Origin of the sequence: Pantoea cypripedii (genome assembly GCF_002095535.1) — a bacterium.
GTDB lineage: Bacteria > Pseudomonadota > Gammaproteobacteria > Enterobacterales > Enterobacteriaceae > Pantoea > Pantoea cypripedii.
Window position 1 is genome coordinate 1 of sequence record NZ_MLJI01000003.1, and the last position, 57,671, is coordinate 57,671.

52 protein-coding genes and 1 pseudogene are annotated in these 57,671 nt (G+C 54.8%); 29 read left to right on the forward strand and 24 right to left on the reverse strand.

Translation table 11 applies throughout. The features are described 5' to 3' along the window. A pseudogene (locus HA50_RS28040) lies at positions 1-217 on the reverse strand (SGNH/GDSL hydrolase family protein); the annotation flags it as partial. 550 nt (positions 218-767) lie between these two features. Here HA50_RS28040 and HA50_RS28045 point away from each other — a divergent pair. After that, positions 768-1,895, forward strand: coding sequence for an acyltransferase family protein (locus HA50_RS28045; RefSeq protein WP_084880329.1), 1,128 nt, complete (start codon positions 768-770; stop codon positions 1,893-1,895). A 42-nt stretch (positions 1,896-1,937) separates the two neighbouring features. Here the strand turns inward: HA50_RS28045 and HA50_RS28050 are convergent, their stop codons facing one another. The 4 genes from HA50_RS28050 to HA50_RS28065 form a co-directional block, all read right to left on the reverse strand. After that, positions 1,938-2,870, reverse strand: a complete 933-nt coding sequence (locus HA50_RS28050; RefSeq protein WP_084880331.1) for a sugar kinase — start codon at positions 2,868-2,870, stop codon at positions 1,938-1,940. A 48-nt stretch (positions 2,871-2,918) separates the two neighbouring features. Beyond that, positions 2,919-3,575: an RraA family protein gene (locus HA50_RS28055; RefSeq protein WP_084880334.1), complete on the reverse strand. Its 657-nt coding sequence runs from the start codon at positions 3,573-3,575 to the stop codon at positions 2,919-2,921. A gap of 29 nt (positions 3,576-3,604) precedes the next feature. Further along, positions 3,605-4,564, reverse strand: a complete 960-nt coding sequence (locus tag HA50_RS28060) for a C-terminal binding protein (RefSeq protein WP_084880337.1) — start codon at positions 4,562-4,564, stop codon at positions 3,605-3,607. A 126-nt stretch (positions 4,565-4,690) separates the two neighbouring features. Then, positions 4,691-6,031, reverse strand: coding sequence for an MFS transporter (locus tag HA50_RS28065; protein WP_084880340.1), 1,341 nt, complete (start codon positions 6,029-6,031; stop codon positions 4,691-4,693). A 629-nt stretch (positions 6,032-6,660) separates the two neighbouring features. Here HA50_RS28065 and HA50_RS28070 point away from each other — a divergent pair. Further along, positions 6,661-7,899 carry an L-dopachrome tautomerase-related protein gene (locus tag HA50_RS28070; RefSeq protein WP_084880342.1) on the forward strand — a complete coding sequence of 413 codons (1,239 nt, stop codon included), beginning with the start codon at positions 6,661-6,663 and terminating at the stop codon, positions 7,897-7,899. A 45-nt stretch (positions 7,900-7,944) separates the two neighbouring features. Here the strand turns inward: HA50_RS28070 and HA50_RS28075 are convergent, their stop codons facing one another. Then, positions 7,945-8,253, reverse strand: a complete 309-nt coding sequence (locus tag HA50_RS28075; protein ID WP_084880346.1) for a DUF1090 family protein — start codon at positions 8,251-8,253, stop codon at positions 7,945-7,947. Positions 8,254-8,544: 291 nt separating this feature from the next. Here HA50_RS28075 and HA50_RS28080 point away from each other — a divergent pair, with 291 nt between their 5' ends. Next, positions 8,545-15,255, forward strand: a complete 6,711-nt coding sequence (locus tag HA50_RS28080) for a hypothetical protein (RefSeq protein ID WP_084880349.1) — start codon at positions 8,545-8,547, stop codon at positions 15,253-15,255. Between the two features lie 48 nt (positions 15,256-15,303). Here the strand turns inward: HA50_RS28080 and HA50_RS28085 are convergent, their stop codons facing one another. Next, complete coding sequence (locus tag HA50_RS28085) at positions 15,304-15,852, reverse strand: helix-turn-helix domain-containing protein (RefSeq protein ID WP_084880352.1); 549 nt, start codon at positions 15,850-15,852, stop codon at positions 15,304-15,306. A gap of 102 nt (positions 15,853-15,954) precedes the next feature. Here HA50_RS28085 and HA50_RS28090 point away from each other — a divergent pair, with 102 nt between their 5' ends. Both HA50_RS28090 and HA50_RS28095 read left to right on the forward strand, forming a co-directional pair. Then, positions 15,955-16,620: an AzlC family ABC transporter permease gene (locus tag HA50_RS28090; protein WP_084880355.1), complete on the forward strand. Its 666-nt coding sequence runs from the start codon at positions 15,955-15,957 to the stop codon at positions 16,618-16,620. Further along, positions 16,620-16,940 carry an AzlD domain-containing protein gene (locus HA50_RS28095; RefSeq protein WP_084880357.1) on the forward strand — a complete coding sequence of 107 codons (321 nt, stop codon included), beginning with the start codon at positions 16,620-16,622 and terminating at the stop codon, positions 16,938-16,940. Before HA50_RS28090 ends, HA50_RS28095 begins: the two co-directional genes overlap by 1 nt. Here HA50_RS28095 and HA50_RS28100 read toward each other — a convergent pair. Next, complete coding sequence (locus HA50_RS28100) at positions 16,922-17,464, reverse strand: GNAT family N-acetyltransferase (RefSeq protein WP_084880360.1); 543 nt, start codon at positions 17,462-17,464, stop codon at positions 16,922-16,924. The genes HA50_RS28095 and HA50_RS28100 overlap by 19 nt on opposite strands. A 62-nt stretch (positions 17,465-17,526) precedes the next feature. On the opposite strand from HA50_RS28100, the gene HA50_RS28105 reads away from it, so the two are divergent. The 9 genes from HA50_RS28105 (at position 17,527) to HA50_RS28145 (ending at position 26,597) form a co-directional block, all read left to right on the forward strand. Next, on the forward strand, positions 17,527-17,997 hold the full coding sequence (locus tag HA50_RS28105; protein ID WP_084880363.1) for a GNAT family N-acetyltransferase: 471 nt from the start codon (positions 17,527-17,529) through the stop codon (positions 17,995-17,997). Between the two features lie 43 nt (positions 17,998-18,040). Then, a complete protein-coding gene (gene corA, locus HA50_RS28110; RefSeq protein ID WP_084880365.1) occupies positions 18,041-19,009 on the forward strand; it encodes a magnesium/cobalt transporter CorA in 969 nt (322 codons plus the stop codon). A 329-nt stretch (positions 19,010-19,338) separates the two neighbouring features. Then, on the forward strand, positions 19,339-20,757 hold the full coding sequence (locus tag HA50_RS28115; protein WP_139811106.1) for an amidase: 1,419 nt from the start codon (positions 19,339-19,341) through the stop codon (positions 20,755-20,757). 69 nt (positions 20,758-20,826) lie between these two features. Next, positions 20,827-21,624 (forward strand): DeoR/GlpR family DNA-binding transcription regulator, encoded by a 798-nt coding sequence (locus HA50_RS28120; protein ID WP_084880369.1) that lies wholly within the window; start codon positions 20,827-20,829, stop codon positions 21,622-21,624. Next, positions 21,563-22,849: a Zn-dependent hydrolase gene (locus tag HA50_RS28125; RefSeq protein ID WP_084880372.1), complete on the forward strand. Its 1,287-nt coding sequence runs from the start codon at positions 21,563-21,565 to the stop codon at positions 22,847-22,849. Before HA50_RS28120 ends, HA50_RS28125 begins: the two co-directional genes overlap by 62 nt. Beyond that, complete coding sequence (locus tag HA50_RS28130) at positions 22,846-23,781, forward strand: phosphotransferase (protein ID WP_084880375.1); 936 nt, start codon at positions 22,846-22,848, stop codon at positions 23,779-23,781. Before HA50_RS28125 ends, HA50_RS28130 begins: the two co-directional genes overlap by 4 nt. After that, entirely contained in the window at positions 23,778-24,716 is a 939-nt protein-coding gene (locus tag HA50_RS28135) for a choline/ethanolamine kinase family protein (protein WP_084880378.1), read from the forward strand. The genes HA50_RS28130 and HA50_RS28135 overlap by 4 nt, the downstream gene beginning before the upstream one ends. 88 nt (positions 24,717-24,804) lie before the next feature. Then, positions 24,805-25,074 carry a hypothetical protein gene (locus HA50_RS28140; RefSeq protein ID WP_084880380.1) on the forward strand — a complete coding sequence of 90 codons (270 nt, stop codon included), beginning with the start codon at positions 24,805-24,807 and terminating at the stop codon, positions 25,072-25,074. Further along, positions 25,071-26,597, forward strand: a complete 1,527-nt coding sequence (locus HA50_RS28145) for a sodium:solute symporter family protein (RefSeq protein ID WP_084880383.1) — start codon at positions 25,071-25,073, stop codon at positions 26,595-26,597. Before HA50_RS28140 ends, HA50_RS28145 begins: the two co-directional genes overlap by 4 nt. A 22-nt stretch (positions 26,598-26,619) precedes the next feature. On the opposite strand, the gene HA50_RS28150 is transcribed toward HA50_RS28145, so the two are convergent. After that, positions 26,620-26,955, reverse strand: a complete 336-nt coding sequence (locus HA50_RS28150; RefSeq protein WP_084880385.1) for a helix-turn-helix domain-containing protein — start codon at positions 26,953-26,955, stop codon at positions 26,620-26,622. A gap of 193 nt (positions 26,956-27,148) precedes the next feature. Further along, positions 27,149-27,367, reverse strand: coding sequence for a type II toxin-antitoxin system RelE/ParE family toxin (locus HA50_RS28155; protein WP_158087463.1), 219 nt, complete (start codon positions 27,365-27,367; stop codon positions 27,149-27,151). A gap of 129 nt (positions 27,368-27,496) precedes the next feature. Here HA50_RS28155 and HA50_RS28160 point away from each other — a divergent pair, with 129 nt between their 5' ends. Continuing rightward, positions 27,497-28,192 (forward strand): DJ-1/PfpI family protein, encoded by a 696-nt coding sequence (locus HA50_RS28160; RefSeq protein WP_409521725.1) that lies wholly within the window; start codon positions 27,497-27,499, stop codon positions 28,190-28,192. Here HA50_RS28160 and HA50_RS28165 read toward each other — a convergent pair. From HA50_RS28165 to HA50_RS28180, 4 genes are read right to left on the reverse strand one after another with little or no spacing between them, the layout of a single operon-like run. Continuing rightward, complete coding sequence (locus HA50_RS28165) at positions 28,182-29,774, reverse strand: cyclic peptide export ABC transporter (protein WP_084880391.1); 1,593 nt, start codon at positions 29,772-29,774, stop codon at positions 28,182-28,184. The genes HA50_RS28160 and HA50_RS28165 overlap by 11 nt on opposite strands. An 8-nt stretch (positions 29,775-29,782) precedes the next feature. Further along, a complete protein-coding gene (fhuB, locus tag HA50_RS28170) occupies positions 29,783-31,765 on the reverse strand; it encodes a Fe(3+)-hydroxamate ABC transporter permease FhuB (RefSeq protein WP_084880393.1) in 1,983 nt (660 codons plus the stop codon). Further along, complete coding sequence (locus tag HA50_RS28175) at positions 31,762-32,631, reverse strand: ABC transporter substrate-binding protein (RefSeq protein WP_084880396.1); 870 nt, start codon at positions 32,629-32,631, stop codon at positions 31,762-31,764. Before HA50_RS28175 ends, fhuB begins: the two co-directional genes overlap by 4 nt. Continuing rightward, a complete protein-coding gene (locus tag HA50_RS28180) occupies positions 32,625-34,754 on the reverse strand; it encodes a TonB-dependent siderophore receptor (RefSeq protein WP_084880398.1) in 2,130 nt (709 codons plus the stop codon). Before HA50_RS28180 ends, HA50_RS28175 begins: the two co-directional genes overlap by 7 nt. Positions 34,755-34,912: 158 nt before the next feature. Between HA50_RS28180 and HA50_RS28185 the strand changes: the two genes are divergently transcribed. Then, complete coding sequence (locus HA50_RS28185) at positions 34,913-35,698, forward strand: AraC family transcriptional regulator (protein ID WP_084880401.1); 786 nt, start codon at positions 34,913-34,915, stop codon at positions 35,696-35,698. A 135-nt stretch (positions 35,699-35,833) separates the two neighbouring features. On the opposite strand, the gene HA50_RS28190 is transcribed toward HA50_RS28185, so the two are convergent. Together HA50_RS28190 and HA50_RS28195 are read right to left on the reverse strand one after the other, a co-directional pair. Then, positions 35,834-36,187, reverse strand: a complete 354-nt coding sequence (locus HA50_RS28190; protein WP_084880404.1) for a type III secretion system chaperone family protein — start codon at positions 36,185-36,187, stop codon at positions 35,834-35,836. Between the two features lie 6 nt (positions 36,188-36,193). Beyond that, complete coding sequence (locus HA50_RS28195; RefSeq protein WP_084880406.1) at positions 36,194-37,849, reverse strand: inositol phosphate phosphatase SopB; 1,656 nt, start codon at positions 37,847-37,849, stop codon at positions 36,194-36,196. A 411-nt stretch (positions 37,850-38,260) separates the two neighbouring features. Between HA50_RS28195 and HA50_RS28200 the strand changes: the two genes are divergently transcribed. The 6 genes from HA50_RS28200 (at position 38,261) to HA50_RS28225 (ending at position 43,196) form a co-directional block, all read left to right on the forward strand. After that, positions 38,261-39,457, forward strand: a complete 1,197-nt coding sequence (locus tag HA50_RS28200) for a M20 metallopeptidase family protein (RefSeq protein WP_084881204.1) — start codon at positions 38,261-38,263, stop codon at positions 39,455-39,457. Positions 39,458-39,473: 16 nt separating this feature from the next. Next, complete coding sequence (locus HA50_RS28205; protein WP_208617356.1) at positions 39,474-40,322, forward strand: transporter substrate-binding domain-containing protein; 849 nt, start codon at positions 39,474-39,476, stop codon at positions 40,320-40,322. Between the two features lie 12 nt (positions 40,323-40,334). After that, the gene (locus HA50_RS28210; RefSeq protein ID WP_084880409.1) at positions 40,335-41,054 is read left to right on the forward strand and encodes an ABC transporter permease; all 720 of its coding nucleotides are present in this window, start codon (positions 40,335-40,337) and stop codon (positions 41,052-41,054) included. A gap of 9 nt (positions 41,055-41,063) precedes the next feature. Beyond that, positions 41,064-41,747 carry an ABC transporter permease gene (locus HA50_RS28215; protein ID WP_084880412.1) on the forward strand — a complete coding sequence of 228 codons (684 nt, stop codon included), beginning with the start codon at positions 41,064-41,066 and terminating at the stop codon, positions 41,745-41,747. Continuing rightward, the gene (locus HA50_RS28220) at positions 41,747-42,523 is read left to right on the forward strand and encodes an ABC transporter ATP-binding protein (protein WP_084880416.1); all 777 of its coding nucleotides are present in this window, start codon (positions 41,747-41,749) and stop codon (positions 42,521-42,523) included. The genes HA50_RS28215 and HA50_RS28220 overlap by 1 nt, the downstream gene beginning before the upstream one ends. Positions 42,524-42,806: 283 nt before the next feature. Further along, entirely contained in the window at positions 42,807-43,196 is a 390-nt protein-coding gene (locus HA50_RS28225) for a response regulator transcription factor (RefSeq protein WP_084880419.1), read from the forward strand. A gap of 5 nt (positions 43,197-43,201) precedes the next feature. On the opposite strand, the gene HA50_RS28230 is transcribed toward HA50_RS28225, so the two are convergent. The 3 genes from HA50_RS28230 to HA50_RS28240 form a co-directional block, all read right to left on the reverse strand. Further along, entirely contained in the window at positions 43,202-43,981 is a 780-nt protein-coding gene (locus tag HA50_RS28230; protein ID WP_084880422.1) for a molybdate ABC transporter permease subunit, read from the reverse strand. After that, positions 43,978-44,904, reverse strand: a complete 927-nt coding sequence (locus HA50_RS28235) for an extracellular solute-binding protein (RefSeq protein WP_084880424.1) — start codon at positions 44,902-44,904, stop codon at positions 43,978-43,980. The genes HA50_RS28230 and HA50_RS28235 overlap by 4 nt, the downstream gene beginning before the upstream one ends. Before the next feature lie 114 nt (positions 44,905-45,018). Next, complete coding sequence (locus HA50_RS28240) at positions 45,019-45,579, reverse strand: DsbA family protein (protein ID WP_084880427.1); 561 nt, start codon at positions 45,577-45,579, stop codon at positions 45,019-45,021. A 292-nt stretch (positions 45,580-45,871) separates the two neighbouring features. On the opposite strand from HA50_RS28240, the gene HA50_RS28245 reads away from it, so the two are divergent. Continuing rightward, positions 45,872-46,141 carry a hypothetical protein gene (locus tag HA50_RS28245; RefSeq protein WP_084881206.1) on the forward strand — a complete coding sequence of 90 codons (270 nt, stop codon included), beginning with the start codon at positions 45,872-45,874 and terminating at the stop codon, positions 46,139-46,141. Between the two features lie 106 nt (positions 46,142-46,247). Beyond that, a complete protein-coding gene (gene ahr, locus HA50_RS28250; protein WP_084880429.1) occupies positions 46,248-47,264 on the forward strand; it encodes an NADPH-dependent aldehyde reductase Ahr in 1,017 nt (338 codons plus the stop codon). Positions 47,265-47,357: 93 nt separating this feature from the next. Here ahr and HA50_RS28255 read toward each other — a convergent pair whose 3' ends face one another. Both HA50_RS28255 and HA50_RS28260 read right to left on the reverse strand, forming a co-directional pair. Further along, positions 47,358-49,070: a DUF2534 family protein gene (locus HA50_RS28255; RefSeq protein WP_084880432.1), complete on the reverse strand. Its 1,713-nt coding sequence runs from the start codon at positions 49,068-49,070 to the stop codon at positions 47,358-47,360. Positions 49,071-49,138: 68 nt separating this feature from the next. Continuing rightward, positions 49,139-49,537, reverse strand: a complete 399-nt coding sequence (locus HA50_RS28260; RefSeq protein WP_084880435.1) for a DUF2946 domain-containing protein — start codon at positions 49,535-49,537, stop codon at positions 49,139-49,141. Between the two features lie 187 nt (positions 49,538-49,724). Between HA50_RS28260 and HA50_RS28265 the strand changes: the two genes are divergently transcribed. Then, positions 49,725-50,666 carry a D-2-hydroxyacid dehydrogenase gene (locus tag HA50_RS28265; protein WP_084880438.1) on the forward strand — a complete coding sequence of 314 codons (942 nt, stop codon included), beginning with the start codon at positions 49,725-49,727 and terminating at the stop codon, positions 50,664-50,666. A gap of 6 nt (positions 50,667-50,672) precedes the next feature. Here HA50_RS28265 and glsB read toward each other — a convergent pair whose 3' ends face one another. After that, the gene (glsB, locus tag HA50_RS28270) at positions 50,673-51,596 is read right to left on the reverse strand and encodes a glutaminase B (RefSeq protein ID WP_084880441.1); all 924 of its coding nucleotides are present in this window, start codon (positions 51,594-51,596) and stop codon (positions 50,673-50,675) included. Positions 51,597-51,742: 146 nt separating this feature from the next. Between glsB and HA50_RS28275 the strand changes: the two genes are divergently transcribed. Together HA50_RS28275 and clcA are read left to right on the forward strand one after the other, a co-directional pair. Then, on the forward strand, positions 51,743-52,093 hold the full coding sequence (locus tag HA50_RS28275) for a cupin domain-containing protein (protein WP_084880444.1): 351 nt from the start codon (positions 51,743-51,745) through the stop codon (positions 52,091-52,093). A 59-nt stretch (positions 52,094-52,152) separates the two neighbouring features. Then, entirely contained in the window at positions 52,153-53,505 is a 1,353-nt protein-coding gene (clcA, locus tag HA50_RS28280) for a H(+)/Cl(-) exchange transporter ClcA (RefSeq protein WP_244193730.1), read from the forward strand. Between the two features lie 10 nt (positions 53,506-53,515). On the opposite strand, the gene HA50_RS28285 is transcribed toward clcA, so the two are convergent. Beyond that, a complete protein-coding gene (locus tag HA50_RS28285) occupies positions 53,516-54,709 on the reverse strand; it encodes an L-talarate/galactarate dehydratase (RefSeq protein WP_084880449.1) in 1,194 nt (397 codons plus the stop codon). 191 nt (positions 54,710-54,900) lie between these two features. On the opposite strand from HA50_RS28285, the gene HA50_RS28290 reads away from it, so the two are divergent. Together HA50_RS28290 and HA50_RS28295 are read left to right on the forward strand one after the other, a co-directional pair. Further along, positions 54,901-55,914, forward strand: a complete 1,014-nt coding sequence (locus tag HA50_RS28290; RefSeq protein ID WP_084880452.1) for a LacI family DNA-binding transcriptional regulator — start codon at positions 54,901-54,903, stop codon at positions 55,912-55,914. A gap of 84 nt (positions 55,915-55,998) precedes the next feature. After that, the gene (locus tag HA50_RS28295) at positions 55,999-56,463 is read left to right on the forward strand and encodes a heme-degrading domain-containing protein (RefSeq protein ID WP_084880455.1); all 465 of its coding nucleotides are present in this window, start codon (positions 55,999-56,001) and stop codon (positions 56,461-56,463) included. A gap of 36 nt (positions 56,464-56,499) precedes the next feature. On the opposite strand, the gene HA50_RS28300 is transcribed toward HA50_RS28295, so the two are convergent. Continuing rightward, positions 56,500-57,513 carry a LacI family DNA-binding transcriptional regulator gene (locus HA50_RS28300; protein WP_167379275.1) on the reverse strand — a complete coding sequence of 338 codons (1,014 nt, stop codon included), beginning with the start codon at positions 57,511-57,513 and terminating at the stop codon, positions 56,500-56,502. Positions 57,514-57,671: the final 158 nt, after the last annotated feature.

The following is a 57,671-nucleotide window of genomic DNA, read 5'->3' on the forward strand; positions in this document are numbered from 1 at the left end:
CTTTGATGAATTGGTTAATAAGGCCTATTTCATTATTTTTTATGAAAATAGGATGAACCTTACCGTTTTCCCGAACGGCCATCGCCCCCTGGGTGCTCGAACCACCGTAAGCTTCAATAATGAAATTATTATTGGTAGTACCATTGGCAGATATGGCCGGATTGATTGCTGTGAACGATGAGAACAATATTCCGATGTGAAACAGCTTCGGTTTCATGACGGTTGCGCCTTTAGTTACGGGATGTGAAAACATCTAATATTTCGAGTATATATGCCATATGACGGTAGCTAAAGTGCCATCAGAACACTCCTAAAGAAATTAAAAATAAAGTGAATTCGAGCGTCATTAATGTAAGGTGTTTATTTTGATTAAAATCAAGTGGTTGATATTTTTTAGTTGTTGCATTGTAAGGCGTTTTTGTTTTTCTGTTGATTAAATAATGATTGCATTATCTTTATATTTTCATTGCGAAATATCTATAAATAAATTGATCGTTAATCAATGAACAAGATAACGTCATGCCAGGTAAATCATTCGTTTAATGAGTGGATTGCCATCCGGTCAGGGGCCAAAAAATATCAGGATATCTCGATTTATCGGGTGCGTTTATTTTCCGCAATGTTAACGATGTTACACGATTTTAATTTTATGCAATAGCGATTTTCTTAAACTGTGTAAACGAACTGTCAATGAGAGAGTGAAATGTTAGCATTATTTCGAGTGAGGTCATTTCCCCTTTAAATAATTCATCACTGAAGGTGCGAACGTGAATACACAATCATTTCTCTCTGGCCGAAATATTGGCCTCGACCTGCTGCGCGCAGGATTAATTCTGGAAGGTGTGCTTCTGCATGCATCAAGAAGCCTGCCAGGTGAAAATGGCTGGTATTATGTCGCGCAGCGCGATCCCTCTGAGTTATTTACTGCTTTTCTGAGTATGTTTCATACATTCAGAATGGAAGTGTTTTTCTTTCTTTCGGGAATGTTTGCGGCATTAATTGTATTACGCAAAGGTCAAAAGATTTTCCTTGAGAATCGTCGCAAACGGGTGCTTACGCCACTGATCACGGCCTGGTTGCTGATTCCCCCGTTAATGTATGTGATTGCCGGGCAAATGAAAGGCACACCCTTATCCTTAACGGGTTGGTTACACAGTTATTTATGGATGCATCACCTGTGGTTTCTGGTTTCACTGTCGGTCATGTCGATGGTGATTCCGGGACGTTTTTATCAATTCGCCTCGCGGCAATTGGGCAAATTATCGCTGCCAATGTTGCTAACGACCCTGATCCTGCTGGGTAATGCCTGCTTTTTTCTCAAGTTTTTGGTTAAAGGGCAGGGCGAGTTTATTGAATTGATCCCGGTTACCGCACGTTTTCTGGTTTATTACGCTGCTGGCTATGCGCTGTATGTCAACAGAGAGAAAATTGTGGCATATGCGGATTGCTGGCTGCTCAATAAGTGGCTGATCGCGGCTATCGCGCTGGCTACCTGGCTGGGATTCTATGTGGTTGCGCATCAGCATATTGCCAGCGCTGTGAAGTATCTTCCGGTGCTGATGGGCAGTGTGTTGTCGGTCGTGCTTTCTTACTGGCTGGTGTTCACCTTCGAGCGTTTGCCGCTGAAAGAAAACCGTTTGCTGACGGGGGTGGTGGATTCCGCACTGGTCATCTATCTGTTGCATTATCCGGTGGTGATCACCTTCTCGTGGCTGATGGATGTCTGGCTGCCGGCCAACCTGTCGATCATCTATGTGCTGATTAACTGCGCCATCGGGATTGCGGTGAGTACCCTGTGTTATTGGCTGATAAAACGCTCACGCTTTACCTCGATGTTATTCGGGCTGAAACCGAAGGCGAAGAAAGTCGTGATGCCAGCTGAAGTCAGTTTGTAGCAAAAATGCCAGCCTGCGGGTTTCATGGGCAGGCTGGCACACTTAACGTGCGGCGTGGAGGAAGGTATCAACCTGGCTACGGTCAGGGATCGGTGCCACAGCACCATAGCCAGTGGTGGTTAGTGCGGCGGCAGCGTTGGCATAAAGTAAGGCGTTTTGTGGCGCATCGCCCGCCAGCAACCGGGTGAGAAAAGCGCCGGAGAAGCAGTCACCGGCACCGGTAGCATCGACGGTTGCGACTTTATGGCCCGCCGCGACTACGCGCTCATTGGCGCTGGCGTACATCGCGCCTTCACTACCCATTTTCAGTACTACCTGTTTGACGCCGAGATGCAGATAGAAATCGGCGATGGCATCGGCATCCTGTAATCCGGTCAGCAAACGGGCCTCATCGAGGCTTGGCAGGCAAATATCCACCAGGCGTGCGACTTCGTGGATCACTGCACGCGCTCGTGCCAGCGGCCATAGTTTCAGGCGCAGATTGGTATCAAATGAGGTGAGGGTTTGATGTTTGCGCGCCAGTTCCAGTGCGGCAAAAACGCTGTCACAGGCGCTGTCGCTGATTGCCAGGGTAATCGCCGAAGTATGCAGCAGACGCGCTGCTGCGATGGCAGCTTCCGGTAGATCCTGCGGACGGAGGCGCGAAGCGGCGGAACCTTTCCGGTAGAAGGTAAAATGGTGACCACGTTCATCGTGACTAATAAAGTAGATGCCGGTAGGGGCCTCGGCATGGCGCAGCACCCAGTTGCAACGCACGTTTTCCTGCTGCCACAAAGCGACAAACTGATCACCAAAGACATCGTTGCCGAGCTGCGTAAACATCGCCACTTTCGCTCCCTGACGCGCGGCGCTGACGGCAAAATTTGAGGTGTCACCGCCATAACCGCTCAGATAGCTGACCGGTTGTTGTGCTCCCGGTAACTGGCTGAATTCGTAGAGCGGTTCACCGAAGGAGAGAATATCCAAATCTTTCATGTTGTTGATCCTGTCAGGCGGCCACGGTGCCGTGGCCGCTTATCACGGTTAAATGCGGCCGTATTTGGCCAGCCCTTCACGCAGCGATCCTGACTGGATAATCAGTTTGGCCTGTTCCAGCTCGCGCTGATCGATGGATTTGGACAGTTCCAGGACTGCTGCAACCTGGGCCTGTGGCACACACACCACGCCATCGACATCACCGACAATCAAATCACCTGGGTGAATCGTCACCTCGCCGAGGGTCAGGGCGACATTGGCGTCCAGAGTTTTGAAGCGCCCCAGCGTGGTGCCAGGGGTCACGGTTTTGGCAAACACAGGGAAATCGTAATCACGGCGGATCTCGGTTAAGTCACGCACGCCACCCATCAGCACTGCGCCTTCATGCTTATTCGCCACCGCGCCCGCGGTCATCAGGCCACCCCACACGGCGACGTTCTCCAGTGCCGGGCTGCCGCCAATCACAATCACGGAACCGGCTTCTGACTCATCAATGGCATCCAGCGCATGCTGCGGCGGTAGTTTTTCATCAGTGACATCTTCGAGGATGGTCACCGCCGGGCCGACAATCTTTTTGTCGTTGATACGGTTCTTCACCTCAAACGGCAGGAACATGGTTTTACCCACAATCTGGTCGCAGGCATCCGCAATCGAAGCGGTGGAAAAAATCGCGCGATAACCTTCAATAATCTCGTTGCTATACATCTTCTCTATCCTCTTGGCAGGGCGGGTGCTTAACGATTCACCCAATTCAGGGGTTTGTTGCCTTCAAAGACACGCAGCACTTCCTGCGCGGCTTTGCGTTGCAGTTCAATTACCGATTCCTCAGTGAACCAGGCGGTATGGTCGGTACAAATCACGTTAGGTAAGGTCAGGAGCGGATGGTCGGCACGGATCGGTTCCTGCTCAAACACATCAAGCCCGGCAGCAAACAGCTGACGATGTTGCAGTGCCTGGAACAGGGCGGTTTCATCGATCAGGCCACCGCGAGAGGTGTTCACCAGTACGCTGGTGGGTTTCATCATCGCCAGTTGGTCCGCCCCGATCAGATGACGGGTCTTCTCTGACAACGGGACATGCAGGGAGATAAAGTCGGCTTCACGACACAATGTCTCCAGTGACACGCTCACCACCCCGGCATCTTCAGCGGCCTGCGTATCCAGCAGCGGATCGCACACCAGCAGCGAACGGAAACCGATGCCGCGTGCTTTCGCCGCCAGGCAGCGGGCGATACGGCCAAAGCCCACCACGCCGAGCACTTTGCCACTCATGCGGAACATGGGTTCAGTCTGGCCGATGTTCCACAGGCCCTGATGAACCTGCTGATTGCGTGAGGTAATGCGGCGAGTAGCGGCCAGCAGCAAGGCCAGCGCGTGTTCGGCGACGTCTTCCGATCCGTAATCCGGTACGTTTGCGACGTAAATCCCTTTCTCTTTGGCCGCGACGAGATCGACGTTATCCACCCCGACGCCGTAACGCACCACCGCCTGGCATTTATCGAGAGCGGCGATCATGCCGCTGTCGAGGCGTGCTTCACGCAGCATCACGGCATCGGCATCCCGCAACTGTTCCAGCAGCGCATCCCGCGCGGTGTTGGCAGGGATCACCACAAATTGCGGATGAAAAGCGGCGAGAATGGCTTCTTCTTCACGGTAATGCACATAACCCGGTTCAAGAACCACAATCTTTTTCATGACAACCTTCTTAAACTGACATGTTAGTTTTGTCGAATATTGACGATGAGTATCGGTATCAGCAACATTAATGTCTGATATTGGTGACTCACATCACGTTTTATTGATTAATTCTGAAATGTTAGATTAGTGACCTGGCATCGGTGCGACACTCGGTTCGCGCTGACGTTGCAGCCATTTGATGATCATCATGGTGCAGATCCCCCCCACCAGCATGACGATGCTGAGATAGACCATCGGCGCGGTGGCGCTTTGCATTTGATCGCGTACCAGCGGGATGGTGTTTTGCGCGAAGAAACCACCGAGGTTGGCCAGCGAGTTAATGATGGCGATACCCGCAGCCGCTGAAGCACCGGAGAGGAATTTGGTCAGATTCCAGAAGCAGGGCTGGATAGCGAATACCGATAACACCACGCCGCAAATAAAGGCAAAGCTGATGACCGGCTGGCTGGCGAACCAAACCGAACCAATAAGGCAGGCAGCAGAGGTAAACATCGGCAGCGCGACGTTGATAAACGGGTTATTAGTACGTTCCGGCTTCTGTGTCAGCCAGCGCAGCATAATCATCACCATCGCCCAGGGGATCATATTGACGAATCCGTTGGTCATATCGGAAACCCCGAAGGATTTCACGATGGTCGGCATCCAGTAGCTGATGCCATAAGCGCCGAAGCAGATAAAGCCATACACCAGCGCCAGCGCCAGCACGCGTTTATCGGTCAGCGACTTGAACAGCGTATCGACAGATTTATCCGTTTCCTGACGGCGTTCGTCCTCCAGCCGTTGCGATAGCCACTGCTTTTGCTCGGTTGACAGGAACGTGGCGTGCGCCGGGCTAATCGGGAACCAGAACAGCACCGGAACGATGAGGATAATCGCCAGCAGGCCGGTGATCAGGAACAGCCATTGCCAGCCTTCATAACCCATAATGCCGTGCATGCTGAGCAGCGCACCGTTGAGCGGGGCACCAATCATATTGGCGAACATGCTGGCGGTGACGAGGAAACCGACGATACGCGGACGGTATTTAATCGGGAACCACTGTGTTGAGTAATAAATCAGGCCCGGATAGAAACTGGCTTCCGCCAGCCCGAGCACAAAACGCAGGCTGTAGAACATGGTCAGGCTTTGTGTAAAGGCGAGGGCAATGGTGATGATGCCCCAGGCCGCAAGGCTGAGGGCAAACCAGCGTTTGGCACCGACCTTCGACAGGATCAGGTTGCCTGGAACGCTAAAAACCAGATAACCAATAAAGAACAACGACGCGCCGAGACCAAATGCCGACTCGCTCCAGCCGAGGCTGCTGACCATCTGCAATTTGGCAAAACTGATATTTTGCCGATCGATATAGGCCACTACATACATCGCCACCATCAGTGGCACCAGCATGGTGATGATTCTGCGGATAGTGGTGTGCTCAATGTCGTTCACGACATTGCGCGTTTTACTCTGTGTCAAAGTACTCATGGCTGCTTTCCTGATTCTTATACGATTGAATGACAGCGTGAGAAGCTGCGAAAAGAAAACGTTTGATCCCTAGTGGGGGGGTATGCCGGGCGAGGTTGAGGTAATACCTCGCCAGCTGTTTACGTTAACTTCGCGCTGAATGTCACTGGGTGATAAATCTGACATGTCACAAATCTATCAGGTGGCAGGATTAAAGTTAGGTGTATGTTAGTTCTTTGCTAAATCGATCACAAAAAGTGCAGCAGATCGCGATTTAGTGTGATGGCTGTCACGGGTGGTAGTGGCTTTGAGCACAGATCTTGCAATCAGGGTTAAAATACGCAAAATCATAACTAACATGTTAGATGATAAATTTATTAATATTCATTAAGATAGATATTGACGGGTGCTGAAATTTTGCAACGAAACACACCAGGTAACGTGCTAAAAGAAACCAGAACAGCGGTCAGGATCACATATCATTCCCGCTGATGGTCGCTATAACCGCAGCTGATGACTGCCGTGGATTTTGTGAAGCAACAGGCAAAATTACCAAATGGCCCCTTTACCCGATAACAGAGGATGCTAGATTCTGACATGTCAGAAATCGACACATAACCACAATAAAACCATCCTTCAGGGGTAAAATTATGTTCTATGCATCTCCCTCATACTCACTCAAAAAGCTTTCTGCGCTGATGCTGTTACTCACGGCGAGCGGGGCTGGATTTTCAGCTCTGGCGGCGACACCACCCAAACTGGATGTGGTCGCGGAGTGGAACCGTCTGCCTTATGACCTGAGCGACCCTGCTGCCGCTGCGGCATGGCAAAAAAACGACACCAAAGCGATGTTGCATGGCGTTAAAGTCGATGCGCATGGCAACCTGTATGTCAGCACTGCGCGCTGGGGCGGCCCGGAAGTCCCGGCGACGCTGTCAAAACTGGTGAAAAAGGAGGGGCAATGGATGCTGAAACCTTTCCCCAGCGAAGCGATGAACGATGTACATAATCCGCAGGGTTTAAAGGCGGTGCTGGGATTTGAGATCGACCGTCATAACGTAATGTGGATTCTCGATCAGGGCCACATTGCCGGTGCGCCTAATAAACCCGGTGATGAAAAGCTGGTGGCATGGGATTTAAACAAAAACAAGGAAGTGGCGCGTTACACCTTTACCAACGATCAGGTCGATTTTACCTGTTCATTCCTCAATGACGTGGCGGTAGATAATGACGCTGGCGTGGTTTATATCACCGATTCCGGCATTATGTGCCATCCGCTGAAAGGCGGTTTGCTGGTGTACAACATGAAGACCGGCGTGGCGAAACGGGTACTTTCTGCGCCTGAATGGGTTAATGACCAGCCTGGTTTTACCTTCAGTATTCACGGTGAAAAAGTGCTGAAGGATAAAGACGGAAAAGCCAATCCGATGCTGACCGGTGCCGACGGTATTGCGTTGTCCGGTGATAAGAAAACCCTTTACTGGACCAATCTGACAGGCAATCGTTTGATGAAAGTGCCCACCGCTGTGCTGCGCAACTTCAATAGCAGCGAAGCGCAGATCGAGCAGGCGATCAAAGTGGATACGGTGTTACCGTCGAATACCGACGGCATCACTGCGGATCGCCAGGGCAATCTGTATCTCACTGCGCTGATGCTCAATGGCCTGATGAAGCGTGATGTGAAAACCGGCAAAGTCACCCCGCTGGTGACCAGCGACGCCATCGCCTGGCCGGATACCATCGGCTGGGGACCGCATGGCGACCTTTACTTCGTCAGTAACCACCTCAACAGCTGGGTAGGGGGGGAGATGAATTTTACTAATCCACCGGTACCCAATTTCCGTATTTATAAAGTCCATGTCGGTGGTGAACCGTACACCGCGAAATAATTGTTCAGCGGCGGAGTATCACTCCGCCGTTTAACGCTCCTGAGGTTAGTTATTTCGGGCGTCGTCGAGTGCATCCTCGGCATCGGCCAGTTTCTGACGCAGTTCTTTTACTTCACGTTCCCGGCGGCGAATGTCTTCTGCATTACCATTACGCGAAGCCGAATTACGGCAATGCCTTTTCACTTCGGTGATGGCGCGTTCCAGCCCGGCAATTTCATGCCTGTTGTTATATTCCTGCGCATACCCCATCTGGCGCTGCAGCGCTGCTTCTCTTTGTTCACAGCTTTGGGTTTGCTCTGAAGCATGGCTGGCAACAGTGAATGCCACCAGTGGCAGAGTTAAAAACATTTTCATCGATAGATATTCTCTCCATAGATAGTGGCAGGCGTTTCCTGATATTTCGCCTGCGGTTGAACGTTGCTGGAAAACCTTTTCTGGCTCTCTTCAACCCTAATCTAGCGATATTTTTTTTGCGGGCTTTCGAATTTGGTGGGTTTCTTCTGTTTATTGGCAATCAGATAAAAAACAGGTTTGCCTGTCAGTTGAGCAAAATTCGATAGTTTATGTCTATTCCCGATAATCCCTCTGGACTGTTACCGGTAATCTCCCCCTGATTGATCTTTTTTTTAAACCTCAGGGATTTCCATGATCAGCAGCGTAAACAACACCAGCAATCTTTCACCGATAACGACAACCGACCTGGCCAGCCCACCCACGCCGGCCAGCGAGCAGTACTCTCCCCCATGCGATAAATCCGCCCTGCAGACCCTGAACAGCAGCATCCGTTTTGCCAGTGAGAATACACTCGACTGGTCCGACAACAGTTTTATCAGTGGAACATTTGCATCGTTGTGCACGTATGAAGTGGGGCACTGGCTGCAGGCCGAGACCGGGCTGAGCTACAGGCCACCGGTTCATCAGGAAGAAGGAGGGCTGGTTCCACTGTCGTCACTGCTTTACGGGCAGGAGGAAACTCTGACGGAGAAGGAGTTGAAGACGCTGGCTGACGCGCTGCTGAAGCTGGAGAAAAACTGTCTGCCAATGGAGGAGGAACCTGAGACGGCGGTTCCGGAGATGGAAAAATGGAAAGAGGGTCTGGAGAAGCTGAAGGAGTTCCGCCGCCTGGGGAAAAACCGCGAATACCTGACGGTGGATATGCCGCGTCTGCAGGAGAAAACGGTGGACCTGGCGGAACGGGAATGGATGCCGGATACGCGCCATGCCGGCGCATCGCTGCAGCTGCTGTGCCAGGAACTGTCATCATACAAACCAAAGAACGATGTGCCGACGGGTGATCAGAATGTGGGTATGAAGAATGCAGTGCATTCATTGTGCAAACTGGCGGAGGCGCTGGAAAAGGCGGATACCCTGCTGGCCGGGGTGGTGGAATTCAGGATGACTGGAAACGCCCTGGCGCTGCCTGTCGGGCCAGAAGCAATCCTGCGCGATCTGCAGCGCGCGCGGGAAGAGACCCGTTTTGAGCATCTCTGGAAGGCCGTGGCGGAGACCACAGATAAAGCGTCATGGCCGGAACAGGACCCCCTGCATAAGCGGCTGAATGACACTTTCTCAGCGCTGGAATCCGGGTGCCGTATAACGGAGCAGGCGATAAGCAATGCACGTCCGCTCTATCTGAGGGAAATGCGGACGGAGCAGGTGTGGCTGCAGAAAGAAGCAGAAGCCGTGATGAAGGAATGCCGCGGGAGCGGCCTCCCTCTTGTCCGGGACGCGGCAGCAGCACTGGAGACGATGTGTCACCTGACGGCGCAGGCGATGTCTGTGGCGGGCGAAAGTAAGGAAGAGGTCATCATGGCGCTGCGCAAGTCAGCGGGTGATCTGTGCAACCTGTCAGCCGCCCTGCAGAATGCAGTGACCATTGGGCCAGTGGTACATGGAGGGAAAGCGGGTGGGAAGGAGGCGCGCGTGCTGGCGGAGAAGGCGCTGAATTCCGTCATGAATGATGTCAAAAAGGCACTGGAAAAGCTGAAAAAGCATCAGAAGCCTCTGGCAAAAGTTCAGTTCTCCGGGCTGGAGAAAACAGCCATGCATGACGCACTGAAACAGCTGAAAAGCCGGGTGGGTCTGCTGGCGGGTAACATGAATACGCTGCGTAATGAAATGAAAGACCCGCTGCCGGATGATGTGCTGGAATTCCTGCTGCGGGCGCTGGACCACAGCAGGGCCGCGCGCTGGCTGGGCAAACAGGATGACAAGACGGCGGACGTGCTGTCGGCGCTGGGACACCTGACAGGCAAAGGGGTTCGCAGCGTGCAGAATGTCTACGCCCATTACAAACAGGGGGCAAAACGCAGCGAGTTCAACGTGCTGATGCGGGGAGCCGCACGCGGCCCGCTGGGCATGATGCTGAGGGTTTGCCGCGCTACCGAGAAGCTGGCGTTTGCCGCAATGGAAGCCGCGGAGAAGAAGCCGGATGTGACGCGTCTGCATGCCGACAGAAACAGGAAAATCAGGGAGGATAAGCCTGCGGAGAGGGTCGCGCAGCATCGTAAGGAGAAGATGGTCGCGCTGGAGAAGGCGCAGAAGACAGCAGAAGGCGAGATGGAGAAGCTGGCGCTGGTGCACGGGCGACTGAACAGGGACCTGGACGGGATGCTGTCGGCCTTTGCTGCACCGGAGGAGCATAAGGAGATAGAGAGGCTGCGCAGGCGGTGTGACCGGTCAGTGGACCGCTGCCAGGAAGAGGCGCGGAAGATACGCAGGGCGATGGACCGGCTGGTCAGTCCGGCAGGCAAGGGCGGGAGCCAGCAGCTGTCAGCGGCGTTGCGGGACAAAGAGACCTATGAGGAGGCAAGGCGCGCCATTACGGAAGGGCTGGCCGGGATGCGCACAGCGATGGGCGAGTTTGAGGTGGAGGTGGCGCTGATCACCGGTAAATGTTTTGACCTGTTTTCCTGGGACTCGAAAATTGTCAGGTTCAGTGCTGAAGTCGTGGATATGTGTGGTGCGATGCTGTTGCCGGAGAACCCCACGGCTGAAGACCACGAAGAATCCGAGCGGGTGATGCGCGGGATGGCGCTTGAAATGGGGCGCCTGCTGGTCAAGCCTCAGGACCCGGAGGGGCATGATTTCGCCGGGCGGGTGCTGCAGGAGGTCGGGATGCGTCGTGCAGATACGGCGGTGAAGGCCCAGACGCCGGAGGAGGTGATGAAGTTTGTGCACAGCTGGGAACAGCAGAAGATGGATAAATCCGCCGGTAAAACGGTATCGGCTTTTGTCAGCCGCGCGGGGAAAATGCTGGCGCGGCAGGCACTGCCGGAGCTGTTTGGCGCAGCGGTACATATTGCCAAGATAGCCAAAGCGTTTTACAAGGCGGCAACCACACTGGCCACCTACTTCGAGACGCGCAAGCAACTCAACAACGCGGTGCAGGTGGACGGACACGTGCTGGCCGTGGATAAGGATGCTGTCCGCGACAGGATGGTCAAGTCACTGGTGGAAATCTGGCTCAAACTCATCGTGCCGTCAGGGGTACAGCTGGCTGCTCAGACGGTCGTCACCGGGGTGGCGATAAAGCGTGATGGCTGGTCGGCGGTGAAGGATAAAGCGATAAAGTCGATGAAGGAAGATCTGGTAATAACAACGGTTGCTGAGGGTATAGCGCTGGGGGCAACCCGGATCATCGGTGATGTCGTGAAGCAGACGCCGGATAACGCTCAGGTCACCCACTCTAATCTGAATAAAATGAAAACAAACACGGCGCTGCTGTGGGATACGCGGACGACTACCGTGCACAGCCGTTCCGGTGCGCAGGGTGCAGCACCGGAGCCGGAGGTAAAGAGCCGTGGCAAACGCAGTACACAGCCCGATAAGGAACAGGCAACATCTGATGCCAGTGCCATACAGCCGCCGATAACCGGTGCACCTGAAGCCGCAGAAAACGATACCCTGGTGGGTGCCGCACAGAAGACGTCCGTCGGCAGCACCGACGCCAGCGAATTCACAGTGACCGAGAAAGAATATAACGATACGCAAATCGGTATAGATGCCAGGATGAAGGCCGACTATAGAAAATTTATCGAGAATCATATCCAGAAGATTCTCGATAAACACCCCAAGGGGCGTGGCAAGATCTCCTCACCTTACAGTTACGTTAGCACTATCATCAAGGGGCCGCCCGATGTGGTGGGGCGGGCGCGCATCATTGATATTTACACCGGTAACGTTCCATTTAACGCCGAGGTGTTATGGCACGGTAGTACGGGTGACAAGGATTCAACCGAAACCTACCCGGAATTTCGCAGGGAGCTGTTTGGGCAAAAGGGTTTTAAGTCCGTGAGGAATGATCCTCATGGAGTTATGCCTATCACCGATGAACAAAGAAGACTGGATGTAAGGAACAACCCTCATATTAAACATTCGGCAGCGAAACTGAGAGAAACATGGCCTAATCATTTGCGCGACATGAGGACAAGAGCGCCAGAAATGGCAACGCTTTATCGAAATATCTTTAAGCTGGGCTTTAAAAACGCGCTGACTTCCCCAGAAGCGCAGCTGTCGGAGGGAGAAAAAACGGCGATCAGAGAATTTTTGAACGGCAATAACACCCACGTGACGACGCTGAAATATAATGGCAAACCGGTATTAGACGTCATCGCCCTGGAAGTGCCAGGTGATAATCCGAACGAAAAGAAATTATTACTCATGGATTATGATGGAAAACTGTTGCGGACTTCTGCGGGTACGGTCAATAACGGAAATAGCTTCACGCCAGATGCCGCTCTCCAGACCTATATTGCCCAGCATATGACCCAGGGCACCAGCGAAGATGCTGCGAAAGTGCCAACCCGAACCGTAACGATAGAAAATACCGGCGACAATTACGACACAAAACTGGTCGAAAATTATTTCACCGCACAGAACAACGAATTTTATCGTGTGGTGGCGGATCCAAATAAAGAAGATAAAAGCAGGTTGTTTAAAAAACTTGATAAAATAGCGGATAACCTCACCTTTATAATTGGGATGTCTGGCGCACCAAAAACAACGCCACAGGGAATGTTGGCGTCAGCAGTTGTGACAATGGGTAAAGGAATTATCAAATATACTATTGAGTCGGATGCAACGGAGCGTAAAAATATAACGATTCAGACTGGCATAGATGTGACCTCTGGGCTTATCACGGATGGTCTTGGCGGAAGACTTCTGGGGAAATTAGGTAAGAAAAGTAAATTTGTTAGTGATGGGATGAAGTTCTCTAATGATACGGGTATAACGACACAAAAAGCAGGCGAGAAAATCAATGAAGAAACGACAAAATTAGCCAAAAAACTTGGGGTAGAGGTTAAAAGCAACCAAAGTGATGCCCTGTCAGCGCCTAAGGAAGAGCAGGCATTAGCAACTGAGAATCATCTAAGTGCAACGCCTGAAAATGGCTCGGGAGGATTAACACCTTCAACCCTTTGGCAACAAGTTTTAAGTAATATTAGAAAGGGACTTCTTCATGATAATAAAACCAATACGTTATCTACCGAGACTATAAGATTCCTGGAGAGTGTTGGAGTAGATATTAAAAAACTACTGGATAGGTATGGTTCTGAAGAATCACGTCGGCGCGCTAATGTCAACGGTGTGACAGATTATAGCCGGGTAGAATTTGACTCCAATGGCGTGAACGATATCCTGAATGAAGCTCAGGAGGCTTACAAAAAATTCGAGAAAGCACAGCTTCAGGAACGGATTATAGATAAATTAAAGGAGCTTGAAAGAATCACCGCCAATGGTGGAAAGATTCAAATTCCTTATCAACTACTCAAAGATTTACGTCAGGCAGGAATCGATATTGATTATTATCTTTCCGGCAATGCACTTGATGATGATAATAATCCTGACACGAAGTATGAGGTGAGGTACGAGCATTCCAGGTTGGATCAATGGCGATTAAAAAAGCTGAGGTTTATGGTCAAAGCAGAGCAGCTGGATGAATCGAACATGGAAAGCGCAGTCGATTTATTACGAGAGATAAGAGACGAAGCGGGAGAGAATGAAAAAGTTACTGTGCCAGAAAAAGTGGTAAGAATGCTTAAAACGCCTACATCCAATGCCAGGATTTATATCCTGACAAATGGCGACGAAAAGCCAGCCAAAGAGGCTGCGCAACAGGTAGGGCACTCAAATCCAACCAACCATCGCTATGTTTCGGATTACACACTGGACAAAGGCCATCTTAATTCGCTTATTGAGAAATACAGAGGTCACTCGATCCCTAATCAGCAAGCAGCTCATACATATTTGACAAAACGTATTGATGACATGGCTGCAGAAGATAATGGGGTTGGTGATGATGTTCAGATCTATAGCTTCCCTGCTAACTTTGAAAATGCAGTGAAAAAAGAAGGGCGATTCGATTTAAAAACATACATGGAGGACCATGGGAAATATTCTATGGCTAAAGGCTGTTGGCTGATCAGCAAAAATCAGATGAGTGATTTAGCCAAAGAATTGTATGTAACCTTGCCAGCAGAAGAGAGAGCTAAAATTGATGCCAGAAGTACTGTCGCTCAATTGACGGCCAACCATCAGGCGCTAGAGAGGAAATGGACGAATGTCGGACAGGAGCTGGATGCTTTGATCGCCTCCGGAGGGGAAGGCAATTTAACACCAGAAACGATTAACTTCCTGAGAGCGCAGGGGGTTGATATCAATGGTTCGTTGAAGAGAAATGGAACAACATTATCAGTAACCCCAGCTGAAGATGGCAATATCAGTTATGAAGAGATTAAGGTTGGGTCGCGAGGTGCATCAGCCATTAAAGAAGATATTGAGCAGTTTAAGCGGCGACAGAAAATTCCCGCAACGCTTAAGCAGATTCACTCCCTGATGGAAAGACTGGATAAACACAAACGCCTTCAGCTGCCTGAGAGTGTAAGAAAAATTTTGCAGGCTAGTCCTGCTATTGACACCAACGATCTTTATATGGAAGAAATTAAAACAAGAACGGTAAGTAGAGCCGAACTGAACTGGATGTATTGGGCGTTGAAAGCGGAAGCGGAGCTGCCTGCGAACAGTACCCCTGAACAAACGGCTGCATTTATGCAGGAACTGGAAAATGCTATGGGGACAGGTGACACCATTGCATTACCCCCTCATTTAATTAACCGCCTGAATGCTCATGGAGTTGAGGTAGATGATTTTGTTAAAGAGCATGGCAATACGACTCTGGCCGAGGAATATGCGGAAAAAAGAGGCACACCAGACAACCTGGATTCAAGGGATATTGAGATTTCAAAAGAACGTATCACAGAACTTAGAGGAAAATTACCTGTCTCGCAGGCACCGCTTGCTCCGTCCACTGATGAGCAACCGGAAAATGACACACCTGTTACTGCGGGGACATGAATCAGCAATGGAAAGCGATGAATTATCGTCACCTTTACTTCTCAGAAATCAATTCTGCTCCGACAGCTGCACCGCCATGGTATTGGGCTCCAGCGCTTCAAACAGGTGCGGCTCGTCAGCGGGATAGCAAATGTAGTCGCCGGGGCCGAGCAGCACCGGTGCATCGCTCGGGCCGACCAGGGCGCGTCCCTGGGCGATGATCACGTGTTCCACCGAGCCGGGCGGATGCGGCTTTGACGCCCGCGCTGCGCCGGGTTGGCTGGTGATCAGATAAAGATCGCGACGCCCACCTGGCGGGCAACTCGCCAGCAGTGCTGCCTGATAATCCGCCAGTTCGGCAGAGATCACCATTCCTTCACCTTTACGAATCACCTGTAACCGCTTCACTTCCGGCTCCATCAGGCGCGCGAAGGGAATATTCAGCGCCACACATAATGACCACAGCGTCTCAATACTGGGATTGCCATTGCCTGCTTCCAGCTGCGACAGGGTCGATTTCGCCACACCGGCGCGACGAGCGACCTCAGTCAATGAAAGACCGGCACGCTGGCGTTCACGCACCAGTCCGGCGGCAATAATATCAATCGGCGGGGTCACAGCTACTCCTGTTCGATATAAAGAACAAATTGTTCATCTTGTAAAACAATGTTGAGGCGTTCATTATAACGACTTTCCTGTTCGATATGAGATCAAATTATTATGCGTCTGGGAGCAGTACCTCTGGATAAAGGGGTGATAAAAGCGATTTTTCTCGTTTGTCTGGCCGATGGAATCGTCGGCCTTTCTTATGGCTCGCTGGCGGCAGCGGATGGTTTTCCCCTCTGGGTGCCGATCGCGCTGTCCACTCTGGTGCTGGCGGGGGCATCTGAATTTCTCTTTATTGGTATTGTCGCCGGTGGCGGCAGTCCGTTCACGGCGGCCGCCGCCGGATTGCTGGTCAATGCGCGTCATTTGCCGTTTGGCATCGCGGTGAAAGATTTGGTCGGGCAGGGTGGTCGCGCGCTGTTTGGCTGCCATATCATGAATGATGAAAGCGTGGTGTTTGGCATTTCGCAACCGAAGCTGGCACAGCGCCGTGCTGCTTACTGGATTTGCGGTCTGGGTATTTTCGCCATCTGGCCACTGAGCGTGATCAGCGGTGCGGTGATTGGTCGCTTTATCCCGGATGTATCGGCGATTGGTCTGGACGCCGTGTTTCCCGCCATTCTGATTGCGCTGATTTTCCCGGCGCTGCGCCAGCGCCGCACGCGCTTCCCGGCTTCGCTCGGAGCATTGCTTTCGGTACTGGCTACGCCATTTGTTCCAGCCGGGATGCCGGTGCTGTTTTCTTTATTAGGTTTGCTGAGCTGGCGGGAGCGTAAATAATGGAAAATGGCTTAATCATTGCGGGTATCGCGCTGCTGGCGAGTGGAACTTATCTGATCCGTTTTGCCGGATTCCGTCTCGGCAGCCGCATGCAGATGTCCGAACGCGCGCGCAGCATGTTGTCCGATGCCGCCACCGTGTTGCTGCTGGCAGTGGCTGTCACCACCGCGCTGTTTGAAGGTACTCACTTCGCGGGTGTTGCCCGTATCGCAGGTGTGCTGTTTGCCGTCTTCCTTGCCTGGCGCAGAGCACCGCTGATTGTGGTGATCATCGGGGCGGCGTTAATGACGGCAATCCTGCGTTACCTTGGCGTCCCCTGATCGCGCCAGGTTTGCGCACGCAATTGATACACCAGGCTGGCGGGAGCGCCGGGAATGTCCTCAACCCGGTCATAACAGCGCAACCCCGCCTTTTCCAGTACCTGCTGGGATGCCAGATGATCTTCGCGTACCGCCGCATCAACCACTGGCAGCTGGCAATGATCAAAGGCATAGGCAATCACCGTGCGGGCAAATTCAGTGGCATACCCTTTGCCCCATGCCTCTTTTGCCAGCCGGTAGCCAAGATTATTCACCGGCTTGCCGACAAACTCCCGCACCGTTAATCCGCCAAAACCTACGACTTCTTGAGATCGCTCGCGTAGACAAATCGCCCAATTGCCAAACGGATACGATTGCCAGTGCGCCAGCCAGCGTGTTAACACTTCTTCGGTAAAGGTGAGGTCAGGAAAAGGGCCGGTGGGATTAAACATGTTGGTGCCGGGATCGCCATAAATGGCGAATAAGGTTTGCAGGTCCTGCATTTCCACCGGGCGCAGAAAAAGTCGTGCCGAGAACAGTTGCATATCACTCACCTTAATTATCTTCCTGATCGCGTTTTTCGATTATAAGCACAGCAGGAGAAACCATGACACCTCGTTTAGCTCGTCCTGATGAAGCTGCCGCGCTGTGGCGTATTCGTAACCTCGCGATTCGCCACGGTTGTCAGGCCGTCTATCCCGCCGATGTGATTGCCGCCTGGACCCCCGACCCGTTACCAGAAGGGTATTTTGACGCGATACGCGGTAATCCTTTCTTTGTGGTTGATGACCCTCTGCATGGCGTTGCCGCCACCGGTTTTCTCGATCTGGCGAACGGCAGCGTTGAAGCCATTTTCACGCTGCCATCCTGCCACGGCAAAGGCTACGCCAGCGCTATTATGCAGGCGATTGTGCGGGAGGCGCGTCAGCGCGGTTTTCGCCAACTGACGCTGGCGGCGACACCCAACGCCTGCGGATTTTATCTGCGTCACGGTTTTAGCGTGGTGAAAGAAAGCCTGTATCACTCGGCGCTGGCCGGTGCGGCTTTACCCTGTGTTGAGATGAAATATGACCTTTAAGACTATGATTACAGGACATCAACAAAAGAAGGATCTGGATAAGATGGTGATTAACTGCGTGGTCTATCGCCACGGCAAGCGTGAAGAGAATGTCAACATTGCCGATATCAGTGAGGTGCTGAAAGAAGACAACACCTTTGTCTGGCTGGGATTGTATCAGCCGGATGCCGCCTTTATGCAGACGCTGCAACAGGAGTTCAGCCTGCATGAGCTGGCGATTGAAGATGCGTTGGTGGCGCATCAGCGCCCGAAAATTGAGCAATATGGCGAGTCGGTGTTTGTGGTGGTCAAAACCGCGCATCTTGACGATCAGCAACGCATCTCCTTTGGTGAAACGCACTTCTTCCTGGGTAAAAACTTTCTGATCACCGTGCGCCACGGTTCCACCGATGGCTATGGCGGTATCCGCGCGCGTGCGGAAAAAAATCAGGCGATGATGAGCGAAGGGCCAGGCTATGCCATGTATTGCATTCTCGACTGTATCGTTGATAACTACGCCAAAATTACCGCCAGCCTGAGTAAGCGCATCAGCGAAATGGAAGACCAGATGTTCACCACCCGTTTTCATCGCGATACGCTGGAAGAGGTTTATCATCTGCGACGCGAGTTGCTGTCGCTGCGCAATGCGGCGATGCCAGTCACCGAAATTTGCCCGCAGCTGGTGCGCTTCCACGAAAATCTGATCCCAAAAAATCTGCGCGCTTACCTGCGTGATGTGCAGGACCATGCGCACCATGTGATGATCGATGCTGAAGATATGCGCGAAATGCTCACCAGCGCCATGCAGGTCAATCTGGCGCTGGTCTCGGTACAGCAAAGTGAGGTGAACAAGAAGCTGGCCGGATGGGGTGCGGTGCTGATTGTACCCACCATCATTTTTAGTATGTACGGCATGAACTTCGCCGATATGCCGGAGCTGCATACCCACTTTGGTTATCCGATAGCGCTGCTGGTGACCTTTATGATCTGTGGTTTTATGTGGTGGCGACTGAAACGTTCTGGCTGGCTGTAATCGGGCAAGGCGATTTTTTAGTCAAACGATTTTGTTATCACTGTGCGCGGAAAGGGGGCAATTTGTGGGTTGTCGCACATTCCGCGCGTTCATCGTTCCAGCAGCGCGAAAACTGCTGACCCCACCAGCAACGGTGATTCCGGTAGTTAAATATTCAACCTTATGTCATTTTTCTGACATTTTATACTCTCTCCCGTCATCACGCTTTCCTATCACTGCCTTTGGATAAATACAACATATCCCACATTAACAACATAAACCGGTCTTGCATCTCTCCACAGCTATGCCACTATCAGCTCAACAGTGGGTCGGATGGATAGAGCGTGAACATGCAGGTTATGCCGGATTTATTAAGCGCGGCGGCACGGATTCGTCAGGGTGAGTGCAGCAGTGTGGCATTGGTGGAGTTTTGTTTGCAGCAGATAAAAACCCACAATCCCACATTTAATGCCTTCGGTGATGTCTATTACCAGCAGGCATTGGCTGAAGCAGAAATCTGCGACCGTGAACGCCAGCAGGGAAAATTGCGCGGTCCGCTGCATGGTGTGCCATTCGGTATTAAAGATCTGTTTTCTACTGCCGGATTGCGGACCTGCAAAGGCTCTCTCACCGCGGTGGATAATGTTCCGGATAGCGATGCGCCGATTATTGCGCGCTTAAAAGCAGCGGGTGCGATCATTATCGGTAAAACCGCCACCACCGAATTTGGCTGGACCGGCTCCAGTTATTCTCGCGTGTATGGTCATGGTCGTAACCCGTGGGATCCGTCTCTGACCAGCGGCGGCTCCAGCTCCGGATCAGCGATCAGTGTGGCGGCGCGTATGGTGCCTGCGGCACTGGGGTCGGATGGCGGTGGCTCGGTACGGATTCCCGGTGCGTTTTGCGGCATCTTTGCCCTCAAGGCATCGCTGGGGCGTATTCCCACCTGGCCGTGGTCCGCGACGGAGATGCTCAGCCATGCCGGGCCGATGACGCGCACAGTGCGTGACAGTGCGCTGCTGTTTGATCTGCTCTCCGGCCCGGATGCGCGCGATCATCAGGCGTTACCGGCGAAAACCGAAAGCTGGCTGGAACGTTGTGATGCGCCGCTGCCACCGCTGCGCGTGCACTACAGCCCGACCCTGTTTAATACGCCCGTCGATGCCCGCATTGCCGCCTGTGTTGAGCAGGCCGTTGAGCAGATGGCACATGCGCTGCCGATCACGCTGACCGCTAAACCGCTCAGCTGGCAAAGCCCGTTCGACACTTTCGATACCTTGTGGAGCGGAGGCCGCGGTATCGCTTATGGCGCGGCACTCCGGCAGCAACTTGACCAGCTGGATCCTGGTTTTGCCGCCCTGATTGAACGGGCGCAACGCATCGATCTGGCCGATTACCTGAACGCGCAAAAACAGCGGGCCTTTTTTGCCAGCCAGGTCCATGCGCTGTTTGACGAGGTGGATTTACTGATTACGCCCACGTTGCCGATTCTGCCCTTTGCTGCCGATCGTCATGTCCCGCAAGGGCAACCAGAGGGAGACAGCGGTGTGGAGTGGGCGCGCTGGACGCCGTTTACCTGGCCTTTCAATCTGAGCGGCAATCCGGCGGCGACGGTGCCGTGCGGCTTTACCCCGGAAGGTTTACCGGTGGGATTACAGGTGATCGGACGCCGTTATGCCGAAGGGGATGTATTGCAGTTCTGCGCGGCACTGGAAGCGTTGATGCTGTGGGATCAGCATGTGCCCAACCTGTCGCCGCGCGATTTATAACGTCATGCCGGGGCAGGGCCGTCAATCCGGGTATACTGCGGTTTTCCCCGCAGAAACAGAAGGGTAAGTATGATCAATCAGCCGCGACTCGATGAGATCAAACGGGTACTGAGTCACGATAAACGTGTGCGCGTCACCGAACTGGCGCAGAAGTTTGTGGTATCGGAAGAGACCATCCGACGCGATTTGAAGTATCTGGAGGAGCAGGGGGTGCTGCGTCGGGTGCACGGCGGTGCAATTTTGCCCGTACCCAGCGAAGAGCAGCCGCTGCAAATTCGCAGCCGCATTAAACCGCGCGCCAAAGTGCGCATGGGACAGCTGGCGAGTGAACTGGTTGAGGAAGGGATGGCGCTGTTCCTTGATACCGGCACTTCGACGCTGGCGCTGGCGCAGCAGCTGACGCGTTTTGCGCGACTGAAGATTATTACTAATTCACTGGATATTGCCACGCTGCTGACGCAGCAGAGCGAGAATGCTGTGACGCTAACACCAGGGCGCGTCCGGCGAAACGATAACGCACTGATTGGCCCCCATACGCTGGATTTTGCCCGGCAGTTTCACTACGACATCGCTTTTATGGGCATTGGCGCGGTGGATCGGGACAACGGCTTTATGGACTACGAGGAGCCGGAGGCGTTATTACGACGCGTGCTGAGCACGCACTGCCGCCAGAGTGTGATTCTGGCGGATGAAGGCAAATTTGGACTGCGTACCTTTGTGAATACGCTGCCGTTCAGCGCGGTCGACACCTTAGTGACCAATGCGCCGCCACCGGCAGCTTTTGTAGCGAGTCTGGAGAACGCACATGTCAACATCCTCCATCCCGGTACTGCCGCGGATGACCTCACGCGACTATCAGGTATTTGATGCGCTGTTTGCCACCAGCAGCCGCATCGGTGCCACGGCAGCGGGCGGTTTGCATCGTCTGACGGCCAGCGCCGAAGATCAACAGGTGCGCGATGCTTTTTGCACCTGGCTGACCCAGCAGGGTTTTGACGTCAAGATTGATGAAATCGGTAATATTTTTGGTCTGATGACGCTGCGTCCGGGGGCACCGTGGCTGCTGTGCGGATCGCATCTCGACAGCCAGCCGCTCGGTGGCCGTTTCGATGGTGCTTACGGCGTCACCGGTGCCGCCGCCACGCTTGCCGCGCTGGCGCGGCAGTTGCGGGACCATCCCGTTGATGCGCAATGCAACCTGGCGGTGGTCAACTGGACCAATGAGGAAGGCGCGCGTTTTCAGCCGAGCCTGATTGGCAGCTCGGTCTTCACCAAAGCGGTCACGCTGGATGAGGCGCTGGCCTGTACCGATGCCGATGGCATTACGCTGGCTAGCGCGCTGGCAGAAATTGGCTATCGCGGTGAAACATTACCAGCCTTGCCGTTGCGCGCTTACCTTGAACTGCATGTGGAGCAGGGGCCGCACCTTGAGCTTCAGGGCAAACAAATTGGCGTGGTGACAGAAACCTGGGCGGCACTGAAATGGCAGGTGACGTTTCGCGGTGAGCAAAACCACACCGGACCGGCGTTGATGAACCGGCGTCGTGATGCGTTGCTGGCGGCGGCACAGACCATCGTTGCGGTGCGTGCTGAGGCCGATCGTCACGGGGAAATTCTTCACACCTCAGTGGGGCGTCTCGAAACTACCCCCAATTCTCCCAACGTGGTGACCTCGGAAGCCACGGTGTACATCGAATTTCGCTCTGCTGATGAGGCTTTGTTGCATCAATTACGCGACAGCTTCAGCCAGCAGATGCAATCGATTGCTCAGGCTACTGCTACCGATGTCAGCCTCGATCGGGCGCAATTCCGTGCGCGGCAACAGCTGGATGCCGGGCTGGCACAACGCGCGCTACAGCAGGCTAATCGCCTTGGCCTGAGCGCCATGCCGCTGCGTAGCGTCGCCGGGCATGATGCCATCAGCCTCAGTTATCACTGTCCCAGCTCGCTGCTGTTTGTCCCGAGTGCGGGTGGGTTGTCCCATAACGAGCGTGAATTTACCGCCACTGAGGATCTGCATCGTGGCTTGGATCTGCTGATGGCGCTTTTGAGTGATCTCATCCTGCAACCCGTTCCGGAGGAAACCGCATGATGACGCGCTTAGAACAGGTTCTGGAAGCGTGGCAACCCGGCCAGCGTTTTGTTGTTGAACCGGGCTGCGCCGGGGTGGCATCACCACATCGGCTGGCGACGGAGTGGGCAGGCTTCCGGCTGGAGAGCGCCGGGCAGCGCTTTTACGCCAAAGTGTTATACGACGATCAACGCACGCTGCTGGATGTCCGCCGCAGTGCCGAAATCAGTCGTCAGGCCGGTGAGTTGGGCATTGCCCCTGCGCTGTGCCATGCCGATGAACAGGCTGGGGTGCTGATCTTCGCCGCGCTGGATGATGATTTTCGCTGGGCCAAACTGGCCAGCTTCAGCGACCCGGCGCAGTTCGACGCACTGACCCGCACCCTGGACCGATTGCACGATGCCGCGTTACCGCTGCCACAGCCTACGCGTCAGCAGGACATGCTGCGACTGCGCCAGCAAATCGGACAGGCGAACATTGCCTTGCCGGAAGAGATGGTATGGCTCGGTGAATGCGTGGATCTGGCCTGGCAGGCACTGCTGGCTGCGCCATTTACGCCGGTGCTGATTCACGGCGACCCGCTTGCCAGTAACTGGATGGTCAACAGTCAGGGTGAGTGGCGTTTGCTGGATTTTGATTACGCCGCGCAGGGGGATGCCTGGCACGATATCGCCACCTTAATTCATGAACAATTACCCACTGACGATCGCTGGCGCGATGCGATCCGCGCCTGGCGCGGAGAATGCAGCGAGGCCGATGTGGCACGCTGCCGCCTGTACGCGCTGGTGGATGATTACCACTGGGTGTTATGGGGCATGCTAAACGGTCACATCAGCGCGCGCGGGCTGGAGTTCGCCAAGCTCGGCCAGTGGATGTTGCTGCGCTGTCGTCAGAGCGCGCGCGATCCCCGATTCGAACGTTGGTTAACCCTGACAGCGGAGCAATCACGATGAGTAAACAACCCGGACAAGCCGTAAGCTGGCAGGAGCAACGTCTGGAGCAGGCGATTGCTGCGATGCCTGGCTGGCAAAACAAAACCATTCACTATCGCCCGGTGAGCGGGGGGATTTCCAACGCGAACTGGCATGTGGCGGTTGCAGGTGCGCCCAGTGCCTACTTCGTCAAAATTCCCGGTGAAGGCACTGAGCGGTTTATCAATCGAGACACCGCACACGAGGCCAGCGTCAAGGCGGCACAAACCGGTTATGGCGTGCCGGTGGTGGCTTATCTGCGCGAGTTAGGGGTGGAGATTTTTGAGTTTATCGATGGCTGGCGCGCTTCATCTAACCTCGATTTTCAGCAACCGGCCATTCGCCACCGCGCGTTGCATGCGCTGAAAAGCTTTAATGACCAACCGCGACTGACCGAGAACAAAACGGTGTTCGATATGCTGAATGAACATATTGAACAGGTGCAGGGACTCAAGGCTCCCTTTTCGGCGGATGCGGTCTGGCTGCATAAGCAGGTGCAACGGGCGCAGCAGGCGCTGGAAGCGGCGGGGCTGGATAGCGTGCCCTGCATGAATGACACGCTGGCGGGGAATTTTATGCTGAATGCCAGTGATGAAATCCGCCTGGTTGATTTCGAGTATGCCTCGAATAATGACCGTTGTTATGAACTGGCGTTATGGTTTGGCGAAATGTTTTTCACACCACAAATTGAACTTGAATTGCTGGAGGATTATTTCGGTAAGGTGGATAACGCGATATTTGCCCGCGTGCAAATCCACAAATATCTGGCGGATATGAAGTGGTCCACCTGGGCGATTATTCAGCATCAGGTGGCGGATATTGATTTTGATTTCTCGAAGTATGGTCGCTGGAAAGAATTGCGCGCCCGCAGTGTATTAAATCATCCCGACTGGGAAAACTGGTTGCGCGCATTGTAAGTTTTATCGAATTACACCACAGGGGAAAGGCTGTCTGACAGCAGGTAAAGGAGTGCGAACACCATCATTCTAAATTCCGGAGGGGGTTATGAGTACCATGATCATGGCGCAACAATTGCGCGATCGCATTCGTATTAAAAATAAAATCTTTGCCGTCTATCTGCTTGCTTTATTACTGCTGGCGCTCTGTCCACCGTTATATTTAAGTGTCAGTGGCAGTAGCTCATTATTTCTGGGTATTCCGTTGCCGATTATTTACTGGCTGGCTATTGCGGTATTTCTTGGCGTCGGATTATGGGTGATGTATCTCGCTGAATGTGCATTTGGCGAAATTCCCGCGGATGAGGAAGTATCATGAAAATTAGCGCCGCAGAACCGCATTATTTAATTACCTTTGGCATGATCGGTTTATTTCTGGCGATCATGATTGCCGTACTCTATGCCACCAACCGTAAAAGCACCTCGTTCTCTGACTATGCGGTCGGCGGGCGCTCTTACGGTCCCTGGTATATCGCCATGAGTTACACCAACTCCTGGTGGCCGGGGGCGACCTTTACCGCGTTTTTTGCGCTCTCTGTCAGCGGCGTGATTGGCTTCTACGGCGCGGTGTACTCCACGCTCGGCGTCACCGCGATGTATCTGATGGCACGCCGTGCCTGGAAATGGGGTCAGCACTTTAACCTGACTACCCAGCCCGATTTGCTGGGGATGCGCTACAACAGCCCGGCGGTGAAACGTGTGGCATCGATCATTGGCATCATCTGCGTGTTTCCGTGGGTAGTGATGGGCATCCAGGCACTGGCATTGCTGGTGGAGTTCGCCAGCTTCGGTCGCTGGGGCGTCACCACCTGTCTGATCGCAGGGGTACTGCTGATTCTGGTACGCCAGTACTGGACGGTAAGTATGGGGATGCGCGGTCTGATCATGACCGATATGTACCAGGGCATTATCGCTTACGGCCTCGGCGCGCTGGTGTGTGTGGTGCTGTTGTTCAACGGCGATCACAGCTTCGGCCAACTGTCGTCGCTGCCGCCAGCGATGTTACAGATTCCGGGTGCGGAAGGTTCGCATTACGGTTCGTGGTATATGTTCAGCCTGATTTTCACCGGCGTGGTGGGGTCGATGTGCTGGCCGATGAGCTTCCAGCGTATCTACACCGCCAGCGGTATCAAGGCGGTGAAGAAGGGCACGTTGCTGACGATTCTGCTGGTGGGCGGTTTCTACGCCATCCTGATGTTGTTTGCTACGGCGGTCAGCCAGGATCCCAATGTGCAGGGCAATCCACAGAACGGTTTCTTCACCGCCCTGTTTGATCAGGGAGGCCCGTGGCTGCTGGCGTTAGCGCTGGTGATTGTGCTGGCGGCGAGCATCGGCCACGTCGATGGTTGTGTGCAGGTCTGCGGCACGCAATTCGCCAATGACCTTGCCACCTGGAATAAACCGCGCAGCGATCGTCAGTTAACGGTGCTGGCGAAATCGGGCATGGTGGTGTTTATTGTGGCAGCAGCACTGCTGGCGTATTTCACCTTTAACTATTCACGTTTGCAGTTGCTGGCGCAGATCTCCTATCAGGGGATTATCCAGCTGGCGGTGCCGCTGTTCTTTGGTATCTTCAGCCGCTTTGGCAATAAGCAAGGCGCACTGCTCGGCATGATGACCGGCATTATCATCGCCATCGTGCTGACGGTTTTCTTCCCTGATGACATTCCGGCACTTGGCTCGCTGACCAGCGGCATTGTCGGCCTGGCAGGTAACCTGCTGGTGTTTGTCGCCTGCGGCGTATTGGTGCCGGTGGATGCCAAAGAGAAAGCGCGGGTTGAAGCGTTGTTTGCGCTGGCGGAACGCCCTACGCAGCCACTGGGCAAACCGGTGCTGAATTAACGCGGATGTAAAAAAGCCCCATTTATTGGGGCTTTAATTCAGAAAAAATACCCATGCCTTTCTTTTCAATCAACTCCAGTATTGCCAGAGCTGCACCTTTTGGCGCTGCAACACCACGTTCCCATTTCTGGATACTGTTGGCAGAAAGATACATATATTTTGCCAGCTGGCTCTGACTGAGATGTTCACGGCTGCGCAGGGCACGAATACGATCGCCAGTCATTGCATTCTGATTTGATTCGCGTCTGGCTTCAGCCAGAAGCGCATCGGCCTCTGCCATATCCTCATCGGACGCGGTGCCTAGCTCATGCTGCCGTTTCATCAGAGCATGCATTTTGAGAATACGTTGATCAATCATATTTCTTCTCCACTTCTGCCTTTGCCATCTCAATATAAACTTTGTTTTCAAGATCAGTTTTAATTTGGTTTTCTGTTTTACTCTTAAACGTTCTTGACTGTAGTTTATAAAAATTCAGAATGTTGGGAGGGATTTCAGGTCCACTTTTAGGAACATCCTTTTTCTCCCACCCGTCAAGGAAATAGACCTTATCTCATTGATGATAAATGATAATTGTCCTTGCGCCACCACGAGTTCCTGCTTGCAAGGCAACACGCTTTTTATACACACCACCGCCCAGCGATCCATCTTTCGGATCAGCCAGCAACTCAACAGCAAGCTGACGTAACTGAAAGTCAGTGATACCGGACTTTTTTCGTTCCTTGTTATAACTCCATTCCACAAACAGCCTTAGCAGATTGTCCATTCTCATACTCATCCTTACTGTGGTAAATATTACTATAGTTGTATAGGTCGGTACTTTCAAGTTCGTAAAATGACCAGATGCATCTTCCCCCAAATAAGTCCATGATAAGCCGATGATTCCCAACAGGAGCTGATGATGGCGATGTCCACCCCTTTCAATATTGGTCTGCTGCTTTTCCCCTCTCTGACGCAACTCGACCTTACCGGTCCGTGGGAAGTCTTCGTGCGGATGCCTGGCGTCAATAACTACCTGGTGTGGAAAGATCGCCAGCCAGTGATGTCAGACCGGGGTTTAGCCATCATGCCGACGGCGACCTTTGCAGATTGCCCACCGCTGGATCTGATCTGTATCCCCGGTGGTCCGGGCCAGATTGCGTTGATGGAAGATGACGAAACGCTGGATTTTGTGCGACGCATGGCGGAGCAGGCGCAGTGGGTGACCTCGGTGTGTACCGGCTCGTTGGTGCTGGGTGCGGCGGGATTGTTGCAGGGCTATCGCGCTACCTCCCATTGGGGATCGCTCGATCAATTGAGCTTGTTTGGGGCAACGCCAGTGCAGGAGCGGGTGGTGCGCGACCGTAACCGCATCACCGGTGCCGGGGTGACTTCCGGCATCGATTTTGCGCTGACGGTGGCGGAAGAATTGCTGGGCCGGGCAGCGGCGGAAAATATTCAGTTGCAGATGGAGTACGACCCGGCACCGCCGTTCCACAGCGGTTCACCGCGCAGCGCTTCAGCAGAGAGACTCACTGAAGCGCAGCAGCAGATCGCGGAATTTATCGCCCGCCGTCGGGTGGCGAGCGAAAAAGCGGCCGGGCGGCTTAAGCGTTAAGTAGCTGGCCCAGCTCCAGCTTCAGGCAGCGATCGGCGAGGTGAAAATAGCGATCGTCATGGGTTATCACCAGCACGGTTTTGCCACGCGCTTTCAGCGCGGGCAGCAGCTGGTGATAAAACACCTCGCGGAACGCCGGGTCCTGATCGGCAGCCCATTCGTCAAACAGATAAAATGGCCGATCTTCCAGCCACGCCACCAGTAACGCCAACCGCTTACGCTGTCCGGTAGAAAGTGCCAGCGTCGAGAACACCCCCTCCTGCAACGTGACCTTGTGGTTAAGCTGCAATGCTTCGAGTAGCTGTTGCGCTTCATCATTCCAGCGGGCGGCATCAATCCCCTGCAGATCGTCGAATAGGTGAAAATCGTTGAATACCGCCGAGAACAGCTGCCGATAACGCGCGCGGCTGGCATCGGTGATGGCAACACCATCCAGCAGCAACTCGCCGCCATCCGGTTGATATAAGCCGGTAATCAGCCGGGCCAGCGTGGTTTTGCCGCTGCCATTACCGCCGGTGAGATACACCAGTTCACCAGCGGTAAATTGCAGCGAAATCGGTCCGAGCTGAAAACCCTGCGCTGCGCCATGATGGTAGGTCAGATCGCGCAGCTCCAGTCGCTGAAATTCCTGCGGGGCGGCGTCGATGTGGGTTTGCTCGGGCGGCAATTGCAGCTGCATCGCATTGATGCGCTTCAGGGCAACCTGGGTCATGGTCAGCGAGGGCAGGGTGGATAGCGCGCTTTCAATCGGCACAATCATATAAAGAAACACCATGGCGAAACCCGACAGCACCGCACCGTGCAAGTCCAGCACCCGGGTCAGCAGAAACATCACCACACCGATAAACGCGAAGAAAAAAACGCTGGCCCAGATATTCGCCAGGGAATACAACACATAACCGCGTGTGCGCTCGACACGCACCTTCTCAATGGTGGTGAATAACCGGTTGTGCAGAAACGCCTGCTTGCGCGCGGCGTGCAGGCGTAACTCCTTGGCCCCGCTGAATAGCGCGTTGACATCGCCGGTCAGGGTTTCTTCCCGCTGGCGCGACTGGCGCATCAGTTGCAACGCACGGCGATGCACCCAGCTGTAGCCGAGGGAGCCAATCAGCACGGTAACAATCGCAATCCCCATCACGGTGACAGACAGATAACCCAGATAGGCCATGCAGCCCATGATTACCGCCAGCGACATGACAAAAGCCGGGAGCGAAACGAAAAAGATCACTACCTGATCCAGGTCCTGGGTCAGGATGCTGAGTGCGCGCGGCATGCCGTGTAGCTCCAGATCGGCGTAGCGGGCATCCGCCACCTGCTGCACCAGCATGCGTCGCAGCTGGGCTTTGCTGCGCTGGCCCATCGCCATAAACAGCGACTGACTGAGCGTTCGCGTGCCGAGCATCAGCAGCGCCAGCAAGCCGAATTGCCACGCCAGTTGCAGGCGCTGCGCGTCTGTGGCGTTCAGCCCCTGGTTGATTAAGGCCAGCAGCGCGGCGTTACTTAAACCACCCACCACGCTACAGCCTAGCGCCACAAAAAATAGCGCACCGGTGGTGCGCAGTAACATCAGGTAAATCGCCACCTCATCTCCTATGAGTTTGTACTATTCAACGGACGCCACAGCAGTAGCGCCAGCCATGGGCCGCCGATCAGCGTTGCCATCAGTCCGGCCGGAATTTGTCGTGGATAAAGTAGATTGCTGCCTGCCCAGTCAGCCAGCATCATCAGCACTGCCGCAATCAGCACCGCCAGTATCAGTTGCCCGAGCGGACGGCGTGCGCCCAGCTGCCGGGCCAGCTGTGGCCCAAGCAGGCCGATAAAGGACAACGGGCCGACGATCAACGTTGCCACGCCCGTCATCGCTGCCGCCAGCACCATCAACAGCAGGCGCGCCCGCGTGACGTTAAGCCCCAGTGAGGGCGATACCGGATGCAGTGGTAACAGCAGCAATGCGCGGCGCAATAGCGGGGTCAGCGCCAGTAACAGCAGCGCCAGCACCAGCGCGATTGCCGCCGTACTGGCGTTGACGTAGTAGGTTGAGCCGGTCATCAGCTGACGCAGCATCGCTGCCGCCATGCCGTTGTTGCTCATCACGATCGCCGCGACGGACTGAAATAGCGCGGTAATCGCCAGGCCACTTAATAACATGCGTTGCGGATTGAGAGCGTAATGGCGCGCCTGCCACAGCGTGAGCGCCAGCGTCAGCAACGCGCCGATGGCGCTACTGGCCAGCATCAGCACGATGCCACCCAGCGGCCAGAGTAACAGTTGTACGGTGATACCCAGTGAGGCGCCAGCGCCAATACCCAGCAATTCCGGGCTGGCCATGGGATTACGGCTGACCCGCTGGATGATCACGCCAGCCGCCGCCAGCAGCACGCCTGCCGACAGTGCCGCCAGCAGACGTGGCAGGCGGAACGGCAGCAGGGCATGGAGTTCAGCCAGCGAGTTCCAGTGCCAGCCGGTAATGCCGCGTGCAAAATCGAGCGACACCGCCAGCAGCAGAAAAAACAGCGCGATCACCGGCAACAGGATGTTGCGATGGGTGGGGAAGGGTATCTGAGCGGGTTCACTGACGTCAGGTTGAAAGATATGGCGCAGGCGGGGCAGAAACCACAACAGCAACGGTCCACCCGCCAGCGCCGTCATCATACCGGTTGGCAGCAACAAGCCACCAATACCATTCAGGCGGCTGACGCCCTGATCGGTCAGCCACAGCAACCCGGCAGCCAGCAACGGCGACCAAATCAGTTTCTGGCGCAGATGTTTTGCGCCCGCCAGCATCGCAAGATGCGGGGCCGCGAGGCCAATAAAACCAATCACGCCGACCACGCTGATCACCAGGCTGCTGATCACCAGCGCTGACAGCAGGGCGATGCCCCGCACCAGCCCGGCGGGCATGCCTATTGAATGGGTTACCCGCTCATCCAGCGCCAGCAGGCGCAGAGGCCGCAGGATCAGCAGCACCGGTAAGGCGGCCATCAGTACTCGCGGCAGGAGCCACCAAAACGGGCTGGCATTTTGCTGGGTTAGCGCACCGCCGCCCCAGATAAATACCGCCGCCAGCGAACGGTCATAGATGATCGTCAGCAGCAGATTGACGGAGCCGCAGTACAGATTGACCAGCATGCCCGCCAGCGTCAGTGCCAGCGGGGTAAAACCCTGACGCAAACTCAGCAGAAACACCACCGCAAAGGCCAGCAATGCGCCGCTCAGCGCGATCCATTCACGTCCGGCCAGCAGCCACGCCGGGCCAGCCAGGGACGCGAGTGACAGCGCCAGCGTGGCACCGGAAGCGATACCCAGCGTCAAGGGCTCCGCCAGAGGATTGCGCAGCGCCTGCTGCATTACCACGCCGGTAAAACCCAGCGCCAGCCCGCACAGCAACGCCATCCCCTGGCGCGGTAACCACATCTGGCTAAAGATCTGTTGCGCCAGGCTGGGATTGGCTGAGCCGTGCAGCGCCTGCCAGATATCCGGCCATGCCAGCTGCTGGCTGAGTTGTTGCAGGCTGAGGAGCATCGCTATGGCGAACAGCAGGGTACAGAGCAGGGCAGGATGGCGTGTCATCATGCGTTTGCCTCCTGTAACGCGCTGACCAGGCTCTCAGCAAAACGTACCGCCGTCAGCACGCCGCCCTCGGTGGATAATCCATCGGGCATAACCAGCAACCGGTGACCACCGCGCGTCAGGGTCTGCCACAGCGGGGAGTTAATGACCGGTGTCAGATCCACCTCCGGCCAGGAGGGTAGCAGTACCAGCCAGCCGGGCGGCATTTGCGCCAGTTGTTCCAGCTCCAGCGTTGCCATGCCCTGTGGGCCGACGGCGAACGGAGGGCGGTGATCCAGCTCCAGCAATGCCAACATGTCGTTAAACAAACTCCCCGGACCAAACGCCAGCGCATGCAGGGTATCCAGCGGATGCAGCAGGTAGATGGGCCGTGGCTGAAATTGTGTGGCTCGTTGCCGGGCCTGGTCGAGACGTTGCAGCAGGGCGGTCATCACCTGTTCCGCCCGGAGGTTATCTCCCGCCAGCTGTGCCAGGGTATGCAGATTCTGCTGCGCCTGCTGCCAGGGATGGGGGCTATAAATTGGGAAGTAATGCAACGGCGCGATGCGTGACAGCTGCGCTTCGGCCATGCGGTGCGCGGGGGTGACCAGCAATTGCGTGGGATGCAGTTCAAACAGGGTTTCATAGTTGGGTTGAAACAACAGGCCGACATCAGCCACCTGGGGTGGCAGTGGCGGCTGGCTGAATAAGCGGCGATACCAGTCTGGCGCAGCCACCCCCACCGGCGTGACGCCGAGCAGCAACGCCATTTCGGTTAATCCCCAGTCGAGGATCACCCAGCGCGGCCGGGTTGCGGCTAGCAACGGAAATGAAAACAGGGCAGCGCCTGCCAGCGCGCCCTGGATGAACTGCCGACGGCTAATTACCACTGATAACTCACCGTGGCGATCAATTGCCGCCGCAGGCCAAAGTGGCAACCGAGATCGTTACAGTTGCTGATGTACTGTTTATCGGTCAGGTTTTGCAGGTTCAGCGCCAGCTGCCAGTCCTGCCAGCGGTAACGCATCATCGCGTCATAAATCATCACCGCTGGTACTTTCAGGCTGTTATCGGTGGTGGCGTAGTTGGTGCCAACGTAGCGTCCGCCGCCGCCGATAGTCACACCATCAAGCACGCCCGGTAAGGCGTATTCGGTCCACAGGCTGGCGGTTTGCCGCGCAATCGCCACCGGCTGTTTACCTTCGGTATCATCGTTAGCCGAGATCACTTTCGGGTTGGTCAGCGCGTACGAGGCATTCACCAGCCAGCGTGAGGTGATGTTCGCTTTCGCATCCAGTTCGAAGCCCTGAGAGCGGATCTCGCCGGTTTGCACCGAATAATTAGCATGCTCCGGGTCGGCGGTCAGGACATTGGTCTGGCGCAGGTCGTACAGTGCAGCGCTGAACAACGCGTTAAAGCCATTCGGTTGATACTTCACGCCCACTTCGGACTGCTTGCCTTTGGTTGGCTTAAAGGGATCGCCCGCCCAGGAGGTGCCGGACTGCGGCTGGAACGAGGTGCCGTAGCTGATATATGGCGCAATACCGTTATCGAAGTGGTACATCAGACCGGCGCGACCGGTGGTGGCGTAGTCGTTCAGCTCGGTACGGGTATCGCTGACCCAGTTCTGCGCGCGGCTTTGCGCTTTGTCATAGCGTCCGCCGAGATTGAGGATCCAGTGGTTCCACTTCATGCTGTCCTGGAGGTAAAAACCCAACTGGGTCATAAAGGAACGGTTGTGGTTATCAATCGACAGACCTGCAACCGGGGTGCTGTAATCCGGGTTGAGATAGCTGATATCAGACGCGGTACCGTAGCCGCTGTTCTGACGTAAATCATCGTGCACATAATCCATGCCCAGCGTCACCGCATGGTTAACCGGGCCGGTATACAGGTTGCCTTGCAGGTTGGTATCGACATCAAACGCATTGAAGGATTCGATCACGCGCATGCTGTCACGGCTTACCGTCGCCGAGCCATCAACTACGGTATGGGTCGGGTAGACCATCTGGTAATCGCTGCTGGTGTGCAGATAACGCAGGTTCTGGTGCAGGCTCCAGCTATCATCGAACTTATGCATAAAGTCATAGCCGATGCTGGCCTGCTCGCGGCGATAGTAATCAAAGCCCGGCTGGCCGCCGTAGAAATTGTCGGAGTAATTGCCCTGCGCGAGGTGAATTAAGCTGCCTTCCAGCGGCATCTGGTTATAAAACCCGGCGTAGGGATCTTTGCGGAACTGGCCGAGCAGCGTCAGACGCGTGTCGTCATTGGGTTGCCAGGTCAGTGCCGGGGCGATGTCGTAGTGCTTGTATTTGGTGTAATCGACCTGGGTGTCGTTGCGTGACCAGGTGCCGGTAATACGCCCCAGCCAGTGTTCGTCATTATCCAGCGCGCCGGAGAGATCCAGCCCGGTTTGAAACAGATTATGGCTACCGGTGCTGACAAAAATCTGGTGGATAGGTTCGGCGGTGGGGCGCTTACTCACCAGGTTAACCACGCCGCCTGGGCTGGCCTGACCAAAGGTCACCGAATCCGGGCCTTTAACCACTTCGACGCGATCCAGCAGGAAAGTATCGAAATTCGGACGCGACCAGTAAGTCACCGTCGGCAGACGCAGACCATCCAGGAACTCGTCAGCCGCGAAACCACGAATGTAGATATCATCGAAACGGTAATCTGCACCGCCGCCTTCGGAGCCGATGCCGCTGTTATAACGCAACGCCTGGGCCACGTTCAGCGCGCCCTGGGAAGCCATCTGCGCCTGGGTGATCACCGAGATACTTTGTGGCGTTTCGATTAACGGGCGGCTGCTTTTGGTGGCAGAATCCGCTTTTTTCGCCACCTGGTTCCAGCTGTCGGCATCGCCGCCATCGGTATCCACGTTATTGGCGGTGACGGTCAGCGTACTGTCTTGTGAATTATTATTGTTATCTGCCGCCCAGGCAGGTGTGCTGCTGAACAGCACCAGCAGTAAGGCGTTCAGTGGTGTGCGTTGAAAAGTGCGATGACGCAAGATTTTTATCCCCGATATAGTCCAACGGCCCCAAATAGTGATACAAATGATAATCATTACTATTTTATTTGATAGCGCCACGCTGGCGGGTTTGCGTGATTGATGGGCTTAATGACGCAAGGCAGACAGCAATCGGCAATCTGACAGGATTGGATGTGATGGTGTTGAACAAACCACGGCTAACCGATGCCAGCCCGACCTTACCGTTATTAACCACACGGGAAATGCATTATCACGCGGGACGTGAGGAGCGCTGGCATGCCCATGAAGTGGCGCAGCTGGTGCTCTGTTTGCAGGGGGTGATGCGGGTGCAGACGCATAGCGCATCATGGACATTAACACCGGGCCGGGCGCTGTGGCTGCCGGGTACCTTACCCCATGCGTTAACGGCACTGAGCGATATCCGCAGCCTGAGTCTGTATCTGGAACCGGTGGTGGCGCGCGCCTTCTGGCCGGAAGCACGCAGCATGATGATTTCGCCCTTGCTCCAGGCGTTGATGCAGACGCTGGTGGAGATGGAACAACAATCTAACCCCGATCCGCTGCGGGTGGAGCTGATAACGCCGTTGCTGCTGGATGAAATTCGTCGCGCCCCCGAGGGGCCGGTCTGCGTGCTGCCGTTACCCGCCGATCGTCGTCTGATGAGTATTTGCCAACAGTTGCTGCAAAGTCCGGCCAGCAGCGACACGCTGGAAGAGTGGGGCCATCGCGTCGGAGCCAGCTCGCGTACCCTGGCACGCCTGTTCCGCGATCAAACCGGTATTACCTTTACGCAATGGCGGCAACAATTGCGGTTATCAGAAGCGCTGGTGCAACTGGCACAAGGGCAACCGGTACTGCGCATTGCCAGCCAGCTTGGCTATCAAAGCCCCAGCGCGTTTATCTCCATGTTCCGTCGTTTGCTGGGCGATACGCCACAGCGTTTTTTGCGGATTTCAGGGTGAAATCGCCAGCCTGATGATCATCAGTGCCCGCTTGCGGTGGGGCATCGGGCGATGGCATCCGTGCTAATTTCGCCCAGCGGATACACTGCCATATTTTGCAGGTCGTCAAGGCGCGATTTATCGTGCCGCACAAAACTATACTGCGTTGGGATAACCATTTTTACATAGCATGCGGGACACGCTGATGAGTTGGTGGAGTCCCGATTCTACTTCTGCCGCAGAACTGGTAGCGGGGAGGCGTAGCAGGGCTAACAGAGCCGTGTTATCGGCATCCGTTGCCAGCACCACCGAGCTGGAATAGTTAAGTTGCAGGACTCTTTGCAAATCCTCTACCGTGTTTGGCAATGGCGCAACAGGACAACACATCTCCAGCGTATGGTCTGACTCATTGAAGTAAATGGTCAGTTCCTCATCAACGATTAAAACCGGGTCATCACCGTCTATTTCCAACCCGAGAGCGTCATAAAGACTATAAATAATATTCGACATAATTCCTCAGTTATGAACCAGTTTTGATAACCCTTGCGTTGCTTTCAATACCTGGTTGTTTCCAATACGTTCATTAAATGACAAATTCATCCCGGGAAGAGGTAAGAATTTAATGACTTTATTACCTGCAACACTGGTGTTATAGGCCTGAACTTCTGCATTACCGCCATTAATCAGGACGTTCTGAAATAATTCCTTATCGGCTTTACTTTGCAGGCGACCCGGTTGACTTAATGGTTTTCCTTGATGCTGGCTTATCACTTCCCTTTTGATTTCTGCATCCAGCATGCCTGTTCTGTCCTTGCCACTTTTACAGTTCCAGCACGGTACAGCACCCATTTCATATGCCAGCATGGCGATGCGTTGTGCAGCCTTATAGGGCTCACCTCCATCATGATGGTGGGATTTTTTAATAAAGATATCCCTGAGCTGCTGGCTAAGTTCCCGTACCTTTGCTCCATTTTCAGGGTTGGTTTTCAGATATTCGCCGACCATACCTTGAGGTTGTGTAGTGAATTTCAGTTCAGGGCCAAATAGTTGCTGCAGTGCCTGATCATTATATTTATCTGAGGCAGTCCAACCCAGTTTCAATTTCAGAGCCATTTCGTTGACCCCAAGACTGAATGCCACAACCTTCAGATTGACCTTTATCGGTTTTAATTCGCCCTGTTCATCCCTGATGGTAAGGCTCAGAGGCGTTTGCTGGGTCAATGCTTGCCAGGCGTGCATTTGGTCAGCGACCATACCATCCTCTTTTCCTGGCTTGCTTGCGGTGGCGAGTGAGGTGGAAACCAGGTTCAAAGGCACTTCCTGGCCGGAGAGTGCGCGATGTAACAAATCTGGTTTTGCATATAAAGCGGCAGTTAACACTTCCTTTGCCCGAGTGATGGCACCGGCCTGACGAGCAGGATCGCTCTTTTTCAATCCGTAGGGTGAGAGAATACCGTGGCGGATGCCGTTAAATAACGTCTCAGGGCGACCATCCTTATCGGGAACCGCAATTTCCGACATCCATAAATTGGTGGCGTGTTGGGTATCAGTACTGGATGAGCTGCAAACACCTTTATCCAGATAGGATTGCTGGAAGATATCATGGGTGCCGGCCTTCATTTTCCCGGCGGGAGTCAGGGTGCTGATATAATCATGGCCGCCGTGCGCAATCTTTGTGTTTATTTTATCCCAGTGGTTATTGTTGCGTATTTTTATTGCCGCTGCTTTGAATTCTTTTTTAATGATGCTTTTAACGTCTTTCAGGGGCACCCGATGTTTATTACTGAATGCAGTTGAAATATTATCGATGAGTTTGCTATTTAATTTTTTTGAGGTGTTAATTTGTTCTTTACTGGCCATCTGCATGCCTGACTCTGTCGTTTTTAAAAGTCCTGGCACCAATTGCAACGTGCTTTTATTGAGTTTCAATTTATCCATGACAAATTCTGCAATGTTCAATTGCTCAGTCTGGAAAGCTAAAAGCGCATTGACCGAACGGGCAGGCGGGGAAATATCACCCCCCGCTTCTGGACAGATTGGAGTCGCAAGGTAAGGGTTTGCTGCATTACCGCTGGTAAAAGGCAGCGGATCCTGCGTGGCCCGACGAGGCTGGATTTGTTCTGTGTTCAAATCATGGGTTCTAAGTTCTGCATGGGATAGTGAAGCCCGCATCACATTAATCTCCTGTTAGTAACAAAATTTATGATGTCGGGTTGCTAACAACGTGCATCAAATAAACTCAGTTTACTGAATCAGGTGAATGGCTTTTATGAATTACTGCATAAGCTTATGGTTTTGGTACAACAGCCAGATTGCTTAAATATCCAGCAATCGTTTGTTCAGTAACAAAATCAGAAATTCTGATGATCCGCAGTCGATTATGAATGTTATGACTGCTTCATTTCCCGCATATGGATTTTTATCCTGCATTCGCAGGGGATTAGCAAAATATCACGAAAATTCAGCAAGTAACCCGCAAGATTGCGCGTTGCATTCTGCCAGGGGCTGTGAATAAATACAGAGACTTTCTTCATAAAAATGCCATATAGGCCGGGCGCAAGCCTGAAAAAGATCACCGCAACCATGAAAGACCATCAAGCCAATTTGGCCCGGGAAATCAGTGCCAGAAGCGAAAGCCTGGAAGCACATCTCATCAATATCCGTCGTGATATTCACGCCCATCCTGAGCTGGGTTTCGATACCCACCGTACCGCGAAAATCGTCGAACAGCAGTTGTTAGCGCTGGGGCTGACGCCGAAAACCGGCGTGGGTAAAACCGGTGTGATGCTGGACATCGTCGGTGCTCATCCGGGCAAAACCTTATTATTGCGTGCCGATATGGATGCGCTGCCGATTCACGAGCAGACCGGTTTGCCATTCAGCAGCAATTATCCAGGCAAAATGCACGCCTGCGGCCATGATATTCATACCGCGACCTTGCTGGGCGTGGCGTCCATCCTGCCGCATTATCGTGACCAGCTGCACGGCACGGTGCGCCTGATTTTTCAGCCTGCGGAAGAAACGCCGGAAAGTGGGGCGGAAGCGATGATCGCCGATGGCGCGGCAGATGGCGTCGATCTGGCGATTACGCTGCACAACAAACCGGAACAGGCGGCCGGTGAAATCGGCCTGACACGCGGGGCCAGCACCGCCTCCAGCGATGAGTTTGATTTGGTGGTACACGGCACCTCAACCCATGCGGCGCGCCCGCATATGGGCACCGACCCGATCATTGCGGCGGTGCATCTGATCACCCAGCTGCAAACTATCGTTTCCCGCGAACTCGATCCGGCTAACTCAGCGGTGCTGACTGTCGGCCATATCCACGGTGGCACCACGCACAATATCATTCCTGATAGCTGCCTGATTCAGGGCACGGTGCGGGCGAAATCTCCGGCGGCACGTGCGCATATCGAGACGGCGTTTAAACGTATTTGCGCAGGGGTGGCGCTGGCGCTGAATACGCGTATTGAGGTCAATTATCAGCGCGGCGTGCCGCCACTGATGAATGACGATGCGTTGATTGACCAACTGGAAGCCATCCTGTCGCATCAGTTTGGTAAAGCGATTATCGCTAAACCCAGTGCCAGCTTTGGCGCTGAGGATTTCTCGCTGTTTACCGAACGGGCACCGGGTTGCCAGATCCATATTGGTTCCGGCGCGCCAGGACGCGATGATCACCTGCACAACTCGGATTATCAGCCCGACGAGCGCAGTATCCATGCAGGCACTCAGGCGTTAGCCCGTTTAGCCATCGATTTACTCTCCAACAATCAATAACGAACCTTGAGGTTTTATGATGATGCGTAAAGGGCTTTTCACCGCTTCCGTTGGCATGCTGCTGCTTGCTACTTCGGCTCTGGTCCAGGCGAAAGATTTTGGCACCCTGAAATTTGCTACCGAAGCGGCTTATCCTCCGTTCAACCAGTCGACGCCGAGCGGTAAGATTGTCGGTTACGAGCCGGATATGGTGGCAGAACTGGCAAAACGCGTTGGCTTTAAATACGAGCTGGTGGCGCAGAAATGGTCAGGCATGATCCCCGGCCTGGTTGATGGCAAATACGATGCGGTGGTGGATGCGGTAACCGTCACGCCGAAGCGTGAAGAAGTGGTAGATTTCACCCATCAATACACCGTCAGCGTGTCGGGCTTTGTCACTATGAAAGGCAGTGCGCTGGATACCCTGCCAGGTAACAACGAAGTGGTGCAGGCCGGTGATGAAGCCGGTATGACCAAAGCCATCGACGCGCTGAAAGCGAAGTTCAAAGGCAAAACCATTGCGGTGCAGGTGGCGACCATCCAGGCGGACTTCCTCAACAAATACCTGTCTGATGTGGCGACCATCCGTACTTATCAGGGTGGCCCGGAAACCTTCGCCGATCTGCTGAATGGTCGCGTTGATGCGGTGATGGCGTCACGTACCAACCTCAACGCCTATGTGAAAAAACATGCGGATACCGTGAACAGCACCGGCTATGGTTTTGTTGGCGGTGTGCTGGGCCAGGGTTCAGCCATTGCACTGCGTAAAAATAATCCAGAGCTGAAAGCCGCGCTGGATGCCGCGCTGGTCTCAATGATCAAAGACGGCACGCTGAAACAGCTTTCTATCAAATGGTTCGGCGAGAACGTCGCACCTGCGGAATAATGCCTGACGCTTATGACTATCGACTGGCAACTGTTAGGATTCGGTGATGAAGGGTGGGGCGGCGTATTGCTCAATGCCGCTACCGTCACCGTGACCGTTTCTCTCTGCGCCTGGCTGCTGGGCGCAATTCTTGGCAGCCTGTTGTGCTGGATGCAGATTGGTGGCTCGCGCTGGCAGCAACGGCTGGCGGGTGGCTATATCACGCTGTTTCGCGGTGTGCCGGAACTGTTGGTGATTTACCTGTTTTACTTTGGTGGCCGCCAGGTGGTGGGCTTCTTTGGTGCTTTGCTCGATTTGCCGGGGCCGTTCGATGTGAACGGCTTTGTCGCCGGGGCTATCGCCATCGGGTTGATCTCGGGGGCTTATCAAAGCGGCGTGTTCCGTGGGGCGTACCACGCCATCCCGAAAGGGACACTGGAAGCGGCGACCGTCACCGGCATGGGGCGTTTGATGTTGTTTCGCCGCATGATTGTGCCGCAGGCGCTGAAAACCGCGTTACCTGGCATGGGTAACCAGTGGCAATCGGTGATTAAGGAATCGGCGCTGGTCTCGGTGACTGGCCTGGTCGAAACCATGAACCAGATTTCTACCGCCTCCAATTCAACGCAAATGCCGTTCTTCTTCTACAGCGTGGGTGCGGTGATTTATCTGATCATCACCACCTGTTCCGATTTTGTCTTCCGCTATGTGGAAAAAGTGGCCATGCGCGGGCAACAACGCGCCCGGTTGTAAGGAGGCCCGATGGATTTTTCCTTTTTGCAGCACACGCTGGTGGCGCTGCTGCGCGGATTACCGCTCACGCTAAATCTTGCTGTCCTGTCGCTGCTGGGCGGCGGGCTGCTGGCGCTATTGCTGAATTTGCTGCGCCAAAACCGCGTGGGCAGCTATGTCGCGCGGTTTTATGTCTGGCTGTTTCGCGGTACGCCGTTGCTGATTCAGATTTTCATGATCTATTACGGACTCGGCAGCTTACCGGCGGTGCGCGAGAGCCTCTTCTGGCCGCTGCTGCGAGATCCTTACTGGTGTGGCCTGATCGCCCTGATTCTCAATGATGCGGCGTACACCTCAGAAATTCTGCGCGGTGGCCTCAACGCGGTGAGCGTACAATCGCTGGAAGCGGCGAAGGTATGCGGCATGTCGCGCTTCACCACGCTGCGTCGTATCACGCTGCCGATTGCCGTGCGTCAGGCGTTGCCTGCTTACAGCAATGAAATCATCTCGATGATTAAATCAACGTCGCTGGTCAGCACCATCAGCCTGATGGAGATGACCGGCATTGCCGATTCGATTGTGTCCGAGACCTTCCGCGCGCTGGAAGTATTTATCAGCGCGGCGATTATCTACCTGCTGCTGACCGTGCTGGTGAGCAAAGGTGTGGCGCTGCTGGAGCGCCGTTTGTCCCCTTACTACGCTGGAGCACGTTAATGAGCAAACCGACTATCGCCCTGAGCCATCTCAGAAAAAGTTACGGTGGCCATGAAGTGCTGCACGACATCAGCCTGACGGCGCAGGATGGCGATGTGATTTCGCTGATCGGTGCCAGTGGTTCGGGTAAAAGTACCCTGCTGCGTTGCATCCCGTTCCTCGAAATTCCCCAGGGGGGCGAGATCGCCGTGGGTGACGAAGTGGTCACCATCGATAATCCGCATGAAAAACTGAATCGCGAGCAGCGTAACCGCATCAAGCTGATGCGCATGCAGCTCGGCTTCGTGTTCCAGAGCTTCAATCTGTGGCCGCATAAAACCGTGTTGCAGAACATCATGGAAGCCCCGGTGCATGTGCAGAAGCGTAGCCATAAAGAGGCGCTGGAAGAGGCTGAAGCGCTGTTGCATAAAGTGGGTCTGTATGAAAAACGCAACGCCTGGCCGTCACAGCTTTCCGGTGGACAACAACAACGGGTGGCGATTGCCCGCGCGCTGGCGCAGCAACCGAAGGCAATTCTGTTTGATGAACCCACTTCGGCGCTGGACCCGGAACTGGTGGGGGAAGTGCTACGTGTGATCCGCGGACTGGCGGAGGAGGGGCGTACCATGATTATCGTGACGCACGAGATGGGTTTTGCCCGCGACGTTTCCAATAAAGCGGTGTTTTTGCATCAGGGGAAAATCGAAGAATCCGGCTCACCGCAGCAGGTGTTCAGCGACCCGATTTCGCCGCGCTGTAAGGCCTTTGTCAGCAGCCATTTGCAACGCAATAGCTAACTCCCGCCTCATTTGAATGTAAGTAGATTTTACACGATGTCTTAAAAATGACTGATCCGGCACAGACGTGGTGCGAAAAAGCAAGACCACGTCTGTGCTGGAGTCAGACAATTATTCTCCCGATGTGCCTGACTTTCGCAGGATATGCTGTCTTTTAACCTGGTGCTATTTACGCAAATCCCCGACGGAATGCGGCTTCGCGGCTGATTTTAGGCGGTGGAGATGTGGCCGTACGCAGACTATTATCAGCGCTCGCATGACATTTTAGCGGCGGGGTAAATTGATGATTGCGACGGTCTGGTTAGTGGAAGACGACGTATCCGTGAGCGAATCCCTTGGGTTCCTGTTGAAAGCGCTGGATTATCAGGTGGTGGACTTTGTTGATCTTACCGATTTTGAGGACGCCACAGCGGGAGCCAGGCCGTTACGGGGTTGTCTGCTACTCGACGTGCCGCTGCCGGACATCAACGGACAAAACTGGCTGGCAGAGCACACCCAACGTCACCCGTTATTGCCGGTGATTATTATGGCCGACCATGACACGCCGGAAGAATATCGCCACGATGCCTTTGCCTTTTTCATCAAACCGCTGGATATGGAACCCTTGCTGGCCAGCATTAAACAGGCAGTGGAGGAGAGTGCGCGGCGCGTTGAGCGCTGGCACTCAGGGTGACGATGTTATACCAGTGCGACTTTTCCCTGTTGCAGGCGTCGCGAGGTGACAAAGCACAGCAGTGGTACCGGTAAGGTAAACAGCAACAACAGCCACAGCAGCACATACACGGCATCGACGCCGTCATTTTGCAGGTTGTTGTACAGCTGTACCGGCATCCCCTGAGGGAAGTAGGCAAAGATCATCACGATACCGAATTCCCCCATGGCACGCACCCAGGCCAGGGCAGTGGCGGAAGCCAGACCCGGTGCCGCCAGCGGCACTGACAATCGCCAGAAACGTTGCCACGGTGGTGCGCCGAGGGTGCGACCGGCTTCAAGAATTTCTTTCGGCACGCCAGCGAAGGCGGAACGTGCGGCAGTGACAAAGTAAGGCAACGCGCCATACCATTGCGCCAGCACAAAGGCTGCCGGGTTATTCACCAGCGTCATGCCGAACCGTCCCAGTAACTCGCCGGGGACACTGTAAGGCCCATAGGCACTCACCAGCAAAATCCCCATCGCCAGCGGTGGCGTGAGTAACGGGATCAACACCAGCAGTTCGACGATCAGGCGCGTTTTACCCCGCGCCTGGGACAGCCACCAGGCCACCGGTAATCCGCTGAGAAAAATCAGCAACAGCGCCACCCCGCCCAGCGCGAGGGAGGTGGCGATGGCATGGCTATCGCCCCATGCCAGCCGCAGATGTTGCCAGTGCGTCACGCCAATCAGCGTGACGAACGGGACAGCCAGCAGCAGCAGGGCCGGAAGTGAGAGCCACAACGCGGTGGACTGGCGTTTTCTCATGGCTGGTACAGCACGCCACCTTTCGGTGCCGCATAGCCGTTCTGTTTCAACAGCGCCTGGCCTGGCTGGCTCAGCATAAAGTCAACGAAGGCTTTACCGGCCGCGGTGCCGTTCGGCGCATTTTTCAGCACTGCGGCGTAATACACCATCGGCTGAGTATGCAGGGTTTTTTCCTCGCCTTTGCTGTCTTTCACCTGGAAGCTGACCGTGTCATACCACTGTTTCGCCTGATCCGGATTGCTCAGATTGATTTCGTCCGGCAGCGCGATATAAGGCAGATGGGCGGAGATCACTTCACTTTCGTAACCGGCCGCAGCATCAACCTGGCCGCTCTCCAGACGCGCCAGCAGGCCACCTTCCAGATGGGTTTGCGCCGGGTTTTGTACCCCGCCCATGATTTTTTCGGCGATGCCCGGCTGGTGGTAATACTTCTCAGCCAGCAGCAGGGTAAAGACGATGTTCTGACCTTTCGGATCGTTAATCGGATCGGTACGACCAAATTTCAGTCCTGGCGTTGCCAGCACTTTCAGCCAGCTGGCATCGCTGCCTTTAGCCTGAGCAAACTGCTGCGCGTATTTCCCTTTCGGGCTATAGGCGATCACCATGCTGGTACTGGCGACTGGCACTGCGGTATCGATCAGTCCGGCATCTTTCAGGATCTGCATCGGCCCTGGGGTGATGGAAACAAACACATCGGCAGTGATTTTCTTACTCGCCAGCAGGCGAGCCATACCGTAAGCCCCCTGGCCTTGTCCCTGGTAATTACCGTTATTTTCTTTAGCAAACGCTGGACCTAACGCCTGGTCCATGACTTTGCCCATCGAACCGGCGTAGGTGACGCGGATGTCGGTATTTGCCAGGGCATTGAGACTAAGACTCGCGCCTGCGGTGAGCAGAAGCGCGCTAAGCAGTTTATGTTGCATTCCATTTCTCGCTATATAATTAGGTAAATAACGATTAACAGGATAAGCATAGCGAGGCAAGCAATAAACTATTGCGAAATATAGCAAAAGGCCCGAAGACGCGGGCCTCGGGAGTCAGGCAAGAATCCGTTTTGCCCAGGATTCGATCTCATCACCACTGCCAATATCCGCCTGTACCAGTCCATTGACAATAAAGGTGGGGGATACGTGGATACCGTTCTGGCGTGAATATTTGCAATGCCATTTGATTTCGTTCTGCAATTCAGCGCGGTCAAACGGCTCGCGTGCATTGACACCGCTGTATTGCTCCAGACGATCGAGGATCTGGTTCGGCGTGGTGTCCATATTGGGGCCGCGGGCGTGATCGGTGAACTCGAACTCTTCGCGGTGATCGGCCACGGCTTTCAGCACCGCTTTGGCGGCGGCTTTGCCTGCGGGCAGGGTGGACGCGGCAAGTATGTAGCGCACAATCAGGCCGGAATACATATGCCATGGCTGTGATTGCAAACGGATTTTCAGCGTCATCTTCTCTTCGCCGACCAGGTTTAATAACGCATCGAACTTATTAAATGCGCGCACCGAAAACGGGCAGGTGGGTTCGAGAAACACTTCAAACACCTTCGGGCCGTGGCCCCAGACCAGTGGATCGGCATGCAATGCGGTTGACTGACTCATCGTGACTCCCTGTGTAGAGAAAAAGTTTACCCACTTTGACAAAGCGTTGCGGCGGCGACCAGCACAAGCTTAGGCTTTTTTGTTACAAAGCCATTCTCTGGTGTCATAATCCGTGCCAGATAAAAATCAGTTTACAGATCCGCGAGCTACGAAATTGTCAGGCGCTATGCCCTTTGCCAGCCAAATAACCAACTATAGTTATCCTACATTTTCGCTGTTTGAGGCGCTGCGACCGCCGCGCCTTTTTTTATTCATTTGCCCGGAGCTGAGAGAGATAAAAAAGAGGTTAATTGTGCTTGCCGAAATTTCCTGGAAAATCATCCATCAGGTTATCAATCAAACGATTGCGGAGATGGTGGATGAGCAGCAGACGCTGGATGTGTTGACCCTGCGTGGGCGGTTAAGGGAAATGGCCGAAAACGAGAGCGATGAAGAGATGGTGCTATGTTACTGGCAGGCGATGAAAGTGCTGACGCACCTGCCGCCGACGGTGACAGCCAGTCAGTTGATTGAAGCGGCGCGTAACGCCTTTCGCAGCCCGATTAATCATGACCCGCTTTAACGCTGCTTCGCAGCAGGTGCTAACATAATCGTATGATTATTCAGCATAATAATGGGACATGATTTGATAAACTTCTGTCGTCAGAGACCAACCACTGAGGACAGCAATGAAAATTACGAGCTATGCCGCCATGCAGGCGGGTGAGGCGCTGGTGCCTTACGAATACGAGGCCGGTCCATTGGCTGCCGAGGATGTGCAGGTAGAGGTGGATTACTGTGGCGTCTGCCACTCCGATCTGTCGATGATTGATAATGAATGGGGTGGCTCAACCTACCCGCTGATTGCCGGTCACGAAGTGATTGGGCGCGTGGTGGCGCTGGGCGAAGCGGCGCAGAATAAAGGGCTGAGTCTCGGCCAGCGTGTTGGTATCGGCTGGACAGCCAAAAGCTGCCAGCATTGCGATGCCTGTATCACCGGTGACCAGGTCAACTGCGAAAACGGTAAGGTCTCCACCATCAATAACCACGGTGGATTCGCCAGCCACCTGCGCGCTAACTGGCAATGGGTGATCCCGCTGCCGGAATCGCTGGATATTGCCACCGCCGGTCCGTTGCTGTGTGGCGGTATCACGGTGTTTAAACCGTTGCTGATGAACAACATCACTGCGACCAGCCGCGTTGGGGTGATTGGCATTGGTGGCCTCGGCCATATGGCGATCAAACTGCTGCGCGCGATGGGGGCGGAGGTCACCGCGTTCAGTTCGTCTGCCGGTAAAACCGAATCGATTCTGGCGATGGGTGCTGACTGTGTGATCAACAGCCGTGACCCGGAGGCGCTGAATGCGCTGGCAGGGCAGTTTGATTTGATTATCAGCACCGTGGCGGTGGATCTCGACTGGAAACCCTATTACCAGGCTCTGGCGCGTCAGGGCAAGTTCCACACCGTGGGTGCGGTGATGAAGCCGTTTGAAGTTCCGGCATTTAGCCTGATTGTTGGCGATCGTGCGGTTACCGGTTCCTCCACCGGTTCACCGGGTCAGCTGCGTGCGTTGCTGAAACTGGCATCCCGCGTCGATATCGCGCCGACTGTGGAAGAATTCCCGATGTCGAAAGTGAATGACGCGCTCGATCATGTCCGTGCCGGTAAAGCGCATTATCGCGTGGTGCTGAAAGCAGATTTCTGACAGGAGAGGCGCGATAAATCGCGCCTCTCAGGCACTGACTTGTAGCGGCGCGATTTATCGCGCTGTTTTTATCACACCGCTAAGGCTGAGGCGTTACCCTTGCGCATCATCCTTCTCGCCGAGGAACCAATACCACAGCGGAATCGACATCAGCGCGGTAAACACCGTGGTGTAGAGCGCGATCATAAAGCCCTGAGTCAGATACATGGTCAGAGACCAGCTGCTGAACGGGATACCATATTGTTCAATCACGCCGCCAATAATCGCATTACTCATCACTGTTCCAACAATCAGCGCCAGCACACACAGCCCATACAGGAAATGACGCATCTCCTTGCGCTTAACGGCGAAGCGGGCGCGAATAATGCCAAGCGGCGATTGCTGCGCGGCCAGCAGCACCTGCGTATCAACCGGCGCGCGTTGCTGAGCACGGAAACGCAGGATATCGACCAGCAAAAACGCCAGCAGACTCACCCCCATCACCGGCAGCGCATAACCGAGCGCCAGTGCCAGCAGCAAACAGGCCCCTTTGGCATAGTGTGGTAACGCCAGCCAGGCGGCTGTCAGAGTCTGGGTCGGACTGGCTTCTGCCTGCTGTGGCCGACGCAGCCACCACATGCGATAGCCCAGCACAATCATGGTGCATAAACCCAAACCGAAGGCCGCCAGCAGCAGCTGATTCGCCAGGCCGAACAACACCCCCATGTGCGCATCCACACCCCAGCGTGTCAGCTTCGCCACCAGCGGGAAACGATCGAAATACACATGATCGACAATGGTGAAATCCTGTGGATTCACTGACACGGCATCCACTTGCGTGGGCCAGCTGCGATCGATTTCGCTTACCGTCCATGCCTTATCCGCATTTTTCGGCTGACGTAACTCCAGTTTGGTTGCCGAGATTCCCGCCGCTCGCGCTGCGTACAACGCGCGATCCCAGTCGCCATCGGCGGCATTGATCGGGCCATGTGGTACCGGCATCGCCATCGTCGACATATCCATGCCCGGCATACTTTGATGGTCGGCATGAGGATCGGCAGGCATCGCAGGTTCATCGTGGTTGAGCGCGGTGTTGACCTGTGGCGTCAGCCAGTTCAGTTCGGTACGCCAGCGATCAATATTGCCACCTGCCCATTGTGACCAGGTCAGTCCGGTGACGGAGAAAAACAGTAAGCCCAGCAGCAGCGTCAGGCCGAGGGTGATGTGCCAGTGTCGGCTAAAGGCAAAGCGTCCACGCGGCGTTTTTGCCTTGCGGCGTGGACGCGTCCCCAGCCACAGCAGTACACCGCCCAGTGCAGCCACCCACAACCAGGACGCCGCGAGTTCGCTGTAGTTGCGGCCAACGTCCCCCAACAACAGGCTGCTGTGCAGCAGGTCGATGGTCATGCGCAGCGGCAGCACGCCACTGGTGCCATATACCGTCATATCGCCTTTCACCTGTAAGGTGTAGGGATCGATAAAGACCGAACGTGACTGCGAAGCACCGAGGGAGGGATCGCTGAACTGCACACGCGTGGTATCGCTGGCACCCGGAGCCGGGCGTACGGCGTAGATACGTTGTTTCTCACCAGCATAAGCGCGGGCTGCGGCGATTTGTGCCGAAAGCGGCTGCGCGTGACTACCTGGCTCAACACTCAACGCGTCTTTATACAGCACGTTTTCCAGCTGGGGCGTCAGCACATACAGCGTGCCACTCAGCGCAGCGATAAAGATAAAAGGGGCGACAAACAGGCCGATGTAAAAATGTAAGCGGCGTAGCAAATTAAGCACCGCGCCGCGCGGTGCTACAGAGTGAACAGCAGACAAAGCCGTCTTCCTTGCGTAAAAGAATGCTCAAGCGTCATCCAGCGGGATGCGCTACCGATCGAATCATGTCAGCAGGAGAGAAGGGCAGGTGGCGCGCGCGGTCGGTGGGTCGAGGTATGACGGCAGATCACCGGTGCGATGACATCGGGAATCGGCGGGGCGCGGGAAATTACCAGCATCAGCCAGATGAAGGGGACAAACACCCACATCATCAACGGCACATGCACCAGCAAATCACAGTAGCCACAGGCGAATTCGCCGTCGTCCATCATATGATGGTCCATGCCGGGCATCACCATATCCGGCATGGCATCGTGATGCATAGGCATGTCGGCCATCATGCTTTGCAGGTGGTTCTGTCGTTCCAGCAGCGTTTTCGACACCACCGGCGCAACAAACAGCAACAACACCGCCACGATGGCGATGCAGGCAGTCAGGCGCTGGCGAATTGCAGACGAAAACATCATGGCGGAAACGGAGGTTACTGATTAAATTGGGCGGAAGTGTAACGCGATTACCTGGGATGGGTTAAAAAAACTGAGGGCATTGAAGAAATAATTCGCATCTTTTGAAAAAAATCACGTAACACCCAGCTTTTGTTAACCTTAATGAAACATGACTAGATCAATAGAGAAACATTAAAGCGGAGAAACAATGAAGATTGTCACCCTTGACGGCGATACCCTGCCGCGCGCGCCACAACGTCCCCAATGGTGTACCGACTGGCAATATCGCGCCACCACCTCGCTGGCGGATCTGGTCCATGTGCTGCATGATGCGGAGATGGTGATCACCAACAAGGTGCCGTTGCGCGCTGATACGCTACGCCAGCTGCCCGCCTTACGTTACGTCTGCGTGGCGGCTACCGGTTATGACTGCATCGATCTGGCGGCCTGTCGCGAGCGGGGCATTATCGTCAGCAACGTACCGGGCTATTCCACGCGCAGCGTGGCAGAAGGGGTGATTGCGGCATTATTCGCCCTGCGCCGTCATCTGCTGGACTACGTTAACAGCACGCGTAGCGCCTGGCCTGCCTCGTCGCATTTTTGCGTCCATCGTCAGCCGATCCAGGACATCTATGGTGCGACCCTGGGTGTCATCGGCAAAGGCGATATTGGCCGCGCCGTCGGCGAGATGGCTCAGGCGCTGGGGATGAACGTGTTATATGCCGATCGTAAAGGCAGCAGCGTCTTGCGTGAGGGGTATGTGCCGTTTGAGCAGGTACTGGCGCAAAGCGATGTGCTGACGCTGCATTGCCCACTGACGCCGGAAACAAAGCAGCTGATCAATTTATCCGCGCTGGCGCAGATGAAGCCTTCAGCCCTGCTGATCAACACCGCGCGTGGCGGTCTGATCAACGAAACCGAGCTGGCCCATGCGTTGCGCCAGGGAGTGATTGCCGGGGCGGCACTGGATGTGCTGACCAGTGAACCCCCCGCTGCCGATCATCCGCTATTGCAGGCTGATGTACCCAACCTGATGCTGACACCGCATATCGCCTGGGCCAGCCAGCAGGGGGTGACCAACCTGCTGCGCGGTATCGAGAGCAATCTCGCCGGATTCTGGCAGGGCGCGGCACAGAATGTTGTGAGTTAAGCGCGATTAAAAAATCGATCGTCCCAGCCGTTCCGTCAGCATCTCCAGCATCACCGTACCGGCCAGTGAGTTGCCTGAGCTATCCAGCGCGGGCGACCACACCGCGATACTCATTTCTCCAGGGATGACCGCGATAATGCCGCCGCCCACGCCGGATTTTGCTGGCATTCCCACTCGCCAGGCGAACTCGCCCGCTCCATCGTACATGCCGCTGGTCATCATCAGCGCGTTGACCTGACGTGCATGACGCGGTGAAATCACCGTGATTTCATCGCCGAGGCTGCGTCCATGATTTGCCAGGTAGAAGAAGGTGCGTGCCAGTTCGGTACAGCTCATCGCCATCGCGCAGTAGTGGAAATAGGTTTCCATCACTTTGCTGACATCGTTGTGGAAATTGCCGAAGGATTTCATCAGCCAGGCAATGGCGGCATTGCGTGCCGAATGTTCGTATTCGGAGCGAGCCACTACCCGGTCATAATTGATTCCATTGCGCTGCGCAAGACGGCGCACAATTTCCAGCATGCGCTGACGCGGTGCCGTCAGGCGGCTTTCCAGCAGATCGCACATCACCAGCGCACCGGCGTTGATGAAGGGATTGCGCGGTTTGCCCTGTTCCAGCTCCAGCTGCAGCAGCGAATTAAACGCCTGGCCGGACGGTTCTTTGCCGACACGCTGCCAAATATCCGGCTCGTCATATAAGGTCAGCGCCAGGGTCAGCGACAGCACTTTCGAGATCGACTGAATGGAAAAACGGGTATCGGCGTCTCCCGCCTGATAACAGGTGCCATCGGCGACATAAATTGCGATGCCTGCCTGATCGGGTGATACCCCCGCCAGCGCGGGAATATAGTCCGCCACTTTTCCCTGCCGGGTCAGCGGGCGAACCTGTTCGATAATCTCTTCCAGCAATGCGTTACTGAGTTCAGACACTTTTATGCTCCGTGCATAGCCATTCTGGTCGGGGATGATCGGGACTCGCCGCCTGCGCGTCAATCAGTGACACAAAAAACTGTGAGCAATCAGGGTGAAGCCTGCGTTACAGTGCATTGATTATGCACCGATGATGAGACATCACCATGTTAACCAATCTGTTGCAGGCCTTCCCTGCGGCGGCCCAGGCAGGCAGTGCTGAAACCTTCGAGCAACTTCTGCAACGTCCCAATCTGCGTATCGAACGTATTGTTTCAACCGGCCAGACCAGCCCGCCGGATTTCTGGTATTGCCAGACGCAGGGCGAATGGGTGTTGATCGTGCAGGGAGAGGCCGGTTTGCAGCTTGAGGGTGAATCCGAACGGCGATTACGTCCCGGTGATTTTGTTGATATCCCTGCTGGCTGCCGTCATCGTGTGAACTGGACGGCGGCGGAGCAGCCAACGGTGTGGTTGGCGATTCACTACGGTGAGTTGCCCGATGCAGAAGAACAATAAATTTTAAGATAGAGGATGGCATGTCTGTGACACAAGATTCTGCGCAGCCGGAAACGGTGATGCGTGCGGGGCGTTTTCTGTTGCTGCAACGGCTGATGCGGCGCGATAAAACCCCGGTAGCGTTGCTGTTTCTGGCGGCACTGGTCGGCATTTTGACCGGTCTGGTGGCGGTCGCCTTTGATAAATCAGTGAACTTTATTTTTCATTCACGGCTCAACTGGCTGGCTGATCAGGCGAGCAATCCGCTGCTGAATGTGCTCTGTGCTTTCTTTGCGGCCGCCCTGTTAGGGGCGCTGGGCTACTGGCTGGTACGACGCTTTGCGCCAGAAGCGGGGGGATCGGGGATCCCGGAAATTGAGGGCGCGCTGGAAGAACTCAGGCCGGTGCGCTGGTGGCGCGTATTGCCGGTGAAGTTTATCGGCGGGATGGGCGCACTCGGCTCGGGCATGGTGCTGGGGCGTGAAGGTCCGACGGTGCAGATCGGTGGCAATATTGGGCGTATGTGTACCGATATGTTTCGGGTGCGCTCGTCAGAAGCGCGTCATACTTTGCTGGCAACCGGTGCGGCGGCCGGGCTTTCTGCCGCGTTCAACGCACCGCTGGCGGGGATTCTGTTTATCATCGAGGAAATGCGTCCGCAGTTCCGCTACAGCCTGATTTCTATTAAAGCGGTGTTTGTCGGTGTGATTATGTCGAGCATCGTGTTCCGCCTGTTTAACGGCAATGAAGCGATTATCAACATTGGTCAGCTTAAAGATGCTCCGACGTCCACCTTATGGCTGTATCTGCTGCTCGGCATCCTGTTTGGCGGCTGTGGCGTGGCGTTTAATCGCCTGATTTTCTGGACCCAGGATCAGTTCCAGCGGTTGCATCACGGACGTACCGCGCCCTGGGTGTTGTGGGGGGGCCTGCTGGCTGGTATTTGTGGTGTGCTGGGATGGATACTGCCGGAAGCTATCAGCGGCGGCATCACGCTGATCCCGGATTTCTCTGCCGGACACTTCACCGCGCTGGGATTATTTGCCCTGTTCGCGTTGCGCGTGGTGATCACCATCTGCTGTTTTGCCTCTGGCGCACCCGGCGGGATTTTTGCGCCGATGCTGACGCTGGGCACCCTGCTCGGTACCTGTTTTGGTCAGCTTTGCGCGCATTGGTTTCCTGGTTATCAGCTGGAAGCGGCGACGTTTGCCGTCGCCGGGATGGGGGCGCTGTTTGCCGCCTCGGTGCGTGCACCGCTGACCGGCATCGTGCTGGTGCTGGAGATGACCAATAACTATCAGTTGATTCTGCCGATGATTATCACCTGCCTTGGGGCCACGCTGGCGGCGCAGTTCTTTGGTGGCAAACCGCTGTATTCGTCGTTGCTGGCGCGCACGCTGGCGAAAGCCCAGCGCCGCGAAAATGCGACGTAGCGGTTGTCGTTCAGGGCCGTTTACCCACGCTGTGGGTAAGCGTGGTCCATTTACGCGCCTGCTCGCTCAGGCTGAAACCGAGGCCGTGGCGGTCAGAAATCAGCATGCGCCCATCGCGCAGTTCCAGCTGTTCATTGAATAGTGGATTGAGCCACTCAAAATGTTCCAGCCAGGGTTCAATCGGGTAGGCTGCCGCCAGATGGATATGAATCTCCATGGCGAAATGCGGGGCCAGCTTGCGGCCATGGCGTGCCGCCAGATCCATAATCTTCAGAAACGGCGTGATACCGCCGACGCGCGGTGCATCGGGCTGGACGAAATCGCTGGCGTTACCGAGGATCAGCTGCTCATGTTCGCGGAAGCTGGTGAGCATCTCACCGGTGGCAATCGGGGTGTCCAGCGCGGCGGTCAGGGCCGCGTGCCCCTCAACATCGTAAGCATCGAGGGGTTCCTCAATCCACACCAGATTGAATTGTTCCATTTTTCGGCCCATGCGAATGGCGGTTTCACGATCCCATTGCTGGTTGGCATCGACCATCAGCGGGAAATCATCGCCCAGCGTCTGACGTACTGCTGCCAGGCGACGCAGGTCTTCTTTGGTATCAGGCTGGCCAACTTTGATTTTAATGCCGCCGATGCCGTTCTCGCGTGAAATGGCGACGTTCTTCAGCACCTGATCGAGCGGAGTATGCAGGAAGCCGCCCGAGGTGTTGTAGCACTGCACCGAATCGCGATGCGCCCCGAGCAGTTTTGACAGCGGCAGGCTGGCGCGTCGTGCTTTCATATCCCACAGCGCGATATCGAAGGGGGAAATAGCCTGCACGGCCATGCCGCTGCGTCCGACTGATGCGCCTGCCCACAGTAGTTTGGTATAGATTTTATCGATATCGTTAGGATCTTCTCCGAGTAACGCATCGGCGATTTCGCAGGCGTGAGCATATATACCCTGGCCCCCGGCACGTTTGGAATAGCTGAAGCCGATCCCCTCAAAGCCATCACGCGTGGCGATTTCCGCCACAATGATCGCCACTTCGGTCAGTGGCTTCTGGCGTCCGGTCAACACCTTGGCATCGCTCACTGGCGTCGCCAGCGGCAGAAAGGCCAGCGATAAATTGACCCAGACGATACGGTCGCCACTGTCGGCAGCGGTGGCGGCACCCTGCGCTTTGGCATAAGTCACTGCGGCGGAATTAACACCTGACATGCGAGTCTCCTGTTAAAATGATTGCGCTAACATTCTTGCTTCGCAAGGACTATGCGCCAGGATGTTCGGTTGTTAATGTTCGCGTGATCACATTTTCGGCATTGCGATGAAAAAAATGATAGCCCTAACATTTACCGGGGAACATCGTTTTACGTTATGCTAGCCGCTGGTTTTCTCCAGGCTAAGTGGCAATGAAACAACGCAATCTGGCGCGCAAAGGTGCGCCCACGCTGGAAGATGTGGCACGGGTGGCCGGTATTTCACCGATGACAGTCAGCCGTGCGCTCAATTCACCCCAGCAGGTCCGGCCCGCTACGGTTGAAAAGGTGCTGGCCGCCGTGCAGGCCACCGGCTATATCCCCAACGCGCAGGCGGGTAGCCTCGCCACCAATCGTAGCCGTTTGATTGCCGTGGTGGTGCCGCAAATTAACAACAACATGTTTGTTGATACCATCCAGAGCCTCAATGACACCCTCAGTGCGCAGGGTTATCACATGCTGTTGTGCGTGACCGGCTATGAGGCCGAAACTGAGGCGGAAACCGTTGCCACGTTGCTATCGCGTCGGCCCGATGGGGTGGTGCTGACCGGTATCCATCACAGCAGCCAGCTGAAGAAGGTGTTGTTGCAGGCCGATGTGCCGGTGGTGGAGATTTGGGATATGACACCCACTCCCATCGATATGCTGGTCGGCTTTTCTCACGAAAAAGTCGGCGCATGCGTGGCGGCTTACCTGGCGCAGCGTGGGTATCAGCGACCGGCGTTGATCTGGACTGACGATCAGCGTGCATTGCAGCGTAAGCAGGGTCTGCTGGAGGCATTAAAAGCGCAAGGCATCGCTCTGCTTGCCGATGCACCGGTTGCGCTGCCCGCGCTGATGACGCGTGGTCGTGAAGCCTGCGCTGAGCTATTGGCGGCCCACCCCACTTCAGATGTACTGGTATGCAGTTCCGATACCCTGGCGCAGGGTGCGCTGATGGAAGCGCAGGCGCGCGGCTTGGTGGTTCCCCGACAGCTGGCGGTGATTGGTTTTGGCGATCTCGATTTTGCCGCCGCTAATTTTCCGGCGATTTCCACAGTGCGTATCGATCGTCAGGCGATGGGCAGGCTGGCGGCACAGCAGCTACTGACCCGGTTGCAAGGCGCAGCGGTGACTACGCCGATTATCGATATGGGTTTTACCATGATTCCCCGCGATTCGGGTTAAGGCACGTGATCCTCATCACTGGTGAAAAATATTTTCCATGTTATAAATTGTGGAAATTTTATTTCATATGGAGAGGAAACCGTTATGTCATCATCGCTTAGCCTTGAAACCCTGTTGCAACAGGAAGCGGAACACCGTCTGCCGCAGTTTGACTTCGATCTGGCCTGGCAAATCGGTCAGAGCATCCAGCAGCGTGGCCGTGAAGCGCAGGCACCCATCTCGATTGAAGTCTATGCTTTTGGTCAGGTGCTGTTTCTGGCGGCGTTGCCAGGATCCTGTCCGGATAATCTGGAGTGGATGCGACGCAAAAGGAATACCGTATTGCGTCATGGTCACTCTTCAATGTATGTGGGGCTGCTTAACGAGCAGAAGGGCGAGCGGATGGATCGGCAGGCGTTTATCAGCCAGGCAGATTATACCGATCACGGCGGTTCTTTCCCGCTGCTCAATCCTCAGGGCGCGATTCTCGGCGCTGTCAGCGTCAGCGGTTTACCTTCTGAAGATGATCACGCGTTAGCATTATGGGGGATTGCCCAGCTGCTGCGCTGATCGGCGATGACCGCGTTAATCGCGGTCATCTTTACTTTATGACTTCAGGTGAGAGCGTCGTATCTGCAATTCTCCCCGCGTCCAGACGCCACCAGGGGTGGCACGTTCATCAATCAGCCGGTTTAAGGCTTCTTCAATCAACAAATCAATACGCTGATTATAGGTGGTGAGTTGCCAGCCGGGCAGGGCGGCTTCTTCGATACCATCAAAACCCACCACCGCCATATGTTTGTTGCCAGCGCCCTCGCGCAAGGCTTCCAGTGCACCCAGCGCCAGCACATCATTCTCACAGAACAACGCGTCAATACGATCGGCAGGCGCGTGGGCATTGAGATAATCTGTCAGCACCGCATAGCTGCGCTCCTGGGCGTAGCTACCGGCTGTCAGCAACACTTCCAGCGTTAATCCCGCCTCCGCCAGAGTCAGTTGTAAACCATCAAGGCGCTGTAGATGGTTGCTATTGGTTTCCGGCCCGCACATATAACCGAAGCGGGTATATCCCTGCGTCAGCAGCAGCTCGCCCAACTGTTGCCCTGCGCGCAGATCATCAATTTTCACCACATCAATACCTGGAACATCATTGTTGCGACACAGCTGCACCAGCGGGATATGGTGCAGTTCCTGTGCGATGTCCACCAGTTCTTCCGTCAGTACCGTGCCGAGGAACAGCAAACCATCCACCTGCAATTGATCAGCCAGCATCATCACCGATTTATGATTCTCGCTATTGGTGATGTTGAGCAGCAGGGCCATGTAGCCACGTTTCTGCAACTGATTAGTGACCGTATCAATCAACAGCAGCGAGTGCGGGTTCCTCATCTCATCAATCACGACCCCAATAATGTGCGTCTTCTTTTGCGACAGACTGCGCGCCAGCAGGTTAGGGCGGTAGCCCAGCTCGGTTGCCACGGCCAGCACGCGTTCACGCGCTTTGTCGGAGATTGACGCACCTGGCGTAAAGGCACGCGATACCGTCCATTTCGACACACCCGCCTGGCGTGCAACATCGCTGGCGGTGGCTTTGTGGGGTTTTGTGATGGGTTTGCTCATAGCACCTGCATAGAGGAGTCGGCGAAAGGCCCCTGTTTTTTTGATGTGGCGATTATGTTTGATCTTTGCAGCCGATTGAAATGTTTTTTGCAATCGGGTGCAAATGATTAACATTTTGTGATCGCTTTCGCTGATTTACGTTTTGCTGGATTGACTAA

Coding starts and splice junctions, on each gene's coding strand:
- HA50_RS28050 (WP_084880331.1), bottom strand. CDS start 2,870: ATGAAAGATTTGGATATTCTCTCCTTCGGTGAACCGCTCTACGAATTC.
- HA50_RS28055 (WP_084880334.1), bottom strand. CDS start 3,575: ATGTATAGCAACGAGATTATTGAAGGTTATCGCGCGATTTTTTCCACC.
- HA50_RS28060 (WP_084880337.1), bottom strand. CDS start 4,564: ATGAAAAAGATTGTGGTTCTTGAACCGGGTTATGTGCATTACCGTGAA.
- HA50_RS28065 (WP_084880340.1), bottom strand. CDS start 6,031: ATGAGTACTTTGACACAGAGTAAAACGCGCAATGTCGTGAACGACATT.
- HA50_RS28070 (WP_084880342.1), top strand. CDS start 6,661: ATGTTCTATGCATCTCCCTCATACTCACTCAAAAAGCTTTCTGCGCTG.
- HA50_RS28075 (WP_084880346.1), bottom strand. CDS start 8,253: ATGAAAATGTTTTTAACTCTGCCACTGGTGGCATTCACTGTTGCCAGC.
- HA50_RS28080 (WP_084880349.1), top strand. CDS start 8,545: ATGATCAGCAGCGTAAACAACACCAGCAATCTTTCACCGATAACGACA.
- HA50_RS28090 (WP_084880355.1), top strand. CDS start 15,955: ATGCGTCTGGGAGCAGTACCTCTGGATAAAGGGGTGATAAAAGCGATT.
- HA50_RS28095 (WP_084880357.1), top strand. CDS start 16,620: ATGGAAAATGGCTTAATCATTGCGGGTATCGCGCTGCTGGCGAGTGGA.
- HA50_RS28100 (WP_084880360.1), bottom strand. CDS start 17,464: ATGCAACTGTTCTCGGCACGACTTTTTCTGCGCCCGGTGGAAATGCAG.
- HA50_RS28105 (WP_084880363.1), top strand. CDS start 17,527: ATGACACCTCGTTTAGCTCGTCCTGATGAAGCTGCCGCGCTGTGGCGT.
- corA (WP_084880365.1), top strand. CDS start 18,041: ATGGTGATTAACTGCGTGGTCTATCGCCACGGCAAGCGTGAAGAGAAT.
- HA50_RS28115 (WP_139811106.1), top strand. CDS start 19,339: ATGCAGGTTATGCCGGATTTATTAAGCGCGGCGGCACGGATTCGTCAG.
- HA50_RS28120 (WP_084880369.1), top strand. CDS start 20,827: ATGATCAATCAGCCGCGACTCGATGAGATCAAACGGGTACTGAGTCAC.
- HA50_RS28125 (WP_084880372.1), top strand. CDS start 21,563: ATGTCAACATCCTCCATCCCGGTACTGCCGCGGATGACCTCACGCGAC.
- HA50_RS28130 (WP_084880375.1), top strand. CDS start 22,846: ATGATGACGCGCTTAGAACAGGTTCTGGAAGCGTGGCAACCCGGCCAG.
- HA50_RS28135 (WP_084880378.1), top strand. CDS start 23,778: ATGAGTAAACAACCCGGACAAGCCGTAAGCTGGCAGGAGCAACGTCTG.
- HA50_RS28140 (WP_084880380.1), top strand. CDS start 24,805: ATGAGTACCATGATCATGGCGCAACAATTGCGCGATCGCATTCGTATT.
- HA50_RS28145 (WP_084880383.1), top strand. CDS start 25,071: ATGAAAATTAGCGCCGCAGAACCGCATTATTTAATTACCTTTGGCATG.
- HA50_RS28150 (WP_084880385.1), bottom strand. CDS start 26,955: ATGATTGATCAACGTATTCTCAAAATGCATGCTCTGATGAAACGGCAG.
- HA50_RS28155 (WP_158087463.1), bottom strand. CDS start 27,367: ATGAGAATGGACAATCTGCTAAGGCTGTTTGTGGAATGGAGTTATAAC.
- HA50_RS28160 (WP_409521725.1), top strand. CDS start 27,497: ATGGCGATGTCCACCCCTTTCAATATTGGTCTGCTGCTTTTCCCCTCT.
- fhuB (WP_084880393.1), bottom strand. CDS start 31,765: ATGATGACACGCCATCCTGCCCTGCTCTGTACCCTGCTGTTCGCCATA.
- HA50_RS28185 (WP_084880401.1), top strand. CDS start 34,913: ATGGTGTTGAACAAACCACGGCTAACCGATGCCAGCCCGACCTTACCG.
- HA50_RS28190 (WP_084880404.1), bottom strand. CDS start 36,187: ATGTCGAATATTATTTATAGTCTTTATGACGCTCTCGGGTTGGAAATA.
- HA50_RS28195 (WP_084880406.1), bottom strand. CDS start 37,849: ATGCGGGCTTCACTATCCCATGCAGAACTTAGAACCCATGATTTGAAC.
- HA50_RS28200 (WP_084881204.1), top strand. CDS start 38,261: ATGAAAGACCATCAAGCCAATTTGGCCCGGGAAATCAGTGCCAGAAGC.
- HA50_RS28205 (WP_208617356.1), top strand. CDS start 39,474: ATGATGATGCGTAAAGGGCTTTTCACCGCTTCCGTTGGCATGCTGCTG.
- HA50_RS28210 (WP_084880409.1), top strand. CDS start 40,335: ATGACTATCGACTGGCAACTGTTAGGATTCGGTGATGAAGGGTGGGGC.
- HA50_RS28215 (WP_084880412.1), top strand. CDS start 41,064: ATGGATTTTTCCTTTTTGCAGCACACGCTGGTGGCGCTGCTGCGCGGA.
- HA50_RS28220 (WP_084880416.1), top strand. CDS start 41,747: ATGAGCAAACCGACTATCGCCCTGAGCCATCTCAGAAAAAGTTACGGT.
- HA50_RS28225 (WP_084880419.1), top strand. CDS start 42,807: ATGATTGCGACGGTCTGGTTAGTGGAAGACGACGTATCCGTGAGCGAA.
- HA50_RS28230 (WP_084880422.1), bottom strand. CDS start 43,981: ATGAGAAAACGCCAGTCCACCGCGTTGTGGCTCTCACTTCCGGCCCTG.
- HA50_RS28235 (WP_084880424.1), bottom strand. CDS start 44,904: ATGCAACATAAACTGCTTAGCGCGCTTCTGCTCACCGCAGGCGCGAGT.
- HA50_RS28240 (WP_084880427.1), bottom strand. CDS start 45,579: ATGAGTCAGTCAACCGCATTGCATGCCGATCCACTGGTCTGGGGCCAC.
- ahr (WP_084880429.1), top strand. CDS start 46,248: ATGAAAATTACGAGCTATGCCGCCATGCAGGCGGGTGAGGCGCTGGTG.
- HA50_RS28260 (WP_084880435.1), bottom strand. CDS start 49,537: ATGATGTTTTCGTCTGCAATTCGCCAGCGCCTGACTGCCTGCATCGCC.
- HA50_RS28265 (WP_084880438.1), top strand. CDS start 49,725: ATGAAGATTGTCACCCTTGACGGCGATACCCTGCCGCGCGCGCCACAA.
- HA50_RS28275 (WP_084880444.1), top strand. CDS start 51,743: ATGTTAACCAATCTGTTGCAGGCCTTCCCTGCGGCGGCCCAGGCAGGC.
- clcA (WP_244193730.1), top strand. CDS start 52,153: ATGCGTGCGGGGCGTTTTCTGTTGCTGCAACGGCTGATGCGGCGCGAT.
- HA50_RS28285 (WP_084880449.1), bottom strand. CDS start 54,709: ATGTCAGGTGTTAATTCCGCCGCAGTGACTTATGCCAAAGCGCAGGGT.
- HA50_RS28290 (WP_084880452.1), top strand. CDS start 54,901: ATGAAACAACGCAATCTGGCGCGCAAAGGTGCGCCCACGCTGGAAGAT.
- HA50_RS28295 (WP_084880455.1), top strand. CDS start 55,999: ATGTCATCATCGCTTAGCCTTGAAACCCTGTTGCAACAGGAAGCGGAA.
- HA50_RS28300 (WP_167379275.1), bottom strand. CDS start 57,513: ATGAGCAAACCCATCACAAAACCCCACAAAGCCACCGCCAGCGATGTT.